Genomic DNA, 57,671 nt, shown 5'->3' with positions numbered 1-57,671 from the left:
CACTGAACAGTCCCGGTTTCCAGTGGCAATAAATAAAGAAACAGCGCGATCAAAGTCGCGCCGTTTCTTTATGTCCAGCTAACGGTTAATCAGCCGTCGATATGAATCTGCAAACCGGTTGCGGAGTAGATCGGCGTGAACTTGAAGCCATCAACATTGATGGTGCTAAACGTGCCTTGCAATTTGCCCGCGCCAAGCAACGTCAAAGTGCTGCCCACGGCGGGTTTGAAACCGCTGGCAAACTTTACGTTCAAGGTGCCGCCGACCAGCGAAACCGTACCACTGGCTTTCAGTTGGCCTTGGGCGTTGGTTCCCAGGTTCAACTGCAAAGTACCCGCGGCCAACTGGGTATAGTTCGCCACTTGCACCGCGCTGGTGGCGTTGCACACCGCGGTACCCGCAGCCACGTAGACATCACCGCTACCAAACGCGGTGGTGGAGTCTGCCTGCAGCGTGCCCGCGTCAATTTCGGTGCCACCGCTGTAGCTGTTGTTGCCGGTCAGATGCAATGTACCGGTGCCGCTCAGGCTCAGCTTGCCCTTGCCGGATATATCGTTTTGCCAGCGATCAAGCGCGTTAAAGCCGCCCTGGCTGGCATCCATGCTGATGCTGACATCGCCATTGAAAGCACCATAGCCATCTGCGGCAGCAAACAGGTTCAACCGGCCCCAGCCTTCAGCGTCGTCCAGTACCGGATAACCCGAGGGCAGCGCAGTGGTTTTCAGCACGACGCGGCGTTGGTCGGCACTTAGATAGGGCAGACGGGTTTCTAGCAGAATCTCGGCGTCTTTAGGGACTTGGGCGGTTTTGGTGACATCAGCAATCGGGGCAAAACCAAAGGTCAGGCGGCGCAGATAATTGGCCTTGTTGGTCGCGTGGTCGGCAAAGCGATCCGTCGCGCTGGTGGCTGAATGAGCGTAGTTATAGAAATCGGCGGCGGTAGTTACGCCCGCTGCAGACATCAACGCAGTATGCGCTTGAGCGTATGCAGCCTGGCGAGTAGCCGCGGTTGCGGCTTGCAGATTGGCCGCCACCAGCGCAGTCGCCTGAATTCGCCCACCGATTACATCAAGCGGCGAATGCATACCGGCCAGGATGCGATTTTCACCCAGTTCCAGCGCACGCGAGACCATTTCCTGGTAGCGCTCGGGCACCAGATAAGCCATGGCAAAAGCATCTCGCCCAGCTTCTGCCGAGTGACCACTAGGGAAACCACCGTCGGTGGACGGAGTGCTGCTCTCTGCCGGTACCAGTGCCGGAACGACCACCACGCTGTTACTCCAGCGCCATGGGCGAGCGTACTTGTAAAAGCGTTTGGCCGGCTCGGTGGAAGCGTTGTTGCCCACACTGCTGATCAGATCAACCGCCGTCCCGAAAGTGGCATTGCTGGCACTGCCCACGCCGATATTGTTGCCGCTATCGTTGTATAACACGGTGGTCGCATCGGCAGGCACGCTGGTAATGCTGGTGGTCTGTTGCGCGGCGGTACGCCAGGCGCTGGTTAGCGGGCCCATGCCGTCAGTCACGCTGTAACCCTTTTGGCGTCGGTCGTCCAGGTAAGCGGCCGTGGCTTGATCGGCGGTACGGTTGGTGGTGGCGTTGATCACGTATTGCACGTTCGCATTCAGCACGGCGCTGTTCACGATGGTGCCATCGGTTGCATCACCAGGAATGCCGGTCCAGGTAGATGCAACCACCGCTGGAAAGCTGCCACTGGCTGGCGCAGTCACACCGGCATCCACCAGCAACGTGCTGGGAGTCCACAGCGCCAGAAAGCCATCTAGCACCCGCACGCCAGCGTTAGTGTCTTTGGTGGCATAACGCGCATCGCCGCGCTGGTTGGTATAGGCGTAATCCACAAACGGCAGAATGGCAGCCTGATCTTGTACTGGAGCTGTATCGGCATAACCCACGCCAGCAGGCGCGGCGGGCGTGGTAAAGGTGGAGACGACGGATGTAGGAACGGTAGGCGACGAGCTATTGCTGTTACCCCCGCAACCGGCCAGCAGCAAGGCCAGGGCAATGGGAAGGAGCGAGAGAGGTGCGTGACATCGTTGTTTTAACATATCAAATCCTGGCGGTTTACAAGGGCCCGAACTGGATCGGGAGTCGGTAAATCGCCTGATATATTAGAAGTGCCGCATGACAGGGGTGTGGCAACGAAAAATGCGTTGCGTGGTGAAACCGCATGGTGCTGGCGGGGCATTGCCTTCAGTAGAAGGTCTGAGCAAAACCAGGAAAGCTGTGGAGATTAAGATCAACATCAAATCGGACCGGCCACCGCTGCCAGCGCGGCCTGCCCGGGCGTCAGCCGCACAGGGATGCGGCGGCGACGCAGTATCTGCCTGACAGCGCAGGCTGCAGAAAACTACAAGGAGTACGCCGCGACCACCTGCTGCATCTGCGTAGCAAGCTGGTTCAGCCGCTTGGCCGAATCGCTGGCCTCAAGTACGGCAGCGTTATTTTCTTCGGACATCTGGGCGACCACTTCCACTTGCCGGGCGATGCCGGTACTCGCTGCCCCCTGTTGAGTGATTGCCGCAGAAATTTCACTCACCATCCCGGCTGTTTGCAGGCTGCGACTGGCGATTGCCTGAATCACTTTGCTTGCCTCACCGGCATTCACCACCCCACTTTCACTGCGCTGCAAGGCATCTTGCATTCCCGACACCGCGTGCTGCGCCACTTCGCGCATTTGACCAATGGTGGAAGTGATCTCTTGCGTGGATTGCGAAGTACGTTCAGCCAGTTTTCTGACTTCGTCGGCCACGACGGCGAAGCCACGGCCTTGCTCGCCGGCCCGCGCGGCTTCGATGGCGGCATTGAGCGCCAGCAAGTTGGTCTGCTCGGCCACGTCCTTGATGACATTGACGACAGTGGCAATCTGTTCGCTGGCGCGTTCCAGTTCCTGCAGCCGTGCGGCGGCTTCCTGAATACTGCCGGCGATTTCACCCATGTCGTCAACAGTCTGTTGAATAACAGCTGCGCCAGTCTTGGCGGTTTCACCACTTTCCAGCGCGAGCTGATGCGCGTCCTGAGAGCGTTCGGCCACGTGGTGAATCGAGACGTTCATTTCTTCGACGCCAGCCGCGATGGTGGCAGTCGCATCGCTCTGGCGGTTGGAACTTTCAGAAACCTGGTTCGCCGTCGCGGCCATTTCCCTGGCAGAACCCGCGACGCTCACGGCGTCCCGTTGCAAGCTGCGCAAGCTCTCTTGCAGACGGGTAAGCAACTGATTGAAGGCGAGGGTGGTCTCGCCCATTTCATCCTGTCGGCTCACCGGTGCGCGTTGGGTAAAGTCCAGTTGTTGCTCGACCGACAGCACCGTTTTGCGCATGCTGCCCAACGGCACAATCATCACCCGGTACAACAACACGCCGATCACAATAATGAGCAACGCGGCCAGCAGCGACACGCCGGCACAGATCATGCGGCCTCTGTTGCTGGTCGCTGTGGCTTGGGTCCGGCCAGTGTGTACCAGTTCATAATTGAACTGTGCATGACTCTTCAGGGCCGTGGTGAAGGCGTCACCCGCTGCCACGGAAGCATCAAGCGCTTTGAGTGCCTCGGGTATCTGGCTCGCTTTGATCTTGTCCCAGATCGGTTGCACGGCAGAGCGGTATTGGGCAAAAGCCGCCTGGTCCTGGGCCAGATGCTGTTTGTCAGCGTCGTTGGAGATCAGCTCGGCGTCGTAACGCTTCAATGTCTCTTCGATTTGCACTACGTCCCGATCAAATGCCTGGTGATTCCGTTCGATTGCCGCAGGTTCGGAACTTAGCAGGGCGGAACGTAGCACGGTTCGCATGTGTTGCGCGCCAAGGCTGACCTCGTCAATGGCCTGTACGCCGGGTATGAGGTTGTCGCTCATGAAGACGACCTGGCCGTTCAGCGCGCGTGCTGAATAGAAAGCGGTCAGCGAAACAATGGACAGCGCAATAACCGACATTACGATCATCAAGATCAAGCGTTTGGCGATAGTCATTTTTATTCCTGATTACCCGTTAAGGCCTGTTTAACCGGGCCTTGGTTGCTGCTGTTTCTGGAAATGGGTTTTTATTCACCGGGAAGAATAATTCCGGCGCGATTTACGGCACCACTCAGGCATAAGTGAGCGGATTGCCGAGTCGCGAACCAGTTGCAGAAGCAAACCGCACGGGCGTTCCGCGATTGCAAGGCATGCTCTTTCGTCGATCGGGGTTCATCCCGTCAAGTGCGCGCCTGAGTAAAATTGCCGATATGCGCTCTTTTATAACGAGTCGGGGAAATCCAGAACTGAGTAAATCTGAGCAAAACAGGGTGACAAAGCTTATTTTGTGGACTTCTTTGATTGAACACCGTGAGCGCAGGACGCACAGAGGCATTGGTGCGCGGATTGCCAGATGGCCGTAGAGCGGATTTGTCGCCGATTTTTGCCAGATCACCTAACTTGGTTGGGCGCTTGACACATTTGCGCCGTTAACTGGAAGCTCCCCTCGCTCAACCGCTCAACCGCTCAACCGCTCAACATCCACTGACAGGAAGAAGTATGACCACGAAAATCACCGTCGAAACGCTCGTCAATGCGCCCGTTGCCAAGGTCTGGAGCGCTTATACAACGCCGAGCGATATCAAAGAGTGGAACACCGCGTCTGACGATTGGCACACCACCCAATCGACGGTCGATCTGCGCGTTGGCGGCATCTTCTCGTCACGTATGGAGGCCAAAGACGGCAGCTTCGGCTTTGATTTCGCCGGGACCTACACCAAGGTGGTTCCGCAACAATTGCTTGAATTCTCGTTTGGGGATCGCACTGCTTCGGCCGAGTTTATCCCGGGGGCACATGGCGTGACGGTTCGCGTGGCGTTCGATGCAGAATCGGAAAACCCGGTCGAACAGCAGCAACAAGGGTGGCAAGCCATCCTGGATCATTTTGCAAAGTACGTTCAAGCCAAGCAGTAATCCACTGCTGTTCTTTGCTTTGCAATACAAGAGGTTTGCTGCTTGAACTTCGCTTGAGATCGGCTTGATGCCAAGGTGCGCGACCGCAATGGTCGCCACCGGTTGGCCATTGATATTTTCATGTCGTCGGCCTTGGCGGATAGCGCCAAACTGGCTATCGCCGCTGCGATCAGAGCGTGTGAAGTTTTGGTGCCCAGTCCTGGGCAAATAGCGCTGCCGGTTGTGGCCGGCCAAAGTAGAAGCCTTGAATTGTGGTGCAGCCTTCCCGCTGCAGAAATTCGACCTGTGCCAGCTCTTCCACACCTTCGGCCACCGTGCTTAATCCCAGACTGCCAGCCAGGCCAATGATGGTGCGAATAATGGCCTCGCTATCGTTGCCGACGCCAATCCCCAAAACAAAGGCCCGGTCGATTTTCAGGATATGGACCGGCAATTGTTTCAGGTACGCCAGCGAAGAATATCCCGTGCCAAAATCATCAATGGATAGCTTCACACCCAGCGCCTTGATGGCCTCAAGCATGCTGAACGCGTCGGCTGCGGCCATGATCACGCTTTCGGTGATTTCCAGTTCCAGCGTTGAGGCAGGCAGATTGCAGATGCTCAGCAAGCTGGCCAGACGGGCAGGAAAATCGTCGCGTTCCAGTTGTTTGACCGACAAATTGACCGAAACGGAGTTGATGGCAAAGCCAGCGCCTCGCCATTGCGCAATTTGCCGGCAGGTTTTTTCCAGCACCTGATCACCAAGCCTGACAATCAGGCCCGAGTTTTCCGCCACGGGAATGAACCGCGCCGGTGACACTGAACCCAACTCTGGGCTATTCCAGCGCGCCAGTGCTTCGGCGCCCACCAGACGGCCGCTGACTGAATCAACTTTGGGCTGGAAATACACTTCAATTTCGTTGGCGTCGATGGCCCGCCGCAGATGGCGCTCGATCAATACGCGCTCTTGCGCTTCCACTGACATCTGGTAGGTATACAGCTGGTACCGGTTCCGTCCGAGGGCTTTAGCCTGATACATCGCAATATCGGCTTTACGCACCAGAGCATCGAAATCGGTTCCGTCTTCCGGCGAGAAACTGATGCCAATACTGGCCGAAAGATGGATATCGTTGTGATTGATCCGGAATGGCTGATTGAATAAAGACAAAAGCTTTTCTGCAGCCAGATTCACAGTTGCCGGGTCTTGCACATTGGCCAGAATGCAGACAAATTCATCGCCGCCAATCCGGGCCAGCGTGTCGCCTGAGCGGACATGCTCAGCAAGCCGCGCCGTAACAGCGATCAGCAGTTGGTCGCCGATAAAGTGACCGAGTGTGTCGTTAACGTCCTTGAAGCGATCCAGATCCAGAAACAGAACTGCCAGGCGTTGATGTTGCAGCGGCTGCTGCCCTAACGCCGTTTCCAGGCGTTGTTTGAATAACAGACGATTTGGCAGATTGGTCAGCGGATCGTGATGCGCCAGCCGGTCCAGCCGCTCTTCAGCATTGCGGCGCTCGTCGATTTCATCTTCAAGCATGCGGTTCGCATCACCGAGTTCGCGAGTGCGCACTTCAACCCGACCATCCAGTTCGCGATTGATCTCAACCAGCTTGGCGGCCTGATTCTTGATGATCCTTCCCGCCCGCTTTACCACCAGCATTTGCGCAATATAAAGCGCAATCATCGCCAGGCTAATAGCGGCGGTTAGCCACCACAATTGTTTCGCGGTACTGGCGATGAACGACGTTGCATCCAGATAAATCTCAAGCACACCTTCAATCCGCCCATCTGCGCCGTGTACCGGCACGTAGGTTGAAATCAGATCGCGGTCATTGAGTTTGCGTTCAAAAGAATCAATTGTATTGCTGTGTTCCAGCTCGCTTACCGGCACACCGGCGACGGCGGATTCAAAGCCGTCATTGCCCTTTTCACTTTCTCCCACCTGCGTTGGGTCGGTGGAAAACACCGTCATGCCGTTGAGCGCATACACTTTCAGCCGGATAACGTCGGTGCCTTTCATGAGCTGCACGACGTTGCTTTGCAATTTGGCTTGCGTGGCCATTTCCCGCATGCGGGCCACATCGTTGCTCATTTGTGTGAGTGGCTTGAAATGGGGCCACAGCGAATTTTCAAATACCTGCACCAGCGAGGAGGCGCGGACTTTCTCCAGTTGCAGCATTTGTGCGCTTGAATAAAAGCGCAAATACCCGGCCATTGCCACCGTGGCGATGCCCATCAGCACCAGCGAAAGCCAGAAGAAATAACGAACCAGATCAAAAGAGCTATCAGCGCCAGGCTCGCCCAGCGGCTGCTTGTTCCACTTGTTGTCCGATGCCATCAACCTCTCCAGGGTGGTTGAGCCGAGTATGCCTGGAAACACGGCATATTTGCATGCAGACAGTGAGCGCTGTTGCGTAGACGAGAACGCTTCACTGATTGGCGTTTTTTCGCGGTGAACCTGGCGCCATGAGATGCTCAAGCGCACAGGCAAAAAGCTGGCATACGATCAGCGCCGGTTCGCCAATTGGGCTCAGCATTTTGCCAAAGACTTCTCCTCATTGATCGGGCTGCTGCGAAACCGTAAACCCAGGACCAGCGGTACCGCGATCAGATAAACGAGTACCACCGCTAGCCAGATCGCGCCGGGCCATTGCGCCCGCACGACGTAGTAGAACGTTGAGAACGCAAGCGGGCCGATGATCGATGCGAGGGCCACCACCGATGCCAGTACGCCCTGAAACTGCCCCTGTCGCGTCTCATCAACCAGGCGCGTAGCAAGCGACTGCAGTGCGGGAACACCAATGCCGCCGAGGGCGAAGAGCGGCATGATCGCAAACACCATCCAGCCTTGCGTGGCAAAAGCCAGCAGGCCCAGCGCAACGCAGATGCCGGCTATCCCGGTCAAGATGGCGCCGCGTTCACCCAGTAATTTAACGGCTGGCCCAGGCAAAAAGGCCTGAGCCAGTGATTGGCATATGCCAAAGGTGCCGAGCGACAAACCGATCCACAGGCCGTTCCACTGAAATGCGTCGTTGCCCCAGAGCGCCCAGCAGGTGCCATACACCTCGCCCGAGGCACTCAGGATGAAAAAGATCAATGTGATGGGCGCGAGACTCTTCATGGAGAACACCCAGCGTAACGGGCGCAGCGGGTTGAGCGCAGCGAGGTCGATCTTCTCCCTGCTTGGCGTACGCGATTCCGGCAGGACGAACAATGCCAGCAGCAGGTTGCCCGCATTCAGTGCCGCAGCGGCAATGAACGGGAGCCTTAGCCAGTAGTCGCCCAGCACCCCGCCGAGCACCGGACCGATGATGAACCCGATGCCAAACATGGCATTGAACAGGCCAAACCGCCGCGCACGCGTTTCCTGGGGCGAGATATCCGTGATGTAGGCGGTCGCTACCGAAATATTGGCGCTGGTCAGCCCGGCAATGGCACGGCCAATGAGCAGCATCCACAGTTGGGGCGCAAAAGCCATGACCATGTAGTTAATCGCGGCGCCGGCGAGGGAGATCAGCAGTATCGGGCGTCGGCCAAGGCGGTCACTCAACGCGCCAAGCACTGGCGCAAAGACGAACTGCATCACTGCATACAGCGCGGTCATGATGCCGATCCACGGCGCGACATTGCCTGCGTGCGTCACCTCTTCAAGCAAGCGCGGCAGGATGGGAAAGATCAGTCCGATGCCGACGGCATCCAGACCAATCGCAGTAAAGATAACGATAAGTGGTTTATTCATTGGGATTCTTGGTGGTGCCGCAAAAGGGCGACTGGTAACGCCTGCGTGGCAGGTTTATGCGGGTGGAAAACGGGTTTGGCCGGTGATCTGCAATTGGCCTTCCTGAAACTGGAGTCATGACGAAGGCACTTACGTGCCGCCCAAATTGGGCTCGCTCACGTTCAGGGCATTCAGCACTTTTCGGAAATGTATTAAATACCAATATGTACTTAGTACACAATAGCGTGTGCTATTATCCGCAGCATGTCAACGCCATCCGACCTTCGATCCCGCAAGCGCCTTGCCACGCGACAAGGCATCTCCGATACCGCCACGCGCCTTTTCCAGGAACGCGGTTTTGATAACGTGACGGTGGACGAGATCGCGGCGGCGGCCGATGTCGGGCGAATGACGGTGTTTAATCACTTCCCGCGCAAAGAAGACATGTTCTTTGATCGCGACGAGGAAGGACGCGAGATGCTGCGCGAGGCCTTGCGCCAGCGCGATCCACACATCTCGCCGTTGGAGACGCTACGCCTCCTGGCGCATCGGCTGGTTGCCCAGCAGAGTCCTTACGTCAGATTTGAGGCTGGGGGCGCGGGCGTTGTCTCTGCCGGGAGCCAAGGCTTTATCGAGACAATCGCGGGCAGCGAAACCCTCAAGGCGCGGGCGCGGGCGATACGGGATGAACTGGCGCAACTGTTGACGTTAGCGCTAGCCGAATGCGCCGGGCGAGAACCGGGTGATGCCGACGCGCAACTGGCGGCAGGCCTGCTGCTGGCAACGTGGACGGTGGCGCTTACCCAGGCTCACCAGACTTTTCGGCAGAGCCAGGACGCAAAGGCAGCGAAAGCCGTGTTTCTCGCGATTGTTGATAAAGGCGCCATCGGCCTGAACGCCGCAATGGCCGGCACCCCCTACGCCTGAGCAATCACTGTGCACCTGCGGACTCGCGGCCTTGCGCCCAGCCGCGTATTGCTTCGGCAAATAGCCGCAACGCGGTGGGTGGGTGGCGGTTGGCCGGGTAGTACAGGCACAAACCGGGGAAAGCAGGGCTCCAGTCTGGCAGCACGGCGGTCAGACGGCCTGCGGCAAGATGCTCGGCAACGTCGTCTTCTGGCACCCACGCAATGCCGATCCCGGCCAGCGCGCCTTCGATCGCCAGTTTGAGATTGCCCACCGTCAGCGGGCCATTGACGTCCAGATGCATGGTCCGGCCGCGATACTGCGGGTCCCAGCGATACAGCTGGCCACTGTCAAAGCGAAAACGGATACAGCGATGCTGCAGTAAATCTTGAGGCGTTGTAGGTGTGCGGTGTTGTGCCAGGTAGGCAGGCGTCGCCACAGCGGTAAAGCGCATATCTCGTCCGAATTTCACGGCAATCATGTCACGTGGCACTGTTTCCAGCAGGCGAATGCCCGCGTCAAATTCACCGGCCACGATATCCAGCATCCGGTTATCCAGCACAAACTCAATGTGGATGTCGGGATAGGTCGCCAGGAACTCAGGCAAAACATGCCGAATCAGCGGGGTGGCGCCGGACTCCGAGGTGCTGATCCGCAGCGAGCCCGACGGTTTGTCCCGCGCAGACCTGGCCTCGCTGATCGCGTCTTCGATATCGGCAATGGCAGGGCGCACCCGCAGCAAAAACTGTTCGCCCGCGTCGGTCAGCGCCACTGAGCGGGTGGTGCGGTTGAACAGTCGCACACCCAGCCGTTCTTCCAGTCCTCTTATGGCATGACTCAAGGCCGAGGCCGATACATCCAGCGCACGCGCTGCCGCCCGAAAGCTGCGGTGCTCGGCAACCGCAACAAACGCATTCAGTTCGGAAAATCCGGTACTGGCCATAGATGAGTTTTCTTCAATAGATCATGCAATTTTAGCTGGATTGTTGATTGATCTTGCAGGAAATACACTGCTTGTCATCTTGAGAGGGCACCGGCCACAGCGCCAAACCCGGTCATCTCACCGTTTTGGTTAGCAGCAAGCAACTGGAGAACAATATGCAAAAACGTAAACTGGGCAAGAGCGGTCTGGAAGTATCGGCACTGGGGCTGGGCTGCATGGGGCTGAGTTACGGCTACGGGCCAGCCACCGACAAACAGCAGGCCATTGCGCTGATTCGCCGCGCGTATGAGCTGGGCGTTACCTTCTTTGATACCGCCGAGGTCTACGGCCCGTATCTCAATGAAGAAGTCGTGGGCGAAGCGCTGGCGCCATTCCGCAATGAAGTGGTCATCGCCACCAAGTTTGGTTTCAACTTTGGCGATGACGGCAAACAGCAAAGCCTGGACAGCCGTCCGGAGCATATCCGGCAGGTGGTCGAGGGTTCACTCAAGCGCCTGAAAACCGATGTGATCGACCTCTATTACCAGCATCGGGTTGATCCGCAAGTCCCCATTGAAGACGTGGCGGGTGCCGTCAAAGAGCTGATCCAGCAAGGCAAGGTGAAGCATTTTGGCTTGTCCGAAGCGGGCGCGCAGACCATCCGCCGCGCCCACGCCGTGCAACCGGTGACTGCGCTGCAAAGCGAGTATTCGCTGTGGTGGCGCGAGCCCGAGCAGGAAATCTTGCCGCTGCTGGAAGAACTGGGCATTGGCTTTGTGCCGTTCAGCCCGCTGGGTAAAGGGTTTCTGACTGGTGCGATTACCGAAAACACATCGTTCGCCAGCAATGATTTCCGGCAAGTGGTGCCGCGTTTCAGTACCGATGCCCGTAAAGCCAATCAGGCGCTGGTGGATCGGCTGGGCGCGATTGCGGCACAAAAACGCGTTACACCGGCGCAGATTGCGTTGGCGTGGCTGTTGGCGCAAAAGCCCTGGATTGTGCCTATTCCCGGCACCACCAAGCTGCAACGGCTGGGCGAAAACATGAGCGCTGCAGCGGTTGAACTGACCGGGCAAGAACTGGCGGATATTCAAAGCGCCATTACCAGCATCGCCGTGCACGGCGACCGCTATCCCGCCCATCTGCAGGCGCGCGTTGGCCGCTAAACCGCCACGGCGCGGACGTCATTGCGCGATCAGTAGTCGTCGCCAGTTCACTCTTACTTGATAGAGGTTATCCATGGAATTCCGAACACTGGGCAGTACGTTGCAAGTCTCCTGCCTTGGTCTGGGCTGCATGAGCATGAGTGCCGCCTACGGCCCGGCCGCCGACAAGCAGGAAATGATCAAGCTCATCCGCAACGCGCACGAGCGCGGCATCACTTTGTTTGACACGGCGGAGTCTTACGGCCCGTTTCTTAACGAAGATTTGCTGGGTGAAGCGCTGCAGCCGATCCGCGATCAGGTGGTCATTGCCACCAAGTTTGGCTTTGATATCGACTTGGTCACTGGCGAGCGCCGCGGCGCTGGCACCAACAGCCGCCCGAAACACATCAAGGCCGTGGCCGATGCCAGCCTGAAGCGGCTGCGTACTGATCGCATCGATTTGTTCTACCAGCACCGGGTTGATCCAGCCGTGCCGATTGAGGAAGTGGCCGGTGCGGTGAAGGACCTGATTGCCCAAGGCAAGGTGAAGCACTTCGGTTTGTCCGAGGCCAGCGTGCAGACGATCCGGCGCGCCCACGCAGTGCAACCCGTCGCCGCCGTGCAGAGTGAATATTCGCTGTTCTGGCGCGGCCCGGAACTGGAGTTGCTGCCAGTGCTGGAAGAACTGGGCATTGGTTTCGTGCCGTTCAGCCCGCTGGGCGCGGGTTTTCTCACCGGCCAGATCGACGAGCATACGCAGTTTGATCCAACGGACTTTCGCAACGTCGTGCCGCGTTTTTCCCCCGAGGCGCGCAAGGCCAATATGGCGCTGGTCGACGTAGTCAAAGCGGTCGCGGCCCGCAAAGGTGCTACACCAGCCCAGGTTGCGCTTGCCTGGTTGCTCGCTCAAAAGCCGTGGATTGTGCCTATCCCCGGTACCACCAAGCCGCACCGGCTGGTGGAGAACCTAGGGGCGATCGATCTGACTCTGACCGCAGATGACCTCACGCTGATCAACGAGGAAGTATCCCAAGTACAGGTGCATGGCGAACGTTTGCCTGCGGCGGCATTGCAGATGACTAACCGTTAAACACCACCACCTAAGCAGGAACAGAAAATCGCAGACGATAGCCACTATTACGGCCATCTCTGCGATTTTTTGTTTGCGCTGCGCCAGTCGTGGGATTTGGGCGGTGAGCAATGTTGCCCGGCACATGCTGGGTGCAAGCACTACGATGATTGCAAGCGCTGCTTCGCTTACGTCACGGGTGCCGGATTCGGTCGGTAACCGGCTCGTGCTGCCGAAACAAACCCTTGCACTCAGAGCGGAGGCAGCGCGTTTAGCCGCCAGTTTTGTGCGGAACCCCTAAAAGAAATGTCGTGGAGATGCCAAGTATGGAGTTGCTCGCAAATCATCCCGTTTTGTTCTGCCTGGTCTCGCTGCTGCTCATGTCACTGGCGGCGTGGGTTGGCGCGGTTGTGCTGCGCCAGAAAAAGCCAATGGATGAGGCGACAGTCGAAGATTTCAGTGTTGTGCAATCGGCCACGTTGACGCTGCTGGCGCTGGTGATCGGGTTTTCGCTATCGATGGCGGTGGGGCGCTACGACCAGCGCAAGAATTACGAAGAAGAAGAAGCCAACGCCATTGGCACAGAGTTTATCCGCGTGGATTTTCTGTCCGTCCCGGCTGCGGCGCAGTTGCGGACTTTGCTGGTCAAATATCTTGATCAACGCGTCCTGTTTTATCGGACCAACGATGCCCAGCAGCTCGGGGTCATTAACACCACGACTGCGCAGATTCAGGCCGATATGTGGGCGTTGGTGCGCACTGGCGCCAGCGCCGCGCCGAATCCGATTACCGCGCTGGTAACTGCGGGAATGAATGACGTGATCAATACCCAAGGCTATACCCAGGCGGCGATCTGGAACCGCATTCCGCATTCGGCGTGGGCGCTGATGATTGTGATCGGGCTGTTCAGCAACGCACTGGTGGGCTACGGGTCGCGCAGCAAGCAGGTGAGAAGCCGGTTTCTGGTGATCATGCCGCTGGTGGTTTCGCTGTCGTTCATGTTGATCGCGGATATCGACAGCCCGCGTAGCGGCATTATCCGCGTGGTGCCGCAAAACCTGATCAGCCTGGCGCAATCGCTGCCCAAGCCGTAAGCGACGGCCCAGGCTCGCGCCCTGGCAGAGCAGGCTGGCCGCAATCGCAGTGTTGTTGCCGGGCCTGGTATGCCAGAGACACTCATCGGGAATGACGTCAGGAAATGCAGCCATGATTCTCAGTCGTCAGCAGCGCGTTCCACAGTTTCCCCATGCCTATTCGGTCTGGCGCGATCACGCCTGGTTTTGGGGCGCGATTGTTTTTCTGGGCATGCTAACCATCTTGCTGGTGGTGTGGCTGGTGGAGCCAGCGCCGCCCAAAACCATCGTCATCAGCGCTGGCCCGGCGGATGGCTCATTCTGGCCCGCCGCCAATGCTTATCGCAAAATTCTGGCGCGTGACGGGGTCACGCTAAAAGTCCTGCCATCGGACGGTTCTTTGCAAAACCTGCATCGCTTGCTCGATCCGAAGCAACATGTTGATCTGGCGCTGGTACAAGGCGGCGTGGCGCAAGGGTTGGATACCTCATCGCTGATGTCGTTGGGCAGTGTGTTTTATGCGCCGATTGTGGTGCTGTATCGCGGCGGCGAAATTGCCCGATTATCGCAACTGAATGGCAAGCGCATTGCGATTGGCCGCGAAGGCAGCGGTACGCGAGTAATTGCACTCAATTTGCTCAAGGCCAACGGCATTGTGGCCGGGGGCGCTGCTACATTGCTGCCCTTCGACGGGCAGGAGTCCGCACGCCAACTGGCAGCCGGGAAGATTGATGCGGCGTTCTTCAATGGGGACTCCGCCACTCGCGGCCTGATGTTGCGCTTGCTGCAAGACCCGAATGTGCTGGCGCTGAATTTCACTCAGGCGGCGGCTTATACGCGGCTTTTTCCGTATTTGAACCAGATCGATTTACCTGCCGGCGTGCTTGATCTGGGCCGCAATATTCCTCCCGCCACTGTGCATTTGATTAGTCCGATGGTTGAACTGGTAGCTCGGCCCAATTTGCACCCCGCCATTTCTGATTTGCTGATCGAGGCCGCGCAGGAAGTCCATGGGATGCCGGGTTTGCTGCAGCGCAGCGGCGAGTTTCCCAGCCCTATCGAGCACGAATATCGCATCAGCGAAGACGCAGCTCGCTATTACCGGTCAGGCAAGAATTTCCTCTACCGCAATTTGCCGTTCTGGATGGCCAGCCTGGTCGATCGCACGCTGGTTTTGCTGATCCCCATGGCTGTGCTGTTTTTCCCCGCGTTGCGCGTGTTGCCAGCGTTGTACCGCTGGCGGGTGCGCTCGCGTATTTATCGCTGGTATGGCTTGTTGATTGCGATTGAGCGCGAGGCGCTGGAGCATGTGACGGACGAAGAGCGTGACCGCCTGGTCAAAGACCTCGACCATATTGATGAAAGCGTAAACCAGCTGAAAATGCCGCTGGCTTATGCCGATGCTTTCTACGTGCTGCGGGAGCACGTCGGCTTTGTGCGCTCCCGGCTTAGTGGCGAACAACGGCCTGCCTGAGCACGCTGACGCGCCCGGGTTCAGCTTTTCTGGCGGCCCTGGATTGGCTCTGCAACCACGTGTTGCGATAGCGCAGGAGCCTTGCCATCGCCAGCAAGAGCGGCGACCACATAGCGATTGCGCCCCGTCATTTTTGCCTGATACAAGGCTTCGTCGGCCTTGCTGTAGGCGGCGTCCAGTGACAAAGGCTGACCGGGGCCGATGGCTACGCCGCCGACGGACACCGTCAATTGTGGCCAGTCGCTTTTTTCATGCGGGATATCCAGATCACGCACGCCGACGACAATGCGTTCCAGCACGGCGTCGAACTGATCTGGGGCTTCCAGCGGCACCAGCACCGCGAACTCCTCGCCACCCACCCGGAACACGCCATCAGTGGCGCGCTGCAATGCCTGACGCAGTGCTTCGCTCACGCTACGCAAGACCTGATCACCTGCCTGATGGCCATAGTGATCGTTATATTTTTTGAAGAAGTCGACATCCAGAATGGCCAGTCCCAGCCAGCTCTGGTCGCGCAGGCTACGGCCAAACTCGCGTTGCGCAATGATGTCGAAGTGGCGCCGGTTATAGAGTCCGGTCAATCCATCCTGAATCGACAATTTCTCGTTATCGCGCAGTGCTCCGGCCAGTAACACCAGCAAAGTCACCGACAACAAAGAGGCGATGATCGCGCCGATCAACAAGAGCGAGTCGCTAGCCGCACCCAGCAAAATGGCGGGGTGGTCGGTGATAGTCACCATGAACCAGCCCGCTTGGCTGAGCGGGTAAACGGTATATGACACCTTGCCGGCGCGCACCGGTGTGCCGGGTGGGCGTTGCAATACGTCGACGGATACTTTGGGTTGCTCCGGGTGCAGCAAGTTGCGTCCGCTGGCGTTGACCACCGTAAGGCTGGAATACGGGACCTTGCGTAAAACAAGGGCCTCGACCAGCGTTGCCAGTTTGACATCGCGGCTGATCACCCCCAGAAATTGGTCGGCCACGTATAGCGGCGCACTCACCGTAGCCGTCTGTTCCTTATGCTCAAAATCCGGGGCTGCTCGCGTCCAGATGGTCTGGCGCTGCGGGTTGGCCTGCGGTGCAGCCTTGGCATAGGCAGCCTGCTGTTCGTCACTGCGCCGATAGAACTGGCTGCCGCTGGTATCGGCGCCGAGAGCGGGGTAGACATAAGCAAAACCGCTGGCGGATTGGTAGTAAATCAATGGCAGGTCGGCGTCTCGATGTTCGAGCGCTTTGAGCAGTGGTGTCAGTGCGATGGCCATGGCCATTTCTCGTGCCAGCGGCGAATCAGCTGGCGGCATTGGCCCTTCGCCGCTGAGTTGCCCCAGTTCGGCTTTGGTAAAACCCGGCAAGGCACCCAGCACATAGCCGTGATGATCCGGCCGGGGATCGAGTCTGAGCGTGGGTTGCAGATTGAGGCTGTAACGACCGCTCATTAATTCTGCCGCCTGTTCAGCCAGCATTTCCACCGATTGCCGCCGGGTTTCCAGTGCGTATTCCAGGTGGACCGCCGCATAAGCGCTGGCGTCGCTCACATCGCCGTATTCCGTAGCCAGATTCTGGTTGAACCGGTAAAAGCCGCAGACCAGACCGCCGATAAACAGTGTCGTTGCCGCCAACAGCACCAGCCGCTCGGTGCGCCGGCCTGCAGAGAGCGAGGCAAAAACAGTGGGACGGCGTTTGGTCATGCGGGGGTTCCATGAGGTTGGTGATATTTGATGCGCATTAGAGCGTGTAATTGGGGTGCAGTTCTCGTGTCGCAGGATAGGAAAAATATCTGCTGCTGCGCGTGATCACCGGCTTGCCAGAGTATTTTGATGCATTCCTCGCTGACCGTAAGAAAACCACGGGCGGTGCGACTCATCAAGTGCAATCGCAATATTGCGGCGCGCAAAAGAGGCGCTGATCAGTGCGGCGACGGGTGTGGTGCACTTTTATCCTGTCCATGGTTCAAACCAGTCAGCCGGTGGATCAGACGTAGCTGGCGGGCGCCGCACTGCTGGGCTACAAGACAACGCGACAACCTGAAGCAGCCACTTACCCCGTGGAGACCACAAATGAAACTCACCAACATCATTGCGCTAATCGCCCTGTCTGCCCTGACCTCGCTGGCCGTGGCCGGGGAGATCAAGCCATATAACCAGCAAGAATTCGATGCGCTGACTCAACAAGGCAAGCCAGTGGTGCTCGACATCAGCGCGCCATGGTGCCCGACCTGTAAACAGCAAAAGCCGATTATTGATGGCCTGATGCAGCAGCCCGCCTATAAGGACGTGACACTCATGACCATTGATTTCGACTCGGCCATACCCACGCTGAAGAAATACAAGGTCACGATGCAAAGCACCCTGATTGCATTCAAAGGCGCCAATGAGGTGGGGCGTTCGGTGGGCGACACCACGCCAACCGGGTTGGAAGGGTTGATCAAAAAGACCGTTAACTGATGGATTTTGGCTTTACCTCATACGGCTTGGGTCTGCTAGCAGGCCTGCTTTCCACGCTCTCGCCCTGTGTTTTTCCAATTATTCCGCTTCTATTGGGGGCGGCGACCAACGCGCGGCGGCTGGCCCCGCTGGCGCTGGCTGGTGGCCTTGCGCTGTCTTATGCCCTGATCGGTACAACGCTGGCCTGGGCTGGCGCGTCGCTCGGTGTAGACACGACACTTTTCCGTTATGGCGGCGCGGTGTTGCTCGGCTTGTTGGGACTGGTGCTGCTTTCGGAGCGTCTGCAGCAGCGTTTTGCCGCTACCACCTCCGGCATTGGCGATGCGGGCAACAGTCTTGTCTCTCGCATACATCTGGACGGTTTGTGGGGCCAGTTTGTCATTGGACTGGTGCTGGGCGTGGTCTGGAGCCCATGTGTGGGGCCGACCTTGGGAGCCGCCGTGTTGCTGGCAAGCCAAGGCTCGCATCTGCCGCAAGTGGCGCTGCTTATGGGGGTGTTCGGGATCGGCGCCGCCTTGCCCATTGTTGTTATTGCGGCGATCTCACGCAGCGCTTTGCTCAGGGTGCGCGGCAAAGTCATGCAAGTGGGTAAAGCCGGAAAAACGCTGATGGGCGCGCTGATGGTGGCATTGGCGTTGCTGATTCTCACCGGCGCAGACAAGCCACTGGAGTCGTGGCTGGTAGATCAATCCCCCAACTGGCTCACACAATTAACTACCCGGTTTTAGGCAAATCTCACCGGCCGCGTTTTGCAGTAGCCAGTCATAGACGGCGGCGACCACGGGTGAGCGGGCGGGCTGCACCGAGCGCATCAACCACAGTTGCCCGAGCGTGAAGCCAGGAATCTGCGGCAGGGTGGCAATCTCGCCACGGGCCAGGGCGGCCTCGGCATACCAGCGCGACACCATGGCAATGCCCGCTTCCTCGCGGGCGGCGGCTACCAGCCAGTGCGGGTCGTCGATGGTCATCCGTCGTTTGATGGCCAGACCGGCGCGGCGCAATTCGGGTAACCACGGCGCCCATTCTGGCCGGGCTTCGTGATACAGCAACGGCGCCATGCTCATGACTTCAGGAAACGGTACGTGCGCCAGGCGCGCGGCAGTTTGCGGCCCGCAGATGGCAATTGCTTCATCCGCCATGAGCGGCGTGCTTTCAATCTCCGGGTTGCGGATGGGTGAGTCCGAGATGATCAAATCAACATCGATCTGGTCGATCTCCAGGCTCTTGTCGACGGTAACCAGCCATAAATCCACGTCGGCAAAGCGCTGCTCCAGTTCTCTCATGCGTGGCAACAGCCAGCCCGAAGCAAACCGCGCCGCACAAAACACAATGACTGAGTCGGGCTTGCTGTAGGGCTCGATGCGATCGCGCCCGTCTGCCAGCAAGGTCAAGGCGGCGGAGACCGTTTGCAAATACAGCGTGCCTGCCGCCGTCAGCGCCACGCCTCGCCCGATGCGCCGGAACAAAGGCTGCCCGGTCCACTGCTCCAGTTGCAGTATCTGATGACTGATTGCCGACTGCGTCAGCGCGAGTTCCTGGGCCGCGCGGGTAAAGCTGCCCAGCCGGGCCGAAGCCTCAAATGCCAATAGTGCTTGCAGGGGAGGGTGTCTGCGCATGAGGTATTAAAATTCCTGATACTAAAAGCAATATATATCGCTTTATGGCCCGTAATTGTTTGATAACAATACACTATATGCAAATGAGCCATGCAAATTACGAATAGCTTTTAGCGCGTAATTTTGGTGCAAATTCACCAGTTTAGACAACAGCGAGACATTGAAATGCCCCAAAACGAATTGCCTCTACAGCAATCATCCGCAGATCAGGCTTCTGGTGCCAGCGGGTTGCTGCATCCCGGGCCAACCTATGCGGGCGTGCTGTCGTTTATGCGGCGGCGCTACTCAAGAGATCTGGCCGGGGTCGATGTCGCTATCTCCGGTATTCCGCTGGATCTGGCCACCACCTTCCGCCCCGGTACGCGCTTTGGCCCGGCGGGCATCCGTGCCGCCTCGGTGCAGCTGGCAGAGTTGATGATGTTTCCGTGGGGTGTTGACCCGTTTGATGAGTTTGAGGTGGTTGATTACGGCGACTGCTGGTTCGACGGGCATAACCCGCTGGGCATCCACGACAGCATCGTTGCCTTTGCCCGGCAGATATTGCAGTCCGACGCTCGCATGCTTACTTTTGGCGGCGATCACTACGTGACCTATCCGCTGCTCAAGGCACACGCCGAGAAGTATGGCGCGCCGCTGAGCCTGATCCACTTTGATGCCCATTGCGACACCTGGCCTGACGACAATCCGGATTCACTCAATCACGGCACCATGTTTTACAAGGCGATTCGTGAGGGGCTGATTGATCCGGCGCGCTCGGTGCAAGTGGGGATACGTACCTGGAATGACGACTTCATGGGCGTACGGGTGCTGGATGCGCCACATGTCCATCGCCAGGGCACGCACGCAGTTGTCGAAGAAATACTCGCCATCACCGGCAACTCACCGACTTACCTGACCTTTGATATCGATTGTCTTGATCCGGCCTTTGCGCCGGGCACGGGCACCCCGGTTGCGGGCGGACTGTCGTCAGCGCAGGCGCTCGACATACTCCGTGGCCTGGGGCCGGTCAATTTGATTGGGGCCGATGTAGTCGAGGTTTCGCCGCCGTACGACCACGCCGAAGTCACCGCCCTGGCTGCGGCGCATATCGCCGCCGACATTCTGTGCTTGATGCGGGCGCAAAAACTGCGCCGTTGAACTGCCGGATATCGCTCTGAATTCCTGCCTTCATTTGAATTGATATCGAGGAAAAAACATGGACAGCGCCTTTCTCAAGTCATGCGGCATTACCGCGTGTTTCTGTCTGGCGGCCACGACAACACTGGCCGCCGACAAGCAACTCAACCTTTACAACTGGTCCGACTACATCGGCAAAGACACGGTGGCCAACTTCGCCAAAGAAACCGGCACCAAGGTGCGTTATGACGTTTATGACAGCGAGGAAACCCTGCAAACCAAGTTGCTGACCGGTTCCACCGGCTACGACGTGGTCGTGCCCAGTTCCAACTTTATCGGCAAGCAAATTGAAGCCGGTATCTATATGCCGCTGGATAAAACAAAGTTGCCCAATCTGGCCAATATGGACCCGCACATCATGAAAGTGCTGGAGGCGTTTGATCCGGGCAACCGCTACGGCGTGCCGTGGGCCTGGGGCACCACCGGACTGGCCTATAACCTGACCGCCGTGCGCAAAGCACTCGGCCCGGATGCGCCGCTGGATAGCTGGGATATTCTGTTCAAACCGGAATACCTGAGCAAGCTGCGCGGTTGTGGCGTGTCGATGCTTGATTCCCCGGCCGATGTTTTTGCGGTGGCCCTGAACTACCTGGGCAAAGACCCGAACAGCCGTAATCCGGTGGATTATCAAGCCGCATTTGAAACGCTCAAAAAGGTACGGCCCTATATCGCCCAGTTCAGCGGCTTTGGCTACATCAATGACCTGGCGGGAGGCGATGTCTGTTTTGCCTTGTCCTGGTCGGGCGATGTGATGATGGCCAGCCACCGGGCAACGGAGGCCAAGAAGGCGTTTGAATTGAAATACTTCATTCCCAAAGGCGGCGCGCCGGTCTGGTTTGACTTGATGGCTATTCCCAAAGGCGCACCCCATGCAGAAGCGGCCTTTGAATGGATGAACTACATCATGCGACCGGAAGTACAAGCCGCCATTACCAACGAAGTGTTTTATCCCAACGCCAACCAGGCTGCCGACAAATTTGTCCGGGCCGAGATCCGCAGTAATCCGATGATTTATCCGGGTGATGACGTCATGAAAACGTTGTATCCGCTGAAGGGTTTGCCGCCAGATATCCGCCGCCTTGAAAACCGCATGTGGGCAGATTTGAAATCCGGGCGTTGAGCCAATCGCAGTTGTCAGTCATATCGCAATGGGCGGCCTCAGGGTCGCCCATTTTTTTCTGGAGCAGGGCTGCAAACCGTTGCGGTTAATCCCGCCCGCCAGCGCTTCTCACACCGCAAATCAGCACGTTCCCGCCACCGCCGCTTGATCACCGGGGCCGCAATGGCGACCAGCTCAGGTTGCTGTGCGATTTGCCACAGTCCGTCTCACACCCTGCCGCTTTTGCCACAGCCCGTGGCTTCTCGTTAGCTCTTATATTCCCAATTTTTCTATAAAACATGGTTTGGCACGAACTCTGCTTATAAGTGGCTGAGCCCTGAACCAGCGGGCTTCACCCAGGAGTATCGCGATGGATACAGCAATCAGTTTGCGACTGGCAGGACGTATGCCAGCAACGACCCACTGTACTTTGCGCAGCCGTCGGCTATGCAGGCCAGTCCTCACTTTGCGGCTTGGCCGCGGGTTGCAGACAGGTGGGGAAAAAGCCGGGGGCGTGGATCAAACAGGATGCGGCAGCAAAAGCCGTGCTGACTTACACAAGGGAAATGCTGAGCATGCAATTCGCAAAAAAACAAAGAAAAAAACTGTTGTTGGGGGCTGGTTTACTGGCACTGGCCGGGGCCAGTCACGCCGCGCCTTCCAATGAAGAACTGGAAAAGCAGATTCAGTCGCTGCAAAAAACCGTGGAAAGCCTGACGCAACAACTGCGGGCGCAAAACCAGGCAGCAGCAACCGCCAAACCGCAAGCCGCCACCACTGCCGCTGCCGCCGCTGATACTGGCACCGTGCCAGCGCCCACAGCAGAGAGTGATCCAGCCAATCAGGTCGCTTCCAGACAAGACATCGACGGGCTGCGCGCTGACCTGGAAAACTACAAGTATCAGCAACAGCACGATCACGACACCGCGCAAGCGCTGACGCTGCGCAACACCAATATCAACGGCACTATCCAGGCTCGTTATGCCGCCGAGACACCAGCAGTGAGTGGCGGCGCGGCTTCACCATCCTCACCTCGTAATTCCGGTTTTAGCATTCCGCTGGCGCTGGTCTCGTTCTCCGGCAGTTTGTACAAGGATTACAAAGAAGGCCGCAATCTGGATTACCGCTTGCAACTGGGTTATGCCCAAAGTTCGCCGCCCTCAGCCAATGCCTATTTCAATGTGCAGGATGCCTATCTGCGCTATAGCCCCGTGGCCAGCGGTGGCGATCTGGAAAACCCGATTTTCAACCTGACCTTGGGTCAGCAACTGTTGCCATTCGGGCTGGAAATCCAGACTGATGAATCGTTGCGTCCGGTGATCAACAATGCGCAGTTCCTTAATGGCACGGGCCTGGGTTTCCGCCAGATTGGCCTGGTTGCCCGTGGCGACATCGCCCCCAACGTCGATTACGCCTCCAACTACCGCGCGCCGTTGTTTGAATACGCGGCGGGTGTCGTGAACGGTAGCGGCCCCAACGTGCAGGACAATAACAACAACAAGGGCTTCGTAGCTCGGGCAACGTACACGCTGCCAGTGGATTACAACAGCTGGCTGCGGGAACTGAAGGTTGGCACCTCGTATTACCAGGGTGGCTTGAGCCTGCAAAATGGTTCCACTGCCGTGAACCCGCTGGGTTACGACCACATGTACGGGTTTGACCTGTACTACAACCACTTCCCGTTTGGCGCGACCTATGAATACGTGCAGGCCGAGAACAAGGACCGGATCGGTGGTGTGGGCAAGGTGGGCACCAAAGGTACCAGCAACACCTTCACTGCGTTCTATACGTGGGGTGAGCAGTTCCTGAACAGCTCCAAAACCCAAGCCAAATACGACGATTACTGGCCGAAGTCCTACCAGACCTTCGTGCGCTGGGATCAATGGAACCCCAACACCGGCCTGCCGACCAGCAAGAGCGCCAAGTCCACTATCGCCACAGTGGGCCTGAATGTGTTCTTCGCCCAGACCACCAAGTTCCAGCTGAACTTTAACCGCTATCTGTATGAGAACGCTGTGATCGCCAACCCGGCGACCAAGTCGGATATCTCCGAGCTGCTGGCTCAGTTCCAGTTCGGGTTCTGATCTTGCGCCGACGCCTTCTCACATGACAAAAACAGACACACAGGACATCACCATGAAAGCACGCTTTTTACAGGCCATGAACGGCACGCTGGCCGCGCTGGCACTGGCTTTGACCGCCATCGCTCCGGCTCATGCCGAAGACAAACCCACGGTCATCCGCATTGCTTATCCGGGCGCAGGTACCGGCGGACGGCCATTGGGTGATAGCAATACGTACGCCTCAGCCAATTATCTGGGCGCGCTGGAAAAAGAATTCAAAGCTGACGGCATCAAGGTGCAGTGGACCTTCTTTCCCGGCGCTGGCCCAGCAGTTAACGAGCAGGCCGCCAACGGACTTGTGGATTTTGCTTATCACGGCGACTTGCCGCTGATTGTGGGGCGTTCAACCGGTATCAAGCATCACATCATTCTTGGCGGTCCCCGCTTCGGCCCGGTGTACCTGGTGGCGCCGAGCGACTCCCAAGCCAAAACGCTGGCTGACCTGAAAGGCAAAACGCTTTCGACCTTCAAGGGCACGGCCAACCAGCTGGTACTGGACCGTCTGCTGGAAGCCAATGGACTGACCGAAAAAGACTTCACCATCCTCACCCAGAACGCCGACAACCAGAAGGCATCGCTGGCGACCAAGACCATCGACGGCACCATCATCTCGCCGTGGGATCTGGAAGCTCGTGGTATTGCCAAGCGCATTACCACCATCCAGCGTGATCCGAAGATCACATCGGTCGGTTCGTTCTGGGTGAGCGAAGACTTCGAAAAGAAGTATCCGCAAATCGTGCAACGCGTGGTCAATGTGCTGGTACGCACCGCGCAATGGACATCGGACGAAGCCAATCGCGACAAGCTGTTTCATCAGTGGGCGCAGTCTGGGAACACGGGTTACGGCGACTACGTGAAGAACTATCAGAGCTACCAGCTCAAAGAACTGAACAACCCGCTGCTGGACGACTACTACCGCGCCACGCTGCAAAAAGCGGTGAACGAAGCCAAACGCTACAAGCTGATTCGCCATGACGTCAGTCTGGATGGCTGGATCGAACCCAAGTACCTGAACGAAGCGCTCAAGGAGCAACACCTGGAGCACAACTGGGATGAGTACGACGCCAATGGCAACGTCAAGAAGTAGCCATATGCCCGCCGTCCGCAAAGGCGGCGGGCTTGTAGACCCACTGGAGTTGTTTTAGATGCCTGCCGCTTCTCATCCTTTGTCCACGCCATTGCCCGTCCGGCGGGCCACCCGCATCAATCCAGCGATTGCGGTGTGGTTGAGCCGGATCGGTTACGCGCTGACTGGCGCCATCGTGCCGCTGTTGTTGCTGGCGCTGTGGCAGCACGCTGCCAGCCAGCACTGGTTACCAGAGCAACTGCTGCCGTCGCCAGCGTTGGTGTTCAGTTCGTTCATCGAGCTGTATCAGAGTGGTGATCTCACCGCCAATCTGGCCATCAGCCTTAAACGGGTGGGCTGGAGTCTGTTGCTGGGTGGCGGAGTGGGTCTGTTGTTGGGCGGTTTGTTCGGTTTCTCCCGGCGTGCCCGTATCTGGCTGTACCCCAGCTTTGAAGTGCTGGCGCAGTTTCCGGTGATTGGCTGGATTCCGCTGCTGATCATTTTTGTGGGCATCGGCGAACCGCTGAAGGTACTGGCGATTTCGCTGGCGGTGGTGGTGCCGGTGACTTTGCAGACCAGCAAAGCCATTGCCCAGGTGCCGCGCCCCTTGCTCGATGTAGCGCGCGTCTACCGGTTCTCGTTGCCGCAGGTGCTGGCCAAGGTGGTGTGGCCCGCCGCATTGCCAACGCTATTTGGCGGCTTGCGCCAGGCCGTCATGCAGGCGTGGCTGGCGCTGGTGTTCGTGGAGTTGTTGGCTGCGGGCGAGGGCGTGGGATACCTGATGGTGTGGGGACGCCAGTTGCTGCAACTGGATCTGGTAGTGGTGGCGATGATCCTGATCGGGGTGATTGGCGTGCTGCTGGATCGCTTGCTGGCGCTGGTTGAATTGCGGCTGCAGCGCTGGCGGCGCAACGCCTTCTGACCGTTTTGCCGGTAATGGCAAGTAACAAAAAAATGATGGGAACACGGCAATGAGCGCATCGCTTCTGTTTAAACCTGGCAACTGGATCAGCACTCGCGATTGGCGTGCGCTGGTAGCACCGCTGCTCTTCGTGGCGCTGTGGCAACTGGCCAGTACGCTCGGTTGGGTGAACCCCAAGCTGATCGTCAGCCCGTGGGCGGTGGCGCAGGCAGGCTGGCATGAGGTCAGTGCCAACGGCTTTGCCCACGCGTTCGGCGCTAGCCTGGCGCGGGACTTGGGTGGATTTGTTCTGGGTAGCGCCGCCGGAGTGGCCCTGGGTGTATTGCTGGGGGTGTCGCGCTGGGCTGATCGCTTGCTCGGGCCGACGTTTCACACGCTGCGGCAGATTTCGCTGTTTGCGTGGATTCCGCTGATCTCGATCTGGCTGGGTTACACCGATGCGGCCCGCGTTTTCTTCATTGCCGTTGCTGCTTTCTACCCGGTGGTGCTGGCGACGCATGAAGGCATCCGCAGCGTGACACGTGCGCAGCTGGAGGTCGCCCGCGTTTACCGCTTCAGTTACTGGCAAAGCCTTACCCGACTGATTTTGCCAGCGGCCTCACCGCAGATTCTCAACGGACTGCATCTGGCGCTGATTTACGCCTGGCTGGCCACCATCGGTGCCGAGTTCCTGTTGCCCAGTTTTGATGCGACCGGCGTGGGCGCCACCGTGATTCGTGGCCGGGCCGCTTTCCGGGTGGATGTGATCATCGTCGGCATGTTGATCATTGGCCTGACCGGCTACGCACTGAACCGGCTGGCGCAAAAGCTGGAAGCGCGTTTGCTGGTCTGGCGTGGCCCGGCGCACTGAGCCGTTTCTATGTTCATTCAATTCAAGGATCTGTTCATGTTCAGTTTTCATCGTTTGCACTTTGCGCTGCAACGAGTGGCGCTCGCCGCCGTGACGGTTGCGACGCTGGCCAGTGCCCAGGCTGAAGCGCCACCCAAGATCATCCATATCGGCATCGCCTCGCCGCAGTTCGGTTCACCACCGGCGTATACGGTCGGGCCGGTCGGCGTGGCTTATACCAAAGGGTTTCTGGAGCAGGAATTCAAAAAAGAAGGCGTCAAAATTGACTGGGTGTTCTTTCGCGGCGCCGGCCCGGCGGTGAATGAAGCCCTCACCAATGACCAGCTGGATTTCGCTTTCCAGGGGGATCTGCCGTCGATTGTGGGGCGCGCTGGTGGGCTGAAAACCCGGCTGATTGCGCTGTCCGGCACACGACAGCACGTGTATCTGGCTGTACCGCCAGACTCACCCATCAAAAGCGTGAAGGACCTCAAAGGCAAGCGGGTGGGGTTCTCTATCGGCACCAATATCCAGATGCCGGTAGACCGCATCCTCGCGGCCAACGGATTGTCCGAGCGCGATCTGCGGGTGACCAATCTGTCGGTTGAAGGCTTGGGACCGGCCTTGAGCAGTCATGGTGTGGACGCTGTGTTCTCGTGGCTGCAGATTCTGCCCCTGCGAGAAAAAGGCCTGGCGCGCATTGTATTCAGCGACCACGAAAATGCGGCATTTGCATGCCAGGCGGGGCTCCTGGTCACCGACGACTTCGCCCGCCGCTATCCGCAAACCACGACCCGCGTGCTCAAGAGCCTGCTGCAAGCCCATCGCTGGCTGGCTGATCCGGCCAACCAGGATCAGTACCTCGCCTTGCTGGCGCGTATGGGCTATCCGGAAAAAATCCTGCGCGAAGATCTGGCAGGCGAAGACCCGCTATTGCTGGCCAGCCCCTTGCTGAGCAACTACACGCTGACGCTGTATCAGAACGTCGCCGACGAAGCCGTTCGGCTCAAGCTGGCCCGCAACCGGGTAGATGTCAAACAGTGGGCCGATACGTCTTTCCTTGATGCCGCCCTGCAACAGAGCCAGTTGAGCGGCTTCTGGCCGCAACTGGATGCCAGCGGCCGCAAGCTGGCCGCGCAATGAGCTTGCCAGGACATCCCATGGTGACCGAAACCCCGCTCCTGCATTTGTCAGCTGCAGCCAAGTCCAGCATCGCGCCGCCGCGAGCCGCTTTGCCTGCGCGCCGTCGCCTGCGCTGGCCAACGGGGCGCGTTGGGCAGGTGCTGCTGGCCTTGCCGTTTCCACTGGCTTTGCTGCTGTTGTGGACCCTGGCCGCCCGCTACCAATGGGTGGCGCCGCAGATACTGCCTGCGCCCACGGTCGTGTTGTCCACGCTGCAAGACCTGTTTGCCAGCGGTGAACTGAGTCGCAATGCGCTGATCAGCTTCTGGCGCGTGTTTTATGGCTTTGGCGCCGGTGCCAGTCTGGGATTGTTGCTGGGGATCGGCTTTGGCCTTTCGCCCACATTCCGGGATTACTGCTATCCGCTGTTTCGTGCCATCGCCCAAGTGCCGATTCTGGGCTGGTTGCCATTCCTGATTTTGCTGCTGGGGCTGGATGAGGGACTGAAGGTGGTGCTGGTCGCCAAATCGGTGATGGTGCCGGTGGCGCTCAATACCGATCAGGGCATCCGCAACGTGCCCCCACAGTATCTGGAAGTCGCGCGCATCTTTCGCTTCAACCGCTGGCAGTGGCTCAGCAAAGTGGTGCTGCCCGCCGCGTTGCCGGGTATCTGGAGCGGTATCCGCTACGGCCTGACCCACGCCTGGCTGGCGCTGGTGGCGGTGGAGTTACTGGCTTCCAGCGAAGGGTTGGGATTCCTGATCGTTTATGGCCGCCAGTTGTATCAGCTGGATGTGGTGCTGGCGGCAGTCATCGTGGTGGGCAGCGTCGGCTTTGCGCTGGATAAAGTGCTGGCGCTGATCGAAACCCGGCTGCTGCGCTGGCGCAGCAATGCCTTTTGAAATTGCCTGAGGAACCTCTATGGCCAACCTGACTTTCCCGGCAGCGCCACGCTCGTGGTGGCAATACCTGCACCCGGCCAACGTCCCCCGGGCTTTACGGGGCTGGGTTCTTCCGCTGGCATTACTGCTGGCGTGGTGGGCGCTGTTTGCTTCCGGGCGCATAACCAATCCGCTGTTTGTCGCACCCGGCAAAGTGCTGGCGACCGCATGGCAACTGTCGAGCACCGGTGAGCTGTGGCAGGCGCTGGGCGCCAGTCTGTTGCGTGATCTGGCGGGCTTTGCCCTGGGCACGCTGGCGGGTGTGGCATTGGGCACGGTGCTGGGATTGTCGCGCTTGCTGGAAAACCTGATCGCACCGACCTTTCATGCCTTCAAACAAGTGTCGATTTTTGCCTGGGTGCCGCTGATCTCGCTGTGGTTTGGGCTGGGTGACCCGGCCAAGATCGCGTTCATTGCGCTTGCCGCCTTTTGGCCGTCTTTTCTCAATACTTTTGAGGGTGTGCGTGGTGTGTCGCGTGAGCTGGTCGAAGTGGCGCGGGTCTTTGCCTACAACCGCCTGCAATTGGTGTGGCGCGTGGTGCTGCCAGCGGCGTTGCCGTCGGTGTTCAGCGGTATTTACCTGTCGCTGATCTTTGCCTGGCTAGCCACGCTGGGTGCGGAATACCTGCTGACCTCTGGCCGAGGTATCGGCAATTTGCTGACCGATGGCCAAGAGCATTTCCTCATGGATTACGTCGTGCTCGGCGTGCTGGTGGTTGGCTTGGTGGGCTACGGCTTTGCCGTGGTGGCCAGCCGTATCGAACAACACCTGCTGCGCTGGCAGCGTCGCTGAACCGGCGACCTGCGACGTTTTCGACACTCTTTTGCGGGCGCGTCCCAATGCCGCCCGCACCCAATGTTTCAGTGGCTGGCGAGTAGCCAGCCCAATTTATCAGGAGCAAGCCATGGCACATGCAGCAACCCTGGATATCCGTAATCTGGGCAAGCAATACCAGGTTTCCGGCGAACCGCTAAACGTTCTGGATAACGTGTCGTTGTCGATCAAACCGGGCGAATTCGTCAGCATTGTCGGCACCAGCGGATGCGGCAAATCAACCCTGTTGCGGCTGATCATCGGCCTGGAGCAAGACTACCAGGGCGAGATCGTGCTGGATGGCAAGCGCATTGTCGGCACCAGCCTGGATCGCGGCATCGTGTTTCAGGAACACCGGCTGTTTCCGTGGCTGACCGTAGAACAGAACGTTGGACTGGGTTTGCTGAACGCCAACCAGTCGGCCGCTGCGCGCAAAAAAGCGGTGCAGGAGCACATTGATCTGGTCGGGCTGCAAGGCTTTGAAACGGCGTATCCGTATCAGTTATCCGGCGGCATGAGTCAGCGCGTAGCCATTGCCCGCGCGCTGGTTAACCGGCCCGAGGTGTTGTTGCTGGACGAACCATTTGGCGCGCTGGATGCGCTGACCCGCAATTATCTGCAGCAAGAATTGCAGCGCATCTGGCAGCAAGAAGGCATCACCATGATTCTGGTTACGCACGATGTAGAAGAAGCCGTATATCTGGGCGACCGCATTGTGGTGATGCAACCCAAGCCGGGCCGCATCAAGCGCATTGTGGACGTGCCGTTAGCGCATCCGCGAGATCGTGGCAGCTATGAATTTGCTGCCATCAAGGAAGACGTACTGCTGGAGTTCGGTGACGGCAAGCGCGCGGACATCGCCCTGCAAGCGCCGGAACCAACGACGTTCACCGACTGGCATTTCGCCTGGTAAGCGCGGGTCTCAATCTACCGGCGGGTGTGGGCAAGACGCCAACACTCGCCTTCTTTTGTTTTGGGCTCTCATGACTATTTCGACCGTTTTGCAGCGTGCGCCCGGCACGCCGCCGCTGCCCGATCGCCCCTTTCGTTTCATTCTGCATTTTGTGGCGCGTTACCGTTGGTGGTATCTGGGCATGGTGCTGTTTGAAACCGCCAACGCCACCTGTGGCATCCTGATTCCGTACGCCTTGAGCCGCATCATCAAAGCGGTGACCATGGCCCACGGCAATGCACACGCCGTGGTCGCCAGTCTGACCACACCCTTGACGTTGTATGTCGGGTTCTCGCTGGGTGAAGTATTGTTTGGCCGGATCGCCGGCGGCATCCAGATCCGGCTGGGGCCACGCCAGCGGCAGAACGTCACCCGCTCGCTGTATCACTACCTGCAGTACCACTCGCATCGCTATTTCAGCAATAACTTTGCGGGCGCGCTGGCCCACCGCATCAGCGAAACATCCATGGGCGTCACACAGACTTTGTGGTCGATCATTACCGAGTTCTGGCCCATTTTTATCGTGTTCAGCGTGTCGATCCTGTTGCTGGCCCACACTCACGTGCAACTGGCCGCATTTGTGGGTATCTGGGCGGTGTTGTTCATCGGCATTTCCTGGACACTGGCCCGGCGCTGTCAGCCGCATGCGTTCAAGGCGGCTTCGGCTCGCAGTGAAACCACCGGCCAGGTGGTGGATTCGGTCTCCAATCTGACCAGTGCCCGGCTGTTTGCCCGGCTGGGGTTCGAGCGTGGCCATCTGGAAGAAACGCTGACCCATGAAATGCGCGCCATCCGGGTCTCCAACGGTTATTCGGAACGGGTGCGCTGGTTTCAGTTTTCAGCGTCGGCCGTCCTCAAGATTGGTGTGCTGTATTACGGACTGGAGTTATGGAGTCGCGGTGAGATCAGCGTGGGCGATTTCGTCATGGCAGTCAGCCTGGCGTTGTTGATCATCAACGAAGCACGCAATCTGAGCCGACGTTTTCTGGAGTTCTTTGAATACGTGGGCAACGTCGCGAACGGCGTGCACACCATCGTGCGCCCGCACGAATTGATCGATGCTCCCGCAGTGCGGCCGCTGGTCATTGAGCGCGGCGAGATCGAGTTTCGAAACGTCAACTTCAGCTACGGCCCGGAGCGCCCGGTGTTCGAGCAACTCAGTTTGAAAATACCGGCGGGGCAGCGGGTCGGGCTGGTCGGATTTTCCGGGTCGGGCAAATCCACCTTTGTCAGCACGTTGCTGCGCCTGTATGACGTCAACGGCGGCCAGATCCTGATTGATGATGTGGATATCAGCACGCTGGGGCAAGACACATTGCATGAACAGCTGAGCCTGATCCCGCAAGACCCCACGTTGTTTCACCGCACCCTGCGCGAAAACATCCGTTATGGGCGTCTTGAAGCCACTGACGATGAGGTGATCGAGGCCGCCCGCAAAGCCCACGCCCACGATTTCATTCAGCAAATGAACGATGGCTATGACGCGATGGTGGGCGAGCGCGGCGTCAAACTATCCGGCGGGCAACGTCAGCGCATCGCCATTGCCCGCGTCATTTTGAAAGACGCACCGATTCTGATTCTGGATGAAGCCACTTCCAGCCTCGATTCCATTACCGAAAAAGCCATTCAGGACACGCTGGACGATGTCATGAAAGGCAAAACCGTCCTGGTGGTGGCGCATCGCTTGTCGACCATTGCCCATCTGGATCGCATCCTGGTCTTCGACAACGGCAAAGTTATTGAAGATGGCGCCCACGCCGAATTGCTGGCCCGTAAAGGCGCGTATTTCCGCCTGTGGAGCAAGCAGTCGGACGGTTTCCTCTCCGACAGTCCGGATGGCGAAACCCTGCTGCGACCAGAAAAACAAGCTACGGGCTCGCAAGCGCAGTCCACGTCGACAGTGCGCATCATTTTGCCGGCGGTGGATCCGGAGCTGGAGCCGCCGCTCGACCCGGATGTTTCTTTTGCGTAAGCGTTTGTTTTTCAGACCAGACCAGACCAGACATCAGACCAATTCAACCCGATGGATCTACCCACGCCATGACTGCACCGCTTGAATCAACCGCGCTGGACCAGTTGTTTCGCAACGCCCGCTCCATTCACCGCTTTACCGAGCGCCCGGTGAAGGCGGCCACGCTGCAGCAACTGTATGACCTGCTGAAATGGGGCCCGACCGGGTTTAACGCGCAACCGGCGCGCTATCTGTTCGTCGCCTCGGCCCAAGCCAAGGCGCAGCTGGAACCGGCCTTGTCGGCGGGCAACCGCGACAAAACACTCTCCGCGCCGGTGAATGTGATCGTGGCTTATGACACCCGCTTTCACGAGCATCTACCCAGCCAGTTTCCCGCATATGACGCCAAAGGCTTTTTTGATGGCGCGCCTGCGTGGATTGAACCCACGGCCCGCACCAACGCCACGCTACAAGCCGGGTATCTGTTTCTGGCAGCCCGAGCTCTGGGGCTGGATGTCGGGCCGATGTCCGGCTTCAAGCCCGATGTTGTCGACGCGGCGTTTTTCCCCGATGGTCGCTACAAGTCAATTTTGCTGGCCAACCTGGGTTATGGCGATCGCGCGGAACTGTCGCCACGCGGCCCACGGCTGGACTTTGCCGAAGTGGCGCAAGTGCTGTAACTCTGGCCGGGCTACGCGCCAACGCGGTTCGTGTAGCCCGACCTTGGCCTGTTGCCGCACGAGCCGGTTGCATGCGGCGGGCTCGTGCGGTCTTCGGGCTTACGCCGCGACCTGGCGCGGAGTTTGCGCCAGCCACTGCTGCAACTGCGCATTGCCGTAAACCTCATCGGCAATGAAATGATCGCCCTCGGGGATCAAGGTGAACTGGGCGTTGCCACCCAACGCCAGCAGTGTGTCGACCGCGCTGGCCGACTGATCTGGCGGCACCTTGTCATCCTGACCACCGTGAAACACCCGCACCGGCGTATCGACAAGACGGGACAGATCAATCTGGGGCACGCGACCGGAGACGACCACCAGACCGGCAAAGCGCTCGGGGTGCTCGCTGGCAATTTGCCACGCGCCCGCCGAACCCAGGCTAAAGCCGCTCAACACAACTTGTTCCGGGCGGATTGCATGTTGCAGCGCCAGTTGATCAATCAAGCCCAGCAATTCTGCCTGCCAGTCCGGCCAGGTGGTTTCTTCAGGAATCTGCAGCGCCAGCCAGTAGTACGGCAGGGCGGTTTGTGCGGCCACAAATTTGGGGAAGCCCCATGCCAGCAGTTTGCCCAGATCATTGCCGCGATCTTTGGCGCCATGTAAAAACACCACCAGCGGTGCGCGTGTGGACGGTGAAGCCGGGCGGGCAAATAAATAAGGCAATGTCGCCCGGCTAAAGGTGTGGCTGTAGTGTTCAATAGTCATGCGTATCTCCAGAGTCTGGCCACACGGCATCGGGCAGCGTGGCCAGCGATATTTGACGGGGCAGGGCGCTGCGCGGCTTAGCGGTGTGCCAGCTTCTTTTCGACTTCGGTGCCTTTGAAAAAGTCTGCCTTGGCTTCGGTGTAAAGCTTGTAGGGGTTCTCGAACACCAGCTTTTTGAAGTCGGCTTCAGTGATCACCTGTTCTTCTACCAAGTCCCAGCTTTCAGCCAGTGCCTCGGTCAGATCAGGCACATCCCAGTGGCCGACGTCGGACGAGTAGATGGCATTGACCTTGACCCCCAGTGGGTTGGCTTTTTCGTTGAAGGCGTGCGCGACGGTTCGGTCATCAGCTTCCGAACCAAAGAAGAAGTTATCCACCCAGCGTGACTTGATATCTTCCACACTCTCAATACCGGCGGCGGCAAAATCGTTGCGCTGCTCTGGGCCAGGTTGCTGGGCATCCAGCGTATAGCGTGCACCCAGGGTATCGCGGACCAGGGTTTCCGGGTCCAGCGAGCGGCCCTTGGTCAGATCACCACCATATTGTTCAAACAGTTTCACCAGCAAGTCGCGGTTCAATTCAGCCGGATCGTAATTGCGCAGACCTTCCGGATTGCGTTTGTGCCAGCGATCCACCAGATGTGTAAACACGCGGGCGCCCCAGTCCGCACCGCCTTCCAGCAAACCCACGCGCAGCTTGGGAAAGCGCCGGGTTACGCCACCAAAGAACAGCGCTTTGGCAAAGGCTTCGGAGGCATCGGCAAAATGGCCGATATGGTTGTTCATGTAGTTGCTGATCGAATTGCGCCCCACCCAACCCTGACTGCCGTAATGCGTGGTGACGGGCACGCCCAGCTCCACCGCGCGGGCCCAGAACGGGTCGTAGTCAAATTCGCTGTCCAGGCCGTAAAAATCAATGTAGGAGGCGTATTTGGCGACCTTTTTGAAGTCTTCGGCACTCAGTTGATCTTGCACCGCCTTGATCGGGCGCCGCACACCACCAGAGATATTGATAACCTTCAAACCCAGTGTGTTGATGGCAAAGTCGAGTTCATCCAGCCCTTCTTGCGGCGTATGCAGCGGAATACCTGCAACCGGCGTCAGTCGGTCGGCATAAGGGCGATACAGATCGGCGTGATAGTGGTTGATGGCGCGTTGCAAGGTGCGGCGGGCGTCATCGCTGCGCGCGGCCAGCGGCGACAACACATTGTTGGGGAACAGGATCGAGTAATCCGAACCTTGCTCGGCCTGGCGCTGGTACAGCAGCTCTGGCAAGTGGTAAGTCGCGACATCGTAGGTATTGCGCGTGACCCGCGCCCACCACGGCTGGCGGAAAGTACGGTTGTCGCGGCGCTGTTGTTCGGTCTGGTTGAACCAGTCCTTGCCATTGCTTTCGGAACGCGTGCGCTCCAGGCTCGCCCGGCGGAATTCATCCACCAGCGCGCTGCCGCCGTATTGCGCGACGTAGTCTTCCAGCGCGGGTGTGTAGTCGTTGGTATGAACATCGGTATCGATCACCGGGTGATCAAGACGGGCGTGGACGGCAGCAGAGCGTGATTCCAGTTTGACTGGGGCGTTCATGGTTTGAGGTCTCCATGTTGCAAGGCGATAAGTTGGCTGGTTCAAACAAGTACCGGGCTCTTTGGGCATAAAGCGTGCCAGCCTCCAACCTCGCCATTTCCGGTCGCTCCAGCGCTTGGGCCGCTATCTGGCTGTGCGATTTCCCGCAATTTACGGCCCGCTATGTGGGGGTGCTGTAACAAACGGGACACTCGCAAGCGCTCGCCCGCCAACCCGACTCCCCACTTGCGGCCAGCGGCTGCTATGCCCAGGCAAGGCTCGCTGCGGCTTGCCCGCCACGGGCCAATTACGTCACGCCAGCTGGAACGCTCCTTGCTGAATCATCTGCTGACAGCCTGCCCGCGCGTGGCGGCAGGCGAGACCTGACAGGACAATCAGCATGAGCAAACGCAACGACAAACTGCGCCTGGGCGCTTTTCTGCAAGTCACCGGCCACCACGTGGCTGCCTGGCGCCATCCGCAAGCCCAGGCCGATGCCGGGATCAACTTCAGCCATTACAAAGCGGTGGCGCAACTGGCGGAAAGCGCCAAATTTGACGCCATCTTTCTGGCTGACGGAGTGGGCATCCGCACTCGCGCTGATCAGCCCGGCGCGTTGGGACGCGACGGGAAAAGCGCCACCTTCGAGCCGCTGACTTTGTTTTCGGCTCTTTCTGCGGTGACCGAACACATTGGCTTCATTGCCACGGCGTCCACCTCTTACAACGAGCCTTATCATCTGGCCCGGCAATTTGCCTCGCTGGATCATCTGTCAGATGGCCGTGCGGGCTGGAATGTCGTGACTTCGGGAACAGAGGTTGAAGCGCAGAACTTCAATCGCGATCATCACTTCGAACATGCCGAACGCTATGAGCGGGCCGGGGAGTTCGTCGATGTGGCGCGTGGTTTGTGGGATAGCTGGGAAGACGATGCCTTTCTGCGTGACAAAACCAGCGGCGTGTTTTTTGATCCGGACAAACTGCATACGCTCAACCACAAGGGCAAACATTTCTCGGTCCAAGGGCCGCTTAACGTGTCGCGCCCGGTGCAGGGGTATCCGGTGATCGTGCAGGCCGGGTCATCCGAGCCGGGTAAAGAGCTGGCAGCGCGTACGGCTGAAGTCATCTTTACCGCATGGCAAACGCTGGAAGAAGCTCAAGCGTTTTACGCCGATGTCAAAGGGCGGCTGGCACGCTACGGGCGGCATGTGGATGATCTCAAAGTCATGCCTGGCGTCTTTCCGGTGATCGGGCGCACCGAAGCAGAAGCACAAGAGAAATACCAGTTGCTGCAAGACCTCATCCACCCGGCGGTGGGGTTATCGTTGTTGTCCAATCTGTTCGGGGGCACCGATCTGTCTGGTTACGATCTGGATGCGCCGCCGCCCGAATTCCCGCAGGACACCAATGGCAGCAAGAGCCGGCTCAAGCTGGTGCGTGATCTGGCCGAGCGCGAAAACCTGACCTTGCGCCAGCTATATGAGCGCATCGCTGGCGCACGCGGCCACTGGACGGTGGTTGGCACGCCAGAAACCATCGCCGACCAGTTGCAGTTGTGGTTTGAAAACGGCGCGGCGGATGGCTTTAACGTGATGCCGCCGTGGCTGCCGGGCGGCCTGCAGGAGTTCATCGACCTGGTGGTGCCGGTGCTGCAACAGCGCGGCTTGTTCCGCACTGAATACGAAGGCAACACCCTGCGGGAGAACCTGGGACTGAGCCGTCCGCAGAATCAGTTTAAAAAATCGAATCAAGCTGAGCAGATCGAGGCGGTGTCGCAAGCAGCGTGATCCGCCCCCGCTCGGGTGAGCCTGCTGCGGTATCCAGCGCGATACGACGGCGGGGTTCACCCGGTTTTTAGTTTGGTTCTATCCGATATTCTCTATTTTCATGCGGAACACCCACTTATGCTTCCAACGTTTTCTCGCTGGGTTTTGGCCATACTTATGGCTGCCGGGCTGGCCCAGTTCAGTGCCGCAGCAGAACAGCCGACAGTGATCCGCTTTGGCGTTTCCACCGCTGGTTTCGGCAACCCGCCCAAAGTGAACACTAGCTGGCTGGCCGTAGCCCAGCGCGATCAATACCTGGAGCAAGAGTTCAAGAACGACGGTATCAAGATTGAATGGGTGTTCTTCAAGGGGCAAGGGCCAGCCGTGAACGAGGCTTTATCCAACAACCAGCTTGATTTCACCACGTTGGGCGATCTGCCGTCGTTCATCGGCCGTTCGGTCGGGCTGGATACGCGGCTGGTACTGGTTAGCAGTCGCGGCGGGCGCAGCTATATTGCCGTGCATCCAGGTTCGGGCATCAACAAGGTTGAAGACTTGCGCGGCAAGCGGGTGGCATTTAACAAAGGCACCGCGTCACAGTTGCTGGTCGACCGCATTCTGGCTGAACACGGTATGACCGAGAGCGACCTGAAAGTAGTGAATATGGAACCCTCGACCTACACCGCGGCATTCATTGGTGGCAATGTCGATGCCATTTTCGGCTCACTGGATATTCTCGGTTTGCAAAGCCGCGGTTTGGCCAAGGTGATCTATTCCAGCAAGGGCGACCCCGCCGTCGCGTCGGCCTCACATGTGCTGGTAAACCAGAAATTTGCCGCCCAATACCCGCAAATCACCGAGCGGGTGGTCAAGGCGCTGGTCAAAGCGGTGCAGTGGGCGTCCGCACCGCAGAACACCGATGCCGTGTTCAAACTCTGGACGCAGATCGGCTATCAGCCGGAAGCGGTCTATCGCGAAGAGTTCTCCGGTGACACCCTGGCCGCACGGCTCTCACCGCTGTTTGACGCCTATGCGCTCGCCCGCAATAAACAGGGAGTGCAAGATGCCTACCGCTTCAAGCTGATCCGCAAGCCGTTTGATGTAGACCAGTGGATTGATCGGCGCTATCTGGACGCCGCGCTTAAAGAACTCAAGCTGGAAAACTACTGGGTGCCACAGGATGCCAACGGCAAGCAGATCTCCAGCCGTTAATGTCGAGTAAAAAAACGCCGCGCCGGGTGCATCCATTATCGGATCACACCCGGCGCGGCGTATTGGGTTGAACCGCTTGCGTTAGCGCGCCGCGTCTCCACGGCGATATTCGGCGCTGATGTCATCGAATCGCTGTTTGACGTGCGGGTCCAGCTGGAGTGAGACCGCCGCCAGGGTGGCATCCAGTTGCTCCGGGCGGCTGGCCCCAATCAGCGGGGCCGTGATGGCCGGATTGGCCAGAACCCAGGCCAGCGCCGCCGTGGCGAGCGGTATACCAGCCTCATCCGCGACCGCCTGTAATTGGCCCACGGTATTGAACTCCCGCTCATGCCAGTAGCGGTCTTGATAACGCTCAGCGGCGTTGCCCAAGGTAAAGCGTGACCCTTGCGTGGGCTCGCCAGACCGATGCTTGCCGGTCAGCAGACCACCCGCCAGCGGGTTATACGGGATCACGGCCAGCCCTTCTTCTTGCGCCAGGGGTAGCAGCTCACGCTCGATTTCGCGAAACAGCAAGTTATAGCGCGGCTGTACCGATACAAAGCGCTGCAGGCGCTGGGCTTCTTGCTTGCCCAGTGCGCGAGCCAGCCGGTATGCCAGGAAATTGGATACCCCGACATACCGGACCTTGCCGCTGCGCACCAGATCATCCAGTGCCCGGATGGTTTCATCCAGCGGTGTGTCCGGGTCGTCAGAGTGCAACTGGTACAGATCGATATAGTCCGTGCCCAGCCGTTTGAGAGAAGCTTCCACCGCACTCAGCAAATGCTTGCGCGAGGCACCCTGATCCCAGGCATTCGGCCCCACTTTGCCGACTGCTTTGGTCGCAAGCACAAAATCGTGGCGCCGATGCTTGAGCCAGTTACCGACAATTTCTTCCGTTCGGCCCACCGTTTCCAGACTGCCGCCCAGAGGGTAAACGTCGGCGGTGTCGATCAGGTTGATTCCCGCTGCCGCCGCCCGATCCAGAATGCGAAAAGAGGTTTCGGCATCGGTTTGCAGACCAAATGTCATGGTGCCCAGCGCCAGGCGCGAGACGGTGAGGCCGGTATTGCCAAAGCGGGTTGTGGGAATGGACATGGGGTTCTCCAGATACGTCAGGTGAAAACTTCGCCAGCTTCAATAATGGATGGTGCCTGGACTGCCGCCACCAACCGCAATGGCATCACCATTGATGGCTACACTGCGCGGCGAGGCCAGAAACGCCACGATGTCTGCAACTTCGCCCGCGTCGACAATGCGGCCAATGGTGTTGCCAGATGCCGCGCGCGCCGCAGCCGCACTGTCAGTGCGCTCGGTGCGGGTTAAACCAGGATGCACTGCCACCACATTAATGCCTTGCGGGCCCAGCTCATCTGCCAGGTTTTTGGTCACCGCCGCTACGCCCACGTTGCGCAAGGTTGCCACTGGCCGCCCGGTGCGGTGAATCGCCAAACCACCAATATTGATAATACGCCCCCAGCCATTGGCCAACAGGTGCGGTGCCACTGCCCGCGCGGTCCGCAGATAGCCGATCACCTTGATGTCGATATCCAGCAAGGCTTCGGCATCGATCACTTCAGCGATACCCGTGGCGGTTGAAATACCGCCCGGCAGCGCAGCGGCGTTGACCAGAATATCCACTCCGCCCAGCGCTTCAACCGCGTGGGCAATCAGCGCGTTCACCGAATCGTTGCTGCCGGTATCCGTCACCACCGGCACAATCGTGCGCCCCGTCAGCGCCGCCAGCTCTTTGGCAGTGGCTTGCAAGGCCTCCTGGCCACGCGCGGCGATCACCACATCAGCGCCTTCCAGCGCCAGTTGCCGGGCGATAGCCTTGCCTATGCCGCGACTCCCGCCGGTGACAATCGCGCGTTTTCCTTGAAGTTGCAGGTCCATCAGATGCTCCAGAAGTTTGCGGCCAAACGCCTGTCTGGCCGCGCAGACAAGTGATCAGGCACGCAGGCGTTCTTCGCCTGATTGCGCGTAGCGGCTGAGCGGACGTGGCAAGCCCAGATTTTCACGCAAGGTTTTGCCGGTGTATTCAGTGCGGAACAAGCCACGCTTTTGCAGTTCCGGAATGACCAGATCAACAAACTCGTTGAGTGACTGTGGCAGTACCGGCGGCATGATATTGAAACCGTCGGCGGCCTCGTTTTCGAACCATGCCTGGATTTCGTCGGCGATGCTGGCTGGGGTTCCTACCACTACGCGATGCCCGCGTGCCCCGGCCAGGCTTTCGTATAACTGTCGCAGGGTCAGGTTGTCACGGCGCGCCAGTTCGGATACCAGCGCAAGGCGGCTGGTATTGCCGTTGGTTTGCGTGGCAAAAGCGGGTAACGGGCCGTCCAGGTCGGACTGGCTGAGGTCTACATCCGGGAAAAACCGTTGCACTATCGATATCCCGACAGCAGGGTGAATCAGGTCCTGCAACTCGCGATAGCGGGCTTCGGCTTCTTCCTGGGTGCGTCCGATCACCGGCGACAAACCCGGCATGATCTTCAGCTCGTCCGGGTTGCGGCCATATTTGGCCAGACGTCCTTTAACGTCGCGATAAAACGTCTGGGCTTCTTCCAGGGTTTGCCAGGCAGTAAAGATGACTTCGGCGGTACGCGCCGCCAGTTCACGCCCGGCTTCGGACGCGCCGGCCTGCACAATCACCGGATAACCCTGTGGTGGTCGCGAGATATTGAGCGGACCGGTGACGGAAAAATGCTTGCCCTGGTGATCGAGCGTATGCAGTTTGTCCGCGTCAAAATAAACGCCGCTGGTTTTGTCGCGCAGGAAAGCGTCGTCGTCAAAGCTGTCCCACAGGCCTTTGACCACATCGAGGAATTCCTCGGCGCGCTCGTAACGCAGCGCATGTGCCAGGTGTTCGGCCTTGCCAAAGTTACCGGCGGCGGCTTCATTGCCGGTGGTAACCACGTTCCACGCCGCACGTCCTTTGGATAAATGATCCAGCGAGGCAAATTTTCGGGCCAGCAAATATGGCTCGTTGTAGGTGGTGGAGTCGGTGGCGACAAAGCCGATGTGGCGGGTGGTTGCCGACAGCGCCGCAAACAAAGTTACCGGCTCGAAATGGGCGATACGGCCATAGCGGCCGCGGGCTTCGTTGTCACCGCGTTCATAAATGCCCGGGCTGTCGGCCAGAAACACCAGATCAAACTTGCCGCGCTCGGCGGTCTGCGCCACTTCCTGGTAGTGGTCGATGTTGGTTCCGGAGTCCGCTTGCGAACCCGGATGCCGCCACGCGGCGATGTGATGACCAGTGGCCTGGATAAAAGCACCAAGGTGCAGTTTGCGTTCACTCATTGACTCATGCTCCACAGGACGGTGCTGGCCAGACGGATGGGCCCGTTGCCAGATTGAGGACTGTTAGTACGGTGACGGTGAGGCCAGCCGGTTATGGTTTTTTGGGATCGGGGCTGGTGTTCAAGTCATCGCTTCTGAGCAGAAGTCATGCCAGCGTAGCAGGCACTGGGTAATCCGGGCGCCAGAGGCAGTGGCTGGGCGCATTGCCAGCAATCTGGCGCGCAGGCTGTGCGAAATCAGCCAGTCAAACCGGCCACCTAAAGAGTTGCCACTGTTTGAAATCGCGCAATTTGCTGCGTCAACTGTGCGGCCACATACATCCCGACACGGCAATACCTTGGCTGGGTGCGGGTTGGCGTGCTGGCACGGTTTCTGCAGAGACACGTCATGAGTAAAAATTCTAAAGCTCTTTCGTTTTATCCAAGTAGTGCATAAGGACACCACACATGACCGCTGTTTCTACCCTGACCACACCTCTGGCGCAGGCTTTTCACAAACTGGCTAAGCTGGACCGCCCGGCAATCCAGACCCCGGCCGACGTCAGCATTAGCGCAACGGGTGGGCCGCTGGGCGCAGTCGTAACCGGGCTGGATGCGAATCGCCCGCTCTCGTCCGATCTGGTCTTGCGTCTAAAGCAGGCGCTGGATAACCATCACATTCTGATTTTCAAACAGCAGCAGTTGAACGACGATCACTTCCTGGCCTTCAGCACCTACTTTGGATCGGTGTTCCGGCCGCCGGAAGATATCCCGGTGCTGGCTTCCGGCACTGGCGGCACCCCGCCCGATGTGGTGCCGGTCTCCAATCAGGATGGCGGCTACACCGGAAGCGGCGAACTGACCCCGCATATTGACCACCAGTGGACGCCGCTGCCGTCGGCAGGCTCGCTGCTGTATGCACTGGAAGTCCCGCAAAGCGGTGGCAGAACCAGTTGGTACAACATCGCCCGGGCATACGCCGATCTGGACGAAGCCACCCGCAACGAAATTGACCAGCTGCAACTCATTACCTACAACCCGTTTACTCATCCCCGTGACCTGCCGCGCCGCTTGTATCGCACGCCGGATCTGACTCCGACCAGCCATGGCTTTCCGCATCCGCTGGTACGTACTCATCCGTCCAGCGGCAAGAAGGTGCTGTTTCTGAGCACCCATACCGAGGTCGAGCTGCCTGGTATTGACCCGCAGCACGGACAGGCGCTGATCGCCCGTCTGCGTCAGCATCTGCAGAACCCCAAGTACCGCTACGAGCATGACTGGGAAGTGGGCGACATCGTGTATTGGGACAACCAGGCCACCTTGCATTCGCGTACCGCTTTTTCGCCCGAAGAGCGTCGCGTGCTCAAGCGCGTGAGCCTGGCGGGCAGCCGTCCGTTTTAAGCAAAGAACCGCATGCCTCACATGCTTCTGATCTGCATTGGGCTGCCCGTTAAAGCGGGCCGCTAAAACCATGGAAAAATTCCAATGAGCCAACGACAACTGAAACTGAATGCCTTCCTGATGACCGCAGGCCATCACGTAGCCGCATGGCGCCACCCTGATTCCCGCGCCGATGGCGGCATCCGGTTTGATCATTTCAAACAGATCGCCCAGGCGGCCGAGCGGGCCAAATTCGACGCCGTATTCTTTGCCGACAGCGCAGCGGTCTGGAACGGGGGTCCTCAGCAAGAAGCACAAAGCCGCGGCGCGCAGTCCGATCACTTTGAACCAGTGACACTGTTATCCGCACTGGCCGCCGTGACCGAACACATCGGGCTGATTGCCACTGTCACCACGACCTATAACGAGCCCTATCATCTGGCGCGCAAATTTGCCTCGCTCGATCACCTGAGTAATGGCCGCGCTGGCTGGAATCTGGTGACTTCTGCCAATGCAGCCGAAGCGTTCAACTTTGGTCTGGATGCACACGTAGCCCACGCGGATCGCTATGCCCGTGCCGAGGAATTTATCGACGTGGCCACCGGCTTGTGGGATAGCTGGGAAGACGACGCGTTCATTCGTGACAAAGCTTCCGGCGTGTTTTTTGATCCGGAACGACTGCATGTGCTGGACCATCAGGGCAAGCATTTCCGGGTGCGCGGGCCGTTAAATGTTGCTCGTCCGGTGCAGGGATACCCGGTGATCGTGCAGGCGGGTTCCAGCGAGCCCGGCAAGGAGCTGGCGGCGCGTACCGCCGAGGTCATCTTTACTGCGCAACTCACGCTGGAAAACGCCCAGGCGTTTTATCGAGACGTGAAAGGCCGCCTTGCCAAATATGGCCGCAGCCCGGACGAGCTGAAAATTCTGCCGGGGATTTTTCCGGTGGTGGGCCGGACCCGCGAAGAAGCCCAGGCCAAATACAAGGCACTGCAGGAGTTGATCCACCCTTCGGTGGGCCTGGCGTTGTTGTCCGGCATGCTGGGAGGGTTTGACCTGACTGGTTACGCGCTGGACGGCCCGTTGCCAGAACTGCCGGAAAGCAACGGCGGCAAGAGCCGACAGTCGTTGCTGATTGACCTGGCGCGGCGCGAAAACCTGACCATTCGCGAGCTTTATCTGCGTATTTCGGGCGCACGCGGCCATCTGACGCTGGTAGGCACCGGAGAAGAGATCGCCGATCAATTGCAACTGTGGTTCGAGAACGAGGCGGCCGACGGTTTCAACGTCATGCCTCCCACCTTGCCGGGTGGTCTGGACGACTTCATCGAGCTGGTACTACCGGAACTGCGTCGGCGCGGTTTATTCCGGGCCGAGTACGAAGGCACAACCCTGCGCGAGAGCCTGGGTCTGGCGCGGCCTGTGAATCGCTATACAACCCCAGCGGCGATTGCGGCTTGATTGACCGATGAAATAACACCGGGCGGCACAGTTCGCGCGGCCCGGTGTTATTGAGCAGATTGGTATTAGTGGAAAAGCGAAATGGTGATGCCGAAGTACCGTCAGCTTGATCAGATGGAGCTAGACCCAGTTAGATGGCTCTGGCGAGATTGGCAATGGACCAGGTCTGCTCGCTGTACAGCGCCGGCGCAGGCGCGGCGGGCTGCAACAAGCCATGCCGTTTCATCAGCGTACGCAAAGCATGCCGCGAAATCCCCAACGATTCGGCCGTGCGGACCTGATTGAACTGGTGGCGCGACAACGCGGTGCGCACAATCAGCAGCTCCATCCGGGTAAACAAATCGGGCGTGGCGGCGTTCAACATTTTTTCTAGCGCCACGCCAATCTCGGCATCCGGATCGGCTGAGTGCGTTGGCGTTGGCTCAATGGAGGGTGTCGCGAGGTCTTGCTCCAGCAACAGGTGTTCCTGGCGAATTTCACCGCCGTGCGCCAGCAGCAAGGCGGCGTGGATAACGTTTTCCAGTTCGCGGATATTGCCGGGCCAGCCATGTTGCAGCAGCAGCGTTTTCAGTTCCGCACTCAACCGGGGAACCGCTTGCCCCAGCCGGGCGCAATAGTGGTTCAGGAAGTAATCAGCCAGCGGCAGAATGTCTCCCACGCGCGAGCGCAAGGGCAGCACCGGCAGCGTAATGATATTGATGCGGTACAACAGATCACGCCGGAAGCGCCCGGCCAGAACGGCGGCTTGCAGGTCAACGTTGGTGGCGGCGACGATCCGCACGTCGATGGGAATCGGTTTGCGCGCGCCAACCCGCACCACTTCTTTTTCTTGCAGCACGCGTAGCAGCCGCGTTTGCAAAATCAATGGCAACTCGCCAATTTCATCCAGAAACAAGGTGCCACCCTGCGCCGCTTCAAAGTAGCCTTCGCGCTGGCGCAGCGCTCCAGTAAATGATCCGGCTTCATGCCCAAAAAACTCGCTTTCGGCCAGCGCTTCGCTGATCGCACCGCAATTGACCGCCACAAACGGGCCTTTGCGCGCGCTGGTTTCATGCAGCCGCCGCGCCAGGATTTCTTTACCGGTGCCGGTTTCGCCCACGATCAGCACCGGTGCTTCGCTGGGGCCAACGCGCGCCAGCATATCGAACAAGGCGTGGGATGCAGGATCAGAAAACACCACGGCTTTGGCCCGCTGGGCGGGGACGTCAGGTGTATGCAGCGTGAGAATCGGAACGTTGGCAGACATGTTGGCTCCTCGCAAACAGGGGCAAAACGCATGTTCAAAGCAAAGCGGCTGAATAGCGTTTGAAATCAGCCCTTGATGCGGCGAAGGCGGTGGTGCGCCAGCCGAGCCAACTCACTGTAGCGTAACTTTTTAATAACTTAAATGAATTTAATATTCATTTGTTATTACTATTTTGTTTTTCCTGGAGTGGTTTGAAGCGAATGACCAGCCATCCGCGGCAATTCGGGACTGTTTAGGTCAGAGAGAAGAGGGCAGGTATCGGCCGGCAATCAAACCAGCGGGGCTGGCGTGCCCGATCAGCGAACCGGTATGCGCCTTGGGTAAATAACCCGCGGGCGCAAGCGGGCTCAGGGATTGGCTGGGGCTGGCAAGCGGCGGGCCTGTTTGACTTTGTACATCGCTGCATCCGCTTCGCTCAGCGCGTCCCACGGATTGCGAAAGGCCGGGTCTACCGCGATCGCGCCGACACTGGCACCGGCGTAGTCGAACGTTGCATTCGTCGTGGTGATGCTGGCCCGCGTTACGTCAAATAGCCGCGACTTGAAGGTGCCTAGTGCGTCGTCTACCGATTCGCCAAGGTGCGGACCCAAGCCAACGGCAACAAATTCGTCGCCACCGATACGCGCCAGCAGATCGCCAGCGCGCACGGCTTGCAGCAACTGGGTGGCGATTTGCCGCAGCACCGCGTCGCCGGCCTCATGCCCATAGTTGTCGTTGATTTGTTTGAAATGATCCAGATCGACAAAGCCCAACAGCACATATTGTCCGGCGCGCTGGGCCGCCGCAAACATGCGTTGCAGTTCGTTCATCAAGGCGCGGCGATTGGGCAAGCCGGTCAGCACATCGGTCAGCGCCATGACGGCAAGATCGGTGTTGCGCTGTTTTAGCTCATCCAGCAATGATTCACGCTGAATATGCTGGGCAATCAGTTTGGCAAAAAACGCCACGATGCGGTCGGTGCCGACATCGACCGATTTCTGGTCCGAACTGGCCGCACACAAAGTGCCATGGAGGTCACCGGTTGCGGTGTGAATGGGCACGCTCAGATAGGTACGGATACCCAGTTCGCGCGCCGCGTCCGAATCGCCCCAGCAATCACTGACGTTGTCGGTGAACTGGCGACCTTCATCCAGCGAGCGCTTGCACAGGGTGTCTTCCCACGGCACTGACAGACCTTCAGGAATGACCAGGTGCCCGGTGTTGCGGGAAAACTGGATATGTTGCAGCCCTTGCGACAGATCGATGGTCGTGAGATAGGCCGATTCAAGCCCGGTGATGGCGACCAGCATCTCCAGCAATTGCCGGGTCAGGTCTTCCAGGGTTTCCGCCTCGTTGACGGATTCAGATAGCTGGAGCAAAAGTGGATTCACTGCCGGCTCCCTTGCGACGAGTAAAAATGATGAGGTAAGGCCGTCGACCTGCAGCCGGGACGCCAGTGTTGCGCCAGGCCCGGTTCAGTCAGCGCGATGAACAAGCCGCAATGGTTCGGCGTTGTTGTGACGGCACCAACGGCAAAGGCCTGACAGTGTTGACAGATTCTCGCATATGCCAGGAGTATTTAAAATAAACGCCGAAGGTACTGTGCCAAAGCGTGGGGTTGGCGCAATGGCAGCATGTTTTGGTGCCGTTATAAATCGCCAGGCTGCAGCCAGCGAAAAGATCATCTCGACAAAAATATCAGGCTGGGTAGGTCTATCCATTAGGGAGAATGGCTTTGCGGTTACTGCGCAATACACTCGTTGGCCTGCTGACTTTGTTTGCTGGGCTGGCTACATCGGTGGCGCTGGCTGCCGCGTCGCCGCCCACTTCGGTTGCGTCTGCGGCCGATGCCACGCGGCCAATGTCGCGCGAACAAGTTACCCGCATTCTCGACAGCAACCGCCAGATACTGTTACCGCAGGGCGTGAACGAGCAGGTCAAATTGCGTATCGGCGGCATTGATCAATGGGTATCGATCCGCGGCAAGGACAAGCGTAATCCCGTTCTGCTATTCCTGCATGGCGGCCCGGCTGCTCCGGCCATGCCCGAGGCCTATACCTTCCAGACGCCGTGGGAAGACTACTTCACCGTGGTGCAATGGGACCAGCGCGGCGCTGGCAAAACCTGGCGGGCCAATACCGAACAAGCCATGACGCCGGGCATGAACGTTGCCAGCATGACGGACGACGCGGCACAACTGGTGCAGTACCTGCGTACGCGCTTTGGCAAGCAGAAGATATTTCTGCTGGGACATTCCTGGGGCTCAATTCTGGGCGTCGAGTTGGCGCAACGGCATCCTGAGTGGTTCTACGCCTATATCTCGACCGGGCAGGTGGTGAACGGGCGGCGCAATGAAGAGGTGGGTTATAACTTCGCGCTGCGCCAGGCCAGGGCCGAAGGCAATGCCACCGCGATTCGCGAACTGGAAGCAATGGCACCTTATCCGGGCACCGGCAAAATGAGCCTTGAGCGGATCGGCATGCGCAGCAAATGGGAGATGTACTACGGCGGGCTGGCGTGGGGTCGCAAGGATTACCAGTTTGACGTGGATGCCGAGGAACTGTCGCCCGACTACAGCCGCGCCGACCTTGATGCCATCGACAAAGGCAGCCTGTATTCACTGGGCTACTTGCTGGAGCCCATGCTGGCCTCAAACTTCGATCAAGTTACCCACTTTGGCTGCCCGGTGATTGTCTACGTGGGGGCGCATGACTACACCACGCCGCACGAACTGGCCGAGGAATGGTTTTCACATATCACCGCGCCATCCAAGCGGCTGGTCAGTTTTGCCGACTCCGCCCACATGATGATGCAAGAACAGCCCGGCCGCTTCCTGGTTCATCTGATTACCGATGCCCTGCCGTTTGCGCAGCAGGCGGGCGATGCCGCGCCAGCTGAAGTGGTGCGCGATCACTAAGGCGTCCAAGTTTCGCCCAGTTGCTCTGCGCAGACCTCACGCACACAGTCGCGTAACCAGCGATGCGCCGGGTCGGCATCCATGCGCGGGTGCCAGAGCATCGATACCGTAAATACCGGGATGCTCACCGGCAGATCAAAACTGAACATATCGGCACGCAGGCTGCCGGTGTGGCGTTCGGGCACGCTGGCGATCAGATCAGTCGCCCGGGCCAGAGTCAGCGCCGTGGCAAAGCCGCCGACAATGGTGGCGATATCGCGCTCCAGCCCCAAGGTCTGTAATGCGTCATCAATCGGCCCGCGATCTTGCTCGCGCCGCGATACCAGCACATGCCGACCTGCAGCGTAGTTCTCCGGCGTGATTTCGCCCTGGCTGAGCGGATGCCCGGCGCGCACCACGCCCACAAAGCGGTCGCGAAACAGTGCGCGAGTGCGGATTTCCGGACTGGTGCTGGTCCCGGCGACCCCGGTTTCCAGATCAACTGATCCGTCGCGCAGCGGCGTACTGTCTTTGCTGGTTTTGGCCACAAAGCGCAGCCGCACGCCAGGCGCTTGCTCATTAATCCGGGCAATCAGCCCCGGCCCGAAACTCTCGATAAAACCCTCACTTGTGCGCAGCGTGAAGCGTCGCACCAACCGCTTCAGGTCCAGGTTTTCTGCCGGCCGCAGCACGGCTTGCGTTTCTTGTACCAACTGGCCAACCCGCTCGCGCAGTTCCAGCGCGCGCGGCGTGGGCACCAGTCCACGCCCGGCGCGCACCAGCAACGGGTCTCCCGTCGTTTCACGCAGGCGCGCCAACGCCCGACTCATGGCCGATGGGCTCAGATGCAGGCGCTTGGCGGCGCGGGCGACATTGCCTTCCGTCAGCAGCACATCAAGGGTAAGCAACAGGTTCAGATCGGGTCCGGGCATGCATTGACCATAGCACAGGCCCATCGTGGCATGGCGTTATACGCATGAATGAAGTGCAAATGGTGCGTCTTCCGCCATGTTTGGCTAGGGGTTACCTTGATAACAACGCTCTCCCGTCGGGAGTTCCCCTTTCCGGATCAAGGAGATCGCCTTGCAACCAGTCAGTCCCCCAGCGGATGTCGTGACCGCTGCCAGTACCTCCCTGACCCCCGCCGCGCGCTGGGCATTGGTCAGCCTGTCGTTATCAATGCTCATGCCTTCACTGGACACCAGCATCGCCAATGTGGGTTTGCCAACCCTGGCCGTGGCGTTCAGCGCTCCTTTTCAGCAAGCGCAGTGGATCGTGCTGGCTTATTTACTGACTATTACCGCATTGATTGTCAGCGTCGGGCGGCTTGGCGACCTGGTTGGCCGCCGTCGGCTATTGCTGATGGGCATCGTTATTTTTACTACCGCCTCGTTGTTGTGCGGACTGGCACCAACGCTGGTTTCGCTGATCGCCGCCCGCGCATTGCAGGGGTTGGGGGCGGCAATCATGCTGGCGCTGACCATCGCTCTGGTTGGCGAAACCGTACCCAAGGCCAGAACCGGCGGTGCCATGGGCTTGCTCGGCACGATGTCGGCCATCGGCACTACGCTTGGTCCGTCGCTCGGCGGCTTGCTGATTGCAGGACTGGGCTGGCGCAGTATTTTTCTGGTCAATCTACCGTTGGGTTTGCTCAACTTTTTGCTGGCTGCCCGTTATTTGCCGGCGGATCAGCCCAAGGATCAGCCAAGACGGCAGCGTTTTGATCATGCGGGCACATTGCTGCTGGCATTGACCCTTGCTGCATATGCGCTCGCCATGACCATGGGACGCGGCCATTTTGGTCCGCTCAACATCGCGTTGTTGCTGGTTGGGGCGTTGGGGGCTGGTTTGTTTGTGCTGGTTGAAAACAAAGTCGCCGCGCCGCTGATGCGGCTGGCCATGTTCCGCGATCCGGCATTCAGCGCAAGCCTGGCCATGAACGTGTTGGTGCCAACGGTGATGATGGCGACACTGGTGGTCGGGCCGTTCTATCTGTCGCGCGCGCTGGGGCTGAGCGCGGCTCTGGTCGGGGGCGTGATGTCAATCGGGCCACTGATCTCCGCCCTAAGTGGGGTGCTGGCTGGGCGCGTGGTCGACCGCTGGGGCGCATCAGCGGTTGTCATGGCTGGCTTGGGTGAAATGGCACTCGGAGCTTTAGCGCTGGCCACGTTGCCGACGCTGTTCGGCCTGGCAGGCTATATCGTCGCCATTGCTGTGCTGACGCCGGGATATCAGCTGTTCCAGGCGGCCAATAACACCATGGTCATGCTGGAAGTGCCGCCTAATCAGCGCGGCGTCGTTTCCGGCATGCTCAGCCTGTCGCGCAATCTCGGGCTGATTTCCGGCGCATCAGTTATGGGGGCGATATTTGCGATGGCTACCGCGACCAGCGATATCACCGCCGCGCATCCCGCTGCGGTTGCCACCGGCATGCAACTGACCTTTGCGGTGGCGGCGGGGCTGATCGTAGTTGCGATTGCTATCGCGCTGGCCAGCCGGGCGCTGGTCCGCCGCTCCGGGCTGTCCGCGCAATGATGAACATATCAGTGGGATGCGGCGCGCAGATCATTGGGTGACGTATGCAACAAAATCAACCCATGCGCCTTGACCAGATTCGGCGCATTGGCGGCATCGCTTTGTGCTGATTCTTCCGTGCTGGTTGTGTCGTTCTGTGCCAGCAAACCCAGCAGGTTGAGCGTCTGCGACTGTTGCACCGGCATGGTCTTGTCTTCTTCCTGTTTTCCCTGCACGAATTTGGTTTCATGCGTGGTCTGACTGGCCGATTGATCCAGCGTGGCGCTAGTCAGTTTGCCATCCTGATAAGTGATGTTGGCTTTGCTCTGCGCCACATCGTCAATCTGATCGTAGTAATAGTTCTGCGATTTGCGATCGCTGGTCAGATCCAGCCGGGTGCCGGTGAGCGGGCGATGGTAACTGGCGGTCAGGCGTGCTTGTTGCGTCTGGGTGATGGTCCGGTCCAGCGCGGTTTTGCCGCCGATGCTGGTGCTCTGCGAAGCGCTCCAGTTAAACGAATCAACCTCAGCCGGGCGCATCGGATTAACCGGCCTGGGCGTATCGGTGATCGACGCCTGAAAATCTGCCAGCCCGGTCAGCATGGCATGATCCCGCGCATTGAGCGGTTGCGTGTAGCTGGTGCCAGCCGATGCGGTGTCGTTGTTCAACTGGACAAACGCGTCTTTGAACATGCTGACTAGCGTGGCATCGCCATGACCACCCGCTGCTGCTGCGTCCACCTGTTGCAGAAAACTGTTGATCGAGGCCGCACGCTGCGCGGCGCTACCCTGGATCAAACTGTTGCCGGTGTTGACGTTCAGCTGCAACTTGCCTTGCTCGTTGCTCACATTCAGAGCGCGTATCTTGTTGTCCAGATGCAGGGCCACGCTGGTGGGCTGCTGCTGCCCCTGGCGCACGGCAGTCTGCAAATCAACCGAAGCCAATATGTGGTTGTCGTAACCCGCCATGCCCGCCAGATTCAGGCTGGGTGGCACTTTGGCCAAGCCGTCGAGCGCATCCTGAAAACCATCGGCCAATCCGGCGATGGCGGTTCGTTCCTGGTCGCTCAGTTTGCCGTCACTCTGAATATCCACGGCCAGTCCGGAATCCTGGCTAGCCAGCGTTATCTTCACCAGCACGCCGCTGGCAGTTTTGATCCGCAATTCGGTGTCGGCGCGCACGCCATTACTCGAACTGAGTGCCATGCCCGCTGCACTGGCGCGCGTAACCGATTGCGAGTAATTGCCGCTGCCGGTTTTGAAAGCGTTCAGCACCGCCGCGCCCAACCCTTTGAGACGCTGGCTGAGCGAAGAAGCCTGGTCGTTGTGCGCCATCAGCAGCGAAACCGCATCTTTGGAGTCGGTTTTCCAGGTGGTGATGGTTTGCTGTGCGAAGGCCAGAGTACCCTGTGCCGAGTAAGTCTGGACACTGCCACTGACATTTCCCAGCGTCACCACTGCGGACGGCGTCGGCTGCGCGGCCGCATTCGCAAGATTATCCGTTGTGCTGACCGAGCCAGCGCTTGTCAGCGTGCCGGCGCTCAAGAGATTCGGATTCGTATTGCTCAACGACGAAATGACCGTCATGGAATGGGTTCCGCAGGATGTACCGCTGACAAAAATTCCGGGCGCATGATTGAAAGCCCGGTGTATGGATATCGGCAGCTTGCGCGGATGCTTGAATGGCGGTTGGCGATGATTGCAGAGGCTGGACCAGACCGCAGTGCTGCGGTCTGGTTACCGGTGAGGCGATTTAATACGGGAGATCAGGCCTTGATGCCCAATTGCTGGCGGCCCAAGGTGGTCAGATCAGCAGCAGTTGCACGCCCGGTGAAATCCACTTCAAAGTGGTCCGCTGGAAAATCAGGTGGGCTTTTGCCTTCAAGGAACGCTGGCAACTGGCGTGCCAGATAGTCCTGGTTTTTCGGGCAGTCGGGCACAGCGGCGATATACATGACGTTGCTCCAGCCGGACCCTTTGTGCTCGTCTTCCACCGCGTGAATCACATCGCTATGCCAGAACACGGTATCGCCAGGTTGCATTAACGGGATCGACGACAATGCGGCCTGCAGCGGCTGATGCCATTCCGGCTTGAGCGACAACGCCCGCCCCGGCAACGCGCCGCACAGATCATCCTCGGGTACATCGTCTTGCAAGGCCCGCAACAGCACGTAAGCCATGGCATTGGCGATGGGAATCAACTGTAATGTGCCGTCGCCCGGCCCTTGGGCGGTGAGGGCGGTCCAGCCCTGAAACGTGCGGAACATCGAGCACACGGCGGGCGAGGGGATCTCGCCCACTTCGGTACGAAAAGCTGCATCGAATGGATCGTAACGCTGCCACTCGCCGCTGAAAACATATCGATACACCTGGCGAAAATTCTCGTCCAGCCAGCGTTCGACCGAACCGCCATCGCAATGCGCCGACAAACCCAGTGATTCCGAACCCGGCGGGCGCCGCCGCAAACGGTCGGCATACACCGGCACCTGATCGGGGTCGAAATGCACTTTGCCTTCGCTTTGCGTTTGCCATAAGCGGTTCAGGAATACGCGCGTCTGCGTCAGTGCTGCGGATTGGCGCGCCTCCACTTGTGGCCGCGACCAGTACACCCCAAAAATCTGCGGTTTGTTCGAGGCCAATTCACCAAAATATTTGTCTTCAGCGCGATGGGCCAGTTTGTCGACCATGTGGTTGCGCTCCACATAATCGCCAATCTCCGCGTTCCACGCCGTGGCCTGTTCCGCGCTGAACACGCCACGCACCACACAGGCGCCACGTTCTTTCACGCTTTGCCGCAACGCCGGGTCAACGCGGCCAGCGGCAATATCGGCGTAGCGGATTTCCGGGATCACCGACTTGCCTTGCTCGCGTTCGGCCACAATGGCGGCCACTTTGCATTTGAGGTCTGCTTCAACCTCCAGAAAGACTTCGCGATACTGCGGGAGGCGGGATCGCAGCAGACGTTTTGCCTCCCGAATCGCCTGAGGCAGGTCATCAATGCGTAGTGCAGCCATGTTGTTATCTCCGGGCGGGTGGAGAATTCAGCATAGACCCGCTCTGGCGGCCAAAGTGATCCTATCCTGTCGCATAATTCGCAAAATGAATCAGCCGCGATAGCAGGCGTTCAGTTCGCAATGCGCCGCCACAGTTCGTATTCGACGCGCACGCCGTTCTCCCAGCGCTCGTTATGCCACTCGTCATTCATCAGGCGAGCCTGAAACGCATATTCGCGCAGGGCCTCAGGCGGATAAGTACCCATGTCCGGATTCTCGATATAGCGCTCGCCATCAACCCGAAAACGGCCACTGCCAGCAGACCAGAAGGCACCCTTCTGGTACGAGATAAAGGTGAAATGGCCCTCCGCCAGCACTTTGCGGGAGCGGATATCCAGCTTGTCGTAATGCAGCATTTCGCCGTTATCAAGGCATTCGCCGGCAACCAGCTGCCAGGCGCCATCAAAAGGGGAGGTAGACATGGGTTGTTCCTGTTGCGTTAACAGGAGAGCATCCTATCCCGACGATGGATGTCAGGAATGCCTTGGCAGAAACGAAAGGCGCAATCGGGCAATATGAGCCAAGATGGCCATCGATACATGTTGCGGCAACGGCTAATCTGCACAGGGTTATGCGCGAAGCCGGAAAAACAGCGTGACCATGCTAGGCAAGCGTTCCGGCGGCTTGGGCAGGCTGCCGCAATAACGAGCAGGACTCCCCGCGTTTGTGCTGAAATACGCCGCGCAATAAAGCGGGGCTAACATCGCTGGCTGAGCCACACAAAAACCGCAGCATGCCAGCTCCGGCGGGCATGACAATGATATAAACACGCATCCAGATAAACGAAGGACGCGGCCAAAGTCTGATGGGCCGATGTCCTCAGTATTCTCTTTTCCACTGTGTCGTTCCGGAACACCGTTATGAATCAAGCATCCTTGCCTGGGAAGTTCACGTCCTACCAAAAACTGGTTGTCGGCATGCTGGCGTTTTTGCAATTTGCCGTCATTCTCGACTTCATGCTGATGTCGCCGCTCGGCGCAATCATCATGCCGGCGCTCAATATCGGTCCGAAGCAGTTCGGGTTGGTGGTCTCGGCCTATGCCTTCAGTGCCGGGATATCGGGATTGCTCACTGCCGGTTTTGCTGACCGCTTTGACCGAAAGAAAATCCTGCTGTTCTTCTATGCCGGTTTTGTCCTGGGTACGCTGTGGTGTGGCCTGGCGCAAACCTTTGAAACCTTGCTGCTGGCCCGCATCGTCACCGGTGTGTTTGGTGGCGTGATTGGTTCGGTAGTGCTGGCGATTGCCACTGACCTCTTTCCACCGCAGATGCGTGGTCGGGTAATGGGCGTGATCCAGACTGCGTTTGCCGCCAGCCAGGTGCTGGGCATTCCGGCCGGTCTGTATTTGTCCAACAACTGGGATTGGCATATGCCCTTCCTGGCAATGGCTGGCCTGGGTCTGGTCGGCGGACTGGTTGTGGCCTGGCGTATGCAGCCGGTTGCAGACCATCTGGCCATTCCGCAAGAACACAGCCCGTGGATGCATTTGTTCCACACGCTGACCGAGTCACGTTATTTGCTGGCCTTTGCCACGACCGCATTGCTGACCACGGGCGGCTTTATGCTTATGCCGTTTGCCAGCGCTTTCGTGGTGAACAATCTGGGTATTGGCTTGCACAGTTTGCCGACGGTTTATCTGATCACCGGGGTTTGCACCATCTTCTGCGGCCCGTTGATTGGTAAAGCGGCGGATGCGTATGGCAAATTTCGTGTGTTTACGCTGGGCACGGTGATCTCGATCATCATGGTGCTGATCTACACCCATCTGGGCCCGATCTCCTTGCCGTTGCTGGTGCTGGTCAATGCCCTGATGTTTGTCGGTATCTTCTCGCGCATGATCCCGTTTCAGGCGTTGATGTCGTCCGTGCCAGCGGTAACCCAGCGCGGCTCATTCAATGCCATTAGCGCGTCGATCCAGCAGTTGTCGGGTGGGATTGCTTCGGTGGTGGCGGGCCATATCGTGACGCTGGGCGTGACGGGCAAGCTCGAGCACTTTGAAGTGGTGGGCTACGTTGTGGTCGGTACCTCGATGGTGGCGTTTGCCTTGCTCTGGCTGCTGCAGCGACGCCTGCCAGCACCGGCCGCCAAGCCAGCGCTGGCGACATGAAACGCTGACCCACCGCATCCGCAAAAGCCTGGGGCGCCACGTGCTCCAGGCTTTTTCGCTCAGGGTCGCAGTTTGAATCGAAACTGCGGCCAAGGGGCAAAAACCTGGTGCCCCAAATGAGTCGATTTGTTACCCGTTTGTAGCCTGCCAAGTCCTCGTTATTGCCCGCCAACTGCGGATTGGCGATAAACATTAGTCGCTGCTGTTGCATCTACCATGCATGCATACGTCATTGCACGGGGTTGACCGGATTTTCTGGTAACTTGGCGGTATGTATCTGGGGATAAACGGTAATGAGATATGGCTTGATTGTCGGGTTGTTACTCGCTTGCCCGCTGGCGCAGGCCGAAACCACCATTACCCTCTATTCCGAAGCCGGGCAAAAGCCCATGTCTTACGAGGAAAACGGTGTCGCCAAAGGTGCGTACATTGATCATTTCCTGCAGGTGGCGAGGAAGGTTCCTGGCTACAAAGTCGAGATCAAGTTTGCTTCCTGGGCCCGCGCGGTGGAAGAAGCCAGAACCGGCAATAGCGCCGGCATAATCGGTGTGTATTACCGCCCGCAAGAGCGGCCGTTTCTGAATCATTCCAGACCCATTTATCGGGAAGACGTGGCGGTTCACTGCAATCGCGATGCGGTGGCCAAGCGCACTTTCAACAAATATCCAGATGACTTTGCCGGTCTCAAATTTGGCAATCAGCGCGGCTACCTGGCGCCAGGCCCGGAGTTTTTCAAATTTGCCCAGCAAGGCAAGATCGTGGTGGTGGAAGGGCTGGAGTTTGCCGGCCTGGTCAAGAAGATGCTGGTGGGCGAAATTGATTGTGTCGTCAATCCCAGCCTGGTGCTGGATGAAGCACTCAACACATTGCAAGAACGCGGTCTGCCCGAGCGCATGCGGTACAAGTCGGAACGGGTCATGGTCATCAAGTCGGAGACAGTCCATGTGGGCTTCAGCAAAAAATACGAAGAAACGCATCCCGAGCTGGCGCAGTTTCGCGTGCTGTTCGACAAGGCTGCCGGTTCTTGAATAGCCGCCGCCGCATGCAAACGCTGCGTTCAGTCACGACGCGATCCACCAAATGAACTCGATTCGTTTGCGGCTGATTGCGTTGTTCATGGCTGTAACCACGGCCACCCTGGGCGTTTTTGCTTTTTACGAGCAAACGCTGCTGCGACGTGATCTGGAAAACCGCTTCCTGGCGTTGCAGGATGACGTATCCACACGTCTGGAGCAAAGCCTGGCACAGCCAGTTTGGGATATGGATCAGAGCGTGATCAAGGCCAAGCTGGAAGCCGCCATGATCCCGCTGGAAGTGCAGGCGGTGTATTTCTTCACGCCCGATCAGCAAGGGCCGGTGGCCAGTATGGACCGGGCGCTGAGCAATAATCATCAGTCCACTCGCGCACGAGATATCGCGAACGAGGTGGTCAAAGAGATCCAGATTTTTCCACCGCTGCAGGTGGATGAAACACGCCGCAAGACCAGCATTGGCAAGGTAGTGGTTTATTTCTCGCGGGCGCAGATCAACCA

The 57,671-nt window shown here is 58.7% G+C and carries 47 protein-coding genes (1 of these 47 only partly in view); 29 read left to right on the top strand and 18 right to left on the bottom strand.

All coding sequences use genetic code 11. From position 1 onward, the window contains the following. Positions 1-89: 89 nt before the first annotated feature. Together P4L78_RS08730 and P4L78_RS08725 are read right to left on the bottom strand one after the other, a co-directional pair. Positions 90-2,066, bottom strand: a complete 1,977-nt coding sequence (locus tag P4L78_RS08730) for a phosphatase PAP2 family protein (RefSeq protein WP_309327656.1) — start codon at positions 2,064-2,066, stop codon at positions 90-92. A 302-nt stretch (positions 2,067-2,368) separates the two neighbouring features. Further along, on the bottom strand, positions 2,369-3,982 hold the full coding sequence (locus tag P4L78_RS08725; RefSeq protein ID WP_309327655.1) for a methyl-accepting chemotaxis protein: 1,614 nt from the start codon (positions 3,980-3,982) through the stop codon (positions 2,369-2,371). Positions 3,983-4,525: 543 nt separating this feature from the next. On the opposite strand from P4L78_RS08725, the gene P4L78_RS08720 reads away from it, so the two are divergent. Then, a complete protein-coding gene (locus P4L78_RS08720; RefSeq protein WP_309327654.1) occupies positions 4,526-4,939 on the top strand; it encodes an SRPBCC family protein in 414 nt (137 codons plus the stop codon). A gap of 169 nt (positions 4,940-5,108) precedes the next feature. On the opposite strand, the gene P4L78_RS08715 is transcribed toward P4L78_RS08720, so the two are convergent. Then, entirely contained in the window at positions 5,109-7,256 is a 2,148-nt protein-coding gene (locus P4L78_RS08715; RefSeq protein WP_309327652.1) for an EAL domain-containing protein, read from the bottom strand. Between the two features lie 192 nt (positions 7,257-7,448). Then, positions 7,449-8,657, bottom strand: a complete 1,209-nt coding sequence (locus P4L78_RS08710) for a TCR/Tet family MFS transporter (RefSeq protein WP_405051514.1) — start codon at positions 8,655-8,657, stop codon at positions 7,449-7,451. 243 nt (positions 8,658-8,900) lie between these two features. Between P4L78_RS08710 and P4L78_RS08705 the strand changes: the two genes are divergently transcribed. After that, positions 8,901-9,563 (top strand): TetR/AcrR family transcriptional regulator, encoded by a 663-nt coding sequence (locus tag P4L78_RS08705; protein ID WP_309327651.1) that lies wholly within the window; start codon positions 8,901-8,903, stop codon positions 9,561-9,563. A gap of 4 nt (positions 9,564-9,567) precedes the next feature. On the opposite strand, the gene P4L78_RS08700 is transcribed toward P4L78_RS08705, so the two are convergent. Then, complete coding sequence (locus P4L78_RS08700) at positions 9,568-10,485, bottom strand: LysR family transcriptional regulator (protein ID WP_309327650.1); 918 nt, start codon at positions 10,483-10,485, stop codon at positions 9,568-9,570. A 155-nt stretch (positions 10,486-10,640) separates the two neighbouring features. Here P4L78_RS08700 and P4L78_RS08695 point away from each other — a divergent pair, with 155 nt between their 5' ends. The 4 genes from P4L78_RS08695 (at position 10,641) to P4L78_RS08680 (ending at position 15,225) form a co-directional block, all read left to right on the top strand. Further along, positions 10,641-11,630: an aldo/keto reductase gene (locus P4L78_RS08695; RefSeq protein ID WP_309327648.1), complete on the top strand. Its 990-nt coding sequence runs from the start codon at positions 10,641-10,643 to the stop codon at positions 11,628-11,630. 73 nt (positions 11,631-11,703) lie between these two features. Next, complete coding sequence (locus P4L78_RS08690; protein WP_309327647.1) at positions 11,704-12,699, top strand: aldo/keto reductase; 996 nt, start codon at positions 11,704-11,706, stop codon at positions 12,697-12,699. Between the two features lie 305 nt (positions 12,700-13,004). Then, the gene (locus P4L78_RS08685) at positions 13,005-13,772 is read left to right on the top strand and encodes a hypothetical protein (protein ID WP_283147857.1); all 768 of its coding nucleotides are present in this window, start codon (positions 13,005-13,007) and stop codon (positions 13,770-13,772) included. A 112-nt stretch (positions 13,773-13,884) separates the two neighbouring features. After that, entirely contained in the window at positions 13,885-15,225 is a 1,341-nt protein-coding gene (locus tag P4L78_RS08680; protein WP_309327646.1) for a TAXI family TRAP transporter solute-binding subunit, read from the top strand. Positions 15,226-15,245: 20 nt separating this feature from the next. On the opposite strand, the gene P4L78_RS08675 is transcribed toward P4L78_RS08680, so the two are convergent. Further along, a complete protein-coding gene (locus P4L78_RS08675; protein WP_309327644.1) occupies positions 15,246-16,913 on the bottom strand; it encodes a diguanylate cyclase in 1,668 nt (555 codons plus the stop codon). A 369-nt stretch (positions 16,914-17,282) separates the two neighbouring features. Here P4L78_RS08675 and P4L78_RS08670 point away from each other — a divergent pair, with 369 nt between their 5' ends. Together P4L78_RS08670 and P4L78_RS08665 are read left to right on the top strand one after the other, a co-directional pair. Then, positions 17,283-17,669, top strand: a complete 387-nt coding sequence (locus P4L78_RS08670; RefSeq protein ID WP_309327643.1) for a thioredoxin family protein — start codon at positions 17,283-17,285, stop codon at positions 17,667-17,669. Continuing rightward, the gene (locus P4L78_RS08665) at positions 17,669-18,397 is read left to right on the top strand and encodes a cytochrome c biogenesis CcdA family protein (protein WP_309327642.1); all 729 of its coding nucleotides are present in this window, start codon (positions 17,669-17,671) and stop codon (positions 18,395-18,397) included. The genes P4L78_RS08670 and P4L78_RS08665 overlap by 1 nt, the downstream gene beginning before the upstream one ends. Here P4L78_RS08665 and P4L78_RS08660 read toward each other — a convergent pair. After that, a complete protein-coding gene (locus tag P4L78_RS08660) occupies positions 18,380-19,285 on the bottom strand; it encodes a LysR substrate-binding domain-containing protein (RefSeq protein WP_309327641.1) in 906 nt (301 codons plus the stop codon). The two genes, P4L78_RS08665 and P4L78_RS08660, sit on opposite strands and share 18 nt — an antisense overlap. Before the next feature lie 165 nt (positions 19,286-19,450). Between P4L78_RS08660 and speB the strand changes: the two genes are divergently transcribed. The 12 genes from speB (at position 19,451) to P4L78_RS08600 (ending at position 32,960) form a co-directional block, all read left to right on the top strand. Beyond that, positions 19,451-20,422: an agmatinase gene (gene speB / locus P4L78_RS08655; protein WP_309327640.1), complete on the top strand. Its 972-nt coding sequence runs from the start codon at positions 19,451-19,453 to the stop codon at positions 20,420-20,422. 58 nt (positions 20,423-20,480) lie between these two features. After that, positions 20,481-21,581, top strand: coding sequence for a polyamine ABC transporter substrate-binding protein (locus tag P4L78_RS08650; RefSeq protein ID WP_283147864.1), 1,101 nt, complete (start codon positions 20,481-20,483; stop codon positions 21,579-21,581). Positions 21,582-22,135: 554 nt separating this feature from the next. Next, on the top strand, positions 22,136-23,644 hold the full coding sequence (locus P4L78_RS08645; RefSeq protein ID WP_309327639.1) for a hypothetical protein: 1,509 nt from the start codon (positions 22,136-22,138) through the stop codon (positions 23,642-23,644). Between the two features lie 52 nt (positions 23,645-23,696). Continuing rightward, a complete protein-coding gene (locus P4L78_RS08640; RefSeq protein WP_309327638.1) occupies positions 23,697-24,770 on the top strand; it encodes an ABC transporter substrate-binding protein in 1,074 nt (357 codons plus the stop codon). A gap of 58 nt (positions 24,771-24,828) precedes the next feature. After that, complete coding sequence (locus tag P4L78_RS08635) at positions 24,829-25,671, top strand: ABC transporter permease (protein ID WP_309327637.1); 843 nt, start codon at positions 24,829-24,831, stop codon at positions 25,669-25,671. A 49-nt stretch (positions 25,672-25,720) separates the two neighbouring features. Continuing rightward, positions 25,721-26,521 carry an ABC transporter permease gene (locus P4L78_RS08630; protein ID WP_309327636.1) on the top strand — a complete coding sequence of 267 codons (801 nt, stop codon included), beginning with the start codon at positions 25,721-25,723 and terminating at the stop codon, positions 26,519-26,521. A 36-nt stretch (positions 26,522-26,557) separates the two neighbouring features. Further along, complete coding sequence (locus tag P4L78_RS08625; protein WP_283147869.1) at positions 26,558-27,643, top strand: ABC transporter substrate-binding protein; 1,086 nt, start codon at positions 26,558-26,560, stop codon at positions 27,641-27,643. A 17-nt stretch (positions 27,644-27,660) separates the two neighbouring features. After that, entirely contained in the window at positions 27,661-28,524 is an 864-nt protein-coding gene (locus P4L78_RS08620) for an ABC transporter permease (RefSeq protein ID WP_309327634.1), read from the top strand. Positions 28,525-28,543: 19 nt separating this feature from the next. Beyond that, positions 28,544-29,356 (top strand): ABC transporter permease, encoded by an 813-nt coding sequence (locus tag P4L78_RS08615; RefSeq protein ID WP_283147871.1) that lies wholly within the window; start codon positions 28,544-28,546, stop codon positions 29,354-29,356. 112 nt (positions 29,357-29,468) lie between these two features. Continuing rightward, entirely contained in the window at positions 29,469-30,290 is an 822-nt protein-coding gene (locus tag P4L78_RS08610) for an ABC transporter ATP-binding protein (protein ID WP_283147872.1), read from the top strand. Positions 30,291-30,360: 70 nt separating this feature from the next. Continuing rightward, positions 30,361-32,301, top strand: coding sequence for an ABC transporter ATP-binding protein (locus tag P4L78_RS08605; RefSeq protein WP_309327633.1), 1,941 nt, complete (start codon positions 30,361-30,363; stop codon positions 32,299-32,301). A 68-nt stretch (positions 32,302-32,369) separates the two neighbouring features. Next, on the top strand, positions 32,370-32,960 hold the full coding sequence (locus P4L78_RS08600; protein WP_309327632.1) for a malonic semialdehyde reductase: 591 nt from the start codon (positions 32,370-32,372) through the stop codon (positions 32,958-32,960). Between the two features lie 99 nt (positions 32,961-33,059). Here the strand turns inward: P4L78_RS08600 and P4L78_RS08595 are convergent, their stop codons facing one another. Both P4L78_RS08595 and P4L78_RS08590 read right to left on the bottom strand, forming a co-directional pair. Beyond that, positions 33,060-33,704 (bottom strand): prolyl oligopeptidase family serine peptidase, encoded by a 645-nt coding sequence (locus tag P4L78_RS08595; RefSeq protein WP_309327631.1) that lies wholly within the window; start codon positions 33,702-33,704, stop codon positions 33,060-33,062. Between the two features lie 77 nt (positions 33,705-33,781). Continuing rightward, positions 33,782-35,284 (bottom strand): amidohydrolase family protein, encoded by a 1,503-nt coding sequence (locus P4L78_RS08590; protein WP_283147876.1) that lies wholly within the window; start codon positions 35,282-35,284, stop codon positions 33,782-33,784. 379 nt (positions 35,285-35,663) lie between these two features. Here P4L78_RS08590 and P4L78_RS08585 point away from each other — a divergent pair, with 379 nt between their 5' ends. Further along, positions 35,664-37,049, top strand: coding sequence for an LLM class flavin-dependent oxidoreductase (locus tag P4L78_RS08585; RefSeq protein WP_283147877.1), 1,386 nt, complete (start codon positions 35,664-35,666; stop codon positions 37,047-37,049). 156 nt (positions 37,050-37,205) lie between these two features. Continuing rightward, positions 37,206-38,240, top strand: coding sequence for an aliphatic sulfonate ABC transporter substrate-binding protein (locus P4L78_RS08580; protein WP_309327630.1), 1,035 nt, complete (start codon positions 37,206-37,208; stop codon positions 38,238-38,240). Between the two features lie 81 nt (positions 38,241-38,321). Here the strand turns inward: P4L78_RS08580 and P4L78_RS08575 are convergent, their stop codons facing one another. From P4L78_RS08575 to P4L78_RS08565, 3 genes are read right to left on the bottom strand one after another with little or no spacing between them, the layout of a single operon-like run. Then, on the bottom strand, positions 38,322-39,317 hold the full coding sequence (locus P4L78_RS08575; protein WP_309327629.1) for an aldo/keto reductase: 996 nt from the start codon (positions 39,315-39,317) through the stop codon (positions 38,322-38,324). 39 nt (positions 39,318-39,356) lie between these two features. Continuing rightward, a complete protein-coding gene (locus P4L78_RS08570) occupies positions 39,357-40,115 on the bottom strand; it encodes an SDR family oxidoreductase (protein WP_309327628.1) in 759 nt (252 codons plus the stop codon). A 54-nt stretch (positions 40,116-40,169) separates the two neighbouring features. After that, on the bottom strand, positions 40,170-41,528 hold the full coding sequence (locus P4L78_RS08565) for an LLM class flavin-dependent oxidoreductase (protein WP_309327627.1): 1,359 nt from the start codon (positions 41,526-41,528) through the stop codon (positions 40,170-40,172). Positions 41,529-41,974: 446 nt separating this feature from the next. Between P4L78_RS08565 and P4L78_RS08560 the strand changes: the two genes are divergently transcribed. Further along, entirely contained in the window at positions 41,975-42,907 is a 933-nt protein-coding gene (locus tag P4L78_RS08560) for a TauD/TfdA family dioxygenase (RefSeq protein WP_283147882.1), read from the top strand. A gap of 84 nt (positions 42,908-42,991) precedes the next feature. After that, the gene (locus tag P4L78_RS08555; protein WP_309327626.1) at positions 42,992-44,344 is read left to right on the top strand and encodes an LLM class flavin-dependent oxidoreductase; all 1,353 of its coding nucleotides are present in this window, start codon (positions 42,992-42,994) and stop codon (positions 44,342-44,344) included. A gap of 130 nt (positions 44,345-44,474) precedes the next feature. Here P4L78_RS08555 and P4L78_RS08550 read toward each other — a convergent pair whose 3' ends face one another. Together P4L78_RS08550 and P4L78_RS08545 are read right to left on the bottom strand one after the other, a co-directional pair. Continuing rightward, positions 44,475-45,590, bottom strand: coding sequence for a sigma 54-interacting transcriptional regulator (locus tag P4L78_RS08550; RefSeq protein ID WP_309327625.1), 1,116 nt, complete (start codon positions 45,588-45,590; stop codon positions 44,475-44,477). A gap of 347 nt (positions 45,591-45,937) precedes the next feature. After that, entirely contained in the window at positions 45,938-46,960 is a 1,023-nt protein-coding gene (locus tag P4L78_RS08545) for a sensor domain-containing diguanylate cyclase (protein WP_309327624.1), read from the bottom strand. Between the two features lie 338 nt (positions 46,961-47,298). Here P4L78_RS08545 and P4L78_RS08540 point away from each other — a divergent pair, with 338 nt between their 5' ends. Continuing rightward, positions 47,299-48,486 (top strand): alpha/beta hydrolase, encoded by a 1,188-nt coding sequence (locus tag P4L78_RS08540; protein WP_309327622.1) that lies wholly within the window; start codon positions 47,299-47,301, stop codon positions 48,484-48,486. Here the strand turns inward: P4L78_RS08540 and P4L78_RS08535 are convergent. Continuing rightward, positions 48,483-49,397, bottom strand: a complete 915-nt coding sequence (locus P4L78_RS08535) for a LysR family transcriptional regulator (protein WP_309327621.1) — start codon at positions 49,395-49,397, stop codon at positions 48,483-48,485. The two genes, P4L78_RS08540 and P4L78_RS08535, sit on opposite strands and share 4 nt — an antisense overlap. Positions 49,398-49,548: 151 nt before the next feature. On the opposite strand from P4L78_RS08535, the gene P4L78_RS08530 reads away from it, so the two are divergent. Continuing rightward, entirely contained in the window at positions 49,549-51,000 is a 1,452-nt protein-coding gene (locus P4L78_RS08530; protein WP_309327620.1) for an MFS transporter, read from the top strand. A gap of 8 nt (positions 51,001-51,008) precedes the next feature. Here the strand turns inward: P4L78_RS08530 and P4L78_RS08525 are convergent, their stop codons facing one another. The 3 genes from P4L78_RS08525 to P4L78_RS08515 form a co-directional block, all read right to left on the bottom strand. Beyond that, entirely contained in the window at positions 51,009-52,565 is a 1,557-nt protein-coding gene (locus P4L78_RS08525) for a hypothetical protein (RefSeq protein ID WP_309327619.1), read from the bottom strand. A 179-nt stretch (positions 52,566-52,744) separates the two neighbouring features. Further along, positions 52,745-53,992: a DUF1479 domain-containing protein gene (locus tag P4L78_RS08520; RefSeq protein ID WP_309327618.1), complete on the bottom strand. Its 1,248-nt coding sequence runs from the start codon at positions 53,990-53,992 to the stop codon at positions 52,745-52,747. Between the two features lie 110 nt (positions 53,993-54,102). After that, complete coding sequence (locus P4L78_RS08515) at positions 54,103-54,453, bottom strand: hypothetical protein (protein WP_309327617.1); 351 nt, start codon at positions 54,451-54,453, stop codon at positions 54,103-54,105. A gap of 438 nt (positions 54,454-54,891) precedes the next feature. Here P4L78_RS08515 and P4L78_RS08510 point away from each other — a divergent pair, with 438 nt between their 5' ends. The 3 genes from P4L78_RS08510 to P4L78_RS08500 form a co-directional block, all read left to right on the top strand. Next, positions 54,892-56,139 (top strand): MFS transporter, encoded by a 1,248-nt coding sequence (locus P4L78_RS08510; protein WP_309327616.1) that lies wholly within the window; start codon positions 54,892-54,894, stop codon positions 56,137-56,139. 293 nt (positions 56,140-56,432) lie between these two features. Beyond that, on the top strand, positions 56,433-57,167 hold the full coding sequence (locus P4L78_RS08505) for a transporter substrate-binding domain-containing protein (protein WP_309327615.1): 735 nt from the start codon (positions 56,433-56,435) through the stop codon (positions 57,165-57,167). 52 nt (positions 57,168-57,219) lie between these two features. Then, a protein-coding gene (locus tag P4L78_RS08500) for a GGDEF domain-containing protein (RefSeq protein ID WP_309327613.1) crosses the window boundary here: on the top strand, positions 57,220-57,671 show its start. The gene runs 850 nt beyond the window's last position; 452 of the gene's 1,302 nt are visible here — the first part of the coding sequence; its start codon is at positions 57,220-57,222; its stop codon lies beyond the right edge, outside the window.

The organism is Silvimonas sp. (assembly GCF_031291215.1).
In the GTDB taxonomy this organism is placed as follows: domain Bacteria; phylum Pseudomonadota; class Gammaproteobacteria; order Burkholderiales; family Chitinibacteraceae; genus Silvimonas; species Silvimonas soli.
Note: the sequence above shows the minus strand (reverse complement) of the source record. Positions and strands in the feature narration are given on the sequence as shown.

Excerpts from the sequence above, each read along its gene's own strand:
- P4L78_RS08645 (WP_309327639.1), top strand. The coding sequence starts at position 22,136 with ATGCAATTCGCAAAAAAACAAAGAAAAAAACTGTTGTTGGGGGCTGGT.
- P4L78_RS08540 (WP_309327622.1), top strand. The coding sequence starts at position 47,299 with ATGGCTTTGCGGTTACTGCGCAATACACTCGTTGGCCTGCTGACTTTG.
- P4L78_RS08605 (WP_309327633.1), top strand. The coding sequence starts at position 30,361 with ATGACTATTTCGACCGTTTTGCAGCGTGCGCCCGGCACGCCGCCGCTG.
- P4L78_RS08550 (WP_309327625.1), bottom strand. The coding sequence starts at position 45,590 with ATGTCTGCCAACGTTCCGATTCTCACGCTGCATACACCTGACGTCCCC.
- P4L78_RS08535 (WP_309327621.1), bottom strand. The coding sequence starts at position 49,397 with ATGCCCGGACCCGATCTGAACCTGTTGCTTACCCTTGATGTGCTGCTG.
- P4L78_RS08690 (WP_309327647.1), top strand. The coding sequence starts at position 11,704 with ATGGAATTCCGAACACTGGGCAGTACGTTGCAAGTCTCCTGCCTTGGT.
- P4L78_RS08725 (WP_309327655.1), bottom strand. The coding sequence starts at position 3,982 with ATGACTATCGCCAAACGCTTGATCTTGATGATCGTAATGTCGGTTATT.
- P4L78_RS08615 (WP_283147871.1), top strand. The coding sequence starts at position 28,544 with ATGGCCAACCTGACTTTCCCGGCAGCGCCACGCTCGTGGTGGCAATAC.
- P4L78_RS08680 (WP_309327646.1), top strand. The coding sequence starts at position 13,885 with ATGATTCTCAGTCGTCAGCAGCGCGTTCCACAGTTTCCCCATGCCTAT.
- P4L78_RS08510 (WP_309327616.1), top strand. The coding sequence starts at position 54,892 with ATGAATCAAGCATCCTTGCCTGGGAAGTTCACGTCCTACCAAAAACTG.
- P4L78_RS08525 (WP_309327619.1), bottom strand. The coding sequence starts at position 52,565 with ATGACGGTCATTTCGTCGTTGAGCAATACGAATCCGAATCTCTTGAGC.
- P4L78_RS08695 (WP_309327648.1), top strand. The coding sequence starts at position 10,641 with ATGCAAAAACGTAAACTGGGCAAGAGCGGTCTGGAAGTATCGGCACTG.
- P4L78_RS08640 (WP_309327638.1), top strand. The coding sequence starts at position 23,697 with ATGAAAGCACGCTTTTTACAGGCCATGAACGGCACGCTGGCCGCGCTG.
- P4L78_RS08630 (WP_309327636.1), top strand. The coding sequence starts at position 25,721 with ATGAGCGCATCGCTTCTGTTTAAACCTGGCAACTGGATCAGCACTCGC.
- P4L78_RS08675 (WP_309327644.1), bottom strand. The coding sequence starts at position 16,913 with ATGACCAAACGCCGTCCCACTGTTTTTGCCTCGCTCTCTGCAGGCCGG.
- P4L78_RS08710 (WP_405051514.1), bottom strand. The coding sequence starts at position 8,657 with ATGAATAAACCACTTATCGTTATCTTTACTGCGATTGGTCTGGATGCC.
- P4L78_RS08620 (WP_309327634.1), top strand. The coding sequence starts at position 27,661 with ATGGTGACCGAAACCCCGCTCCTGCATTTGTCAGCTGCAGCCAAGTCC.
- P4L78_RS08565 (WP_309327627.1), bottom strand. The coding sequence starts at position 41,528 with ATGAGTGAACGCAAACTGCACCTTGGTGCTTTTATCCAGGCCACTGGT.
- P4L78_RS08665 (WP_309327642.1), top strand. The coding sequence starts at position 17,669 with ATGGATTTTGGCTTTACCTCATACGGCTTGGGTCTGCTAGCAGGCCTG.
- P4L78_RS08700 (WP_309327650.1), bottom strand. The coding sequence starts at position 10,485 with ATGGCCAGTACCGGATTTTCCGAACTGAATGCGTTTGTTGCGGTTGCC.
- P4L78_RS08660 (WP_309327641.1), bottom strand. The coding sequence starts at position 19,285 with ATGCGCAGACACCCTCCCCTGCAAGCACTATTGGCATTTGAGGCTTCG.
- P4L78_RS08570 (WP_309327628.1), bottom strand. The coding sequence starts at position 40,115 with ATGGACCTGCAACTTCAAGGAAAACGCGCGATTGTCACCGGCGGGAGT.
- P4L78_RS08580 (WP_309327630.1), top strand. The coding sequence starts at position 37,206 with ATGGCTGCCGGGCTGGCCCAGTTCAGTGCCGCAGCAGAACAGCCGACA.
- P4L78_RS08585 (WP_283147877.1), top strand. The coding sequence starts at position 35,664 with ATGAGCAAACGCAACGACAAACTGCGCCTGGGCGCTTTTCTGCAAGTC.
- P4L78_RS08575 (WP_309327629.1), bottom strand. The coding sequence starts at position 39,317 with ATGTCCATTCCCACAACCCGCTTTGGCAATACCGGCCTCACCGTCTCG.
- P4L78_RS08650 (WP_283147864.1), top strand. The coding sequence starts at position 20,481 with ATGGACAGCGCCTTTCTCAAGTCATGCGGCATTACCGCGTGTTTCTGT.
- P4L78_RS08625 (WP_283147869.1), top strand. The coding sequence starts at position 26,558 with ATGTTCAGTTTTCATCGTTTGCACTTTGCGCTGCAACGAGTGGCGCTC.
- P4L78_RS08685 (WP_283147857.1), top strand. The coding sequence starts at position 13,005 with ATGGAGTTGCTCGCAAATCATCCCGTTTTGTTCTGCCTGGTCTCGCTG.
- P4L78_RS08670 (WP_309327643.1), top strand. The coding sequence starts at position 17,283 with ATGAAACTCACCAACATCATTGCGCTAATCGCCCTGTCTGCCCTGACC.
- P4L78_RS08595 (WP_309327631.1), bottom strand. The coding sequence starts at position 33,704 with ATGACTATTGAACACTACAGCCACACCTTTAGCCGGGCGACATTGCCT.
- P4L78_RS08705 (WP_309327651.1), top strand. The coding sequence starts at position 8,901 with ATGTCAACGCCATCCGACCTTCGATCCCGCAAGCGCCTTGCCACGCGA.
- P4L78_RS08730 (WP_309327656.1), bottom strand. The coding sequence starts at position 2,066 with ATGTTAAAACAACGATGTCACGCACCTCTCTCGCTCCTTCCCATTGCC.
- P4L78_RS08715 (WP_309327652.1), bottom strand. The coding sequence starts at position 7,256 with ATGGCATCGGACAACAAGTGGAACAAGCAGCCGCTGGGCGAGCCTGGC.
- speB (WP_309327640.1), top strand. The coding sequence starts at position 19,451 with ATGCCCCAAAACGAATTGCCTCTACAGCAATCATCCGCAGATCAGGCT.
- P4L78_RS08610 (WP_283147872.1), top strand. The coding sequence starts at position 29,469 with ATGGCACATGCAGCAACCCTGGATATCCGTAATCTGGGCAAGCAATAC.
- P4L78_RS08555 (WP_309327626.1), top strand. The coding sequence starts at position 42,992 with ATGAGCCAACGACAACTGAAACTGAATGCCTTCCTGATGACCGCAGGC.
- P4L78_RS08635 (WP_309327637.1), top strand. The coding sequence starts at position 24,829 with ATGCCTGCCGCTTCTCATCCTTTGTCCACGCCATTGCCCGTCCGGCGG.
- P4L78_RS08600 (WP_309327632.1), top strand. The coding sequence starts at position 32,370 with ATGACTGCACCGCTTGAATCAACCGCGCTGGACCAGTTGTTTCGCAAC.
- P4L78_RS08560 (WP_283147882.1), top strand. The coding sequence starts at position 41,975 with ATGACCGCTGTTTCTACCCTGACCACACCTCTGGCGCAGGCTTTTCAC.
- P4L78_RS08515 (WP_309327617.1), bottom strand. The coding sequence starts at position 54,453 with ATGTCTACCTCCCCTTTTGATGGCGCCTGGCAGCTGGTTGCCGGCGAA.
- P4L78_RS08505 (WP_309327615.1), top strand. The coding sequence starts at position 56,433 with ATGAGATATGGCTTGATTGTCGGGTTGTTACTCGCTTGCCCGCTGGCG.
- P4L78_RS08720 (WP_309327654.1), top strand. The coding sequence starts at position 4,526 with ATGACCACGAAAATCACCGTCGAAACGCTCGTCAATGCGCCCGTTGCC.
- P4L78_RS08590 (WP_283147876.1), bottom strand. The coding sequence starts at position 35,284 with ATGAACGCCCCAGTCAAACTGGAATCACGCTCTGCTGCCGTCCACGCC.
- P4L78_RS08520 (WP_309327618.1), bottom strand. The coding sequence starts at position 53,992 with ATGGCTGCACTACGCATTGATGACCTGCCTCAGGCGATTCGGGAGGCA.